The sequence below is a fragment of the Peribacillus sp. R9-11 genome, assembly GCF_031345095.1.
Lineage (GTDB): Bacteria > Bacillota > Bacilli > Bacillales > DSM-1321 > Peribacillus > Peribacillus butanolivorans.
The window spans coordinates 288,358-346,028 of the sequence record NZ_CP133764.1; the positions used below are offsets into that span (position 1 = coordinate 288,358).

Genomic DNA, 57,671 nt, shown 5'->3' on the forward strand with positions numbered 1-57,671 from the left:
GGTGCAAATGCAAAACCCATCTTAAGTTTCAAAAACTGGTTTGCAATCACTTTAACCACAACCATTGCCTCTGGTTTAACATTCTGGGGAATTGTTGCGCCGGAATCTTTGGGAATTGACCCAAATAGTCCAGCCGCGGCCATCTTTGCCATGTCAACGATGTACCTTCATTGGACAATTACACCTTATGCTATATATTGTGTACCAATTATTGTTTTTGCTTTTACTTATTATAATATGCGTAAACCATATAAGAAATTAGACGGGAAAAGCGGACAGGTGATTGATGCAGTCTGCTTATATACATTGGCATTGGGTATGGCAGCTTGGATGGGTACGAGTACGATGAGTCTAGCTGGCGGAATCAAAAGTTTGACCGGAATTGAAAGTACACCGGTTGTTTGGGGAATTATTACACTTGTCGGAACAGCAATCTTTATTGTTTCTGCATCAAGTGGATTGACAAAAGGAATCCGAATTTTATCTAATATTAACGTTAAAGCGTTCTATGCCGTTGCGTTATTCCTTTTTATTGCTGGTCCGACTTCTTATATGCTGAATTTAGGAACAGAATCGTTAGGTTACTACTTAACACACTTTTTTGAGAAGAGTTTGTTTACAGGATCTGCTGCTGGAGATCAATGGCCTCAATGGTGGACAACATTTTATTGTGCAAAATGGTTTTCATGGGCAGCAATTACGGCTTTATTTCTAGGGAGAATAGCTTATGGATATACAGTAAAAACCGTAATCCTTGTTAACTTTATTTTGCCGGCGATATTCGGTGGCATTTGGATGACGATTTTTAGTGGAACATCCATTCAAATGCAAATGGAAGGGGGAGCACTCGCAGGAGTTTTGAATAACAGTGGTCCTGAATCGGTTTTATATGCTGTATTCGAAGCGCTTCCTTTTGCTCAAATTGTTATCCCTTTTTATCTATTCATTGTTTTCCTTTCATTTGTTTCGGGAGCGGATGCAAATACCGCGGCAATGGGTGGCATCAGTTCGACTGGTATCTCCCCAAAAAGTCCTGAACCGGGAATATTAATCAAAGCTACTTGGGGAATAACCGTAAGTTTTGTTTCATGGATGATGATCAGTTTTGCGCAAATAGACGGAATTAAAATGCTCTCTAATCTTGGTGGTGTCCCGGCTCTGATATTAGAGCTCGGTGTATTGATTGCGCTCTTCAAAATTGCAAAATCCCCTGCGAAATATGATGTTAGTGATCAAAAGGAAATCGTAGAAGACCAAGACTTAATCGATGTAGAGAAAAAAAGTGAAGTTATATAATCAGCTAAAGAATAAAGGAGTAAGAGAACCGGGGCATATATTCTGCTCTGGTTTTCTTGCGTATATATAATTAGATAATTGATTTAACCATTAGATAAACTGTAGCTTGGGCAGCTGGTCCAACCTAAGGTAACATGATCATTACTTGCTCATAAGATAATATAATATTGGCTGTACCATTTTATATTAGAATTGCTGGGATAATGGAGGTTGTTCAGCTTGTAGAATAAGGTCCCATTTAGGGTCTAAATCTGCAAGTTTTTTTATGTAATCAAAAAAATAACAGATACCAGATAAAAGTAGTATAAACCATAAAGACCAATGTTATAATAGTAATAACAATTATAACTTTCTTTTGAAGGAGGAATGAATAATGGCCATTAGGAAATTAACTAAAGTCGGAAATAGCTTGGGTATTACGTTTCCAGTTGAAATGTTGAAAACTGCAAATTTAGCTTTTGGTGACGAATTAGAGGTTGAGTTCAAGGGTGAAGAAATCATTTTAAGGAAAAATAAAAATGTGAAATTACCTAAAGGTGTAGATGCGGAATTTATGGAAATGTTATCAGATGTTATAAAAGAACATGACGAAGCATTCAAGGGATTGGTGGATAGGTAATATGACATTGGATATTATCTATCTTTCCACCAATCAAATTATTGCTATCAATGCTATTCAAATAAAAGTTTATTCTCCTACTGAACAAATCGGAGTGAAAGATCCCGGTCTCCTTGATTCTGCAGTGAACAGACCTAGACAAACTGTTTTCGAGAATGATGCTTACCCATCTATTCATGAAAAGGCTGCAGCATTATTCGAATCCATTTCAAAAAATCATGCGTTCCACAACGCAAACAAGAGGACAGCACTCGCTTCCCTTATTATGTTTCTGAAGATCAATCATTATCAATGGATAATGGGAATAGAAGAAGAACAGGATTTTGTTGTAGATGTCGTCAACCATAAGTATGATTTTAAAGCTATCGCAAGAATCATCCAAGGGAACATAAAGGCTTTATAAAAGGGTTCGAGATTCATGGAGCATTTTAGCCAATTGGTCTTTACTTAAGATTGGTTTTATAACATTTGAAAAAAAGATGATGATAAGCAGCAAATTCATGCTTGGCTTTGGAATACAATAAGTGATTATTCTAAAAAAAAGGGGGAGGGGAGTTTGTAAGACTTTCATGCACACATTTTAGTTAAGTCCTTACAATGATTTTTGAGTGGATGTGTTCGTCTTGGACGTAAGAATACAGGAGAAGGAGTTGAAGTTATGAATTAGATGCCGGCAAAATATTATGGTAAGTGTGGAGTGATGATATCATTTTGTAATTACATGTTAGTTAAAGGGGGAGATTACGTGGAAGCTCGGTTTTGTTTGTCTTGTGGGCAGCGTTTGGAAGTCCGCAGCATGGGAGGGGAGAATCGAAAGGCTTGTCCTAGCTGCAGTTTTGTCTTTTGGGGAAATTATAGTATTGGTGTTGGTGCACTCATAATGAAGGACAAGAAAATCTTGCTTGTTCGTCGATGCCAGGAACCGGGAAAAGGTTTATGGACTAATCCGGGCGGTTACATTGAACAATATGAACCGATTGAGAAAAGCATTGTCCGGGAAGTATACGAGGAAACAGGGATTAAATCAAGAGTGAAGGGCATTGTCGCAATTGGGGATCTTCCGCGTAATGTACATAATGTTTACCTTGTTTTTTTGATGGACTATATAGAAGGACATCCTCAAGCTGATAAAGTGGAGGTCGATGATGCTGGATTTTTCAGTCAAAACGATATGGAATTAATGGATGTGGCCGATTTAACTCGTAGGCTTGCCTGTATAGCATTTGAGCAACCATCATATGGCTTAATCTCCGATACGAAACCAATGCTTTCTTTACCTAATTACGGGCTGTATCATGTACAGCGCTTATAATAGATAAGGGAGTACTGTTAATAGCGTTACCCTCATTTACTTTAGTTTATTTTAGCCTTTTTTATCAACCTATAGGGAATCAAGTAAAAACTTTGCATGTTTGTCCTCTGCAACAAAACAGACGAAAATTCCACTGTTATGAAAAAATGACCGTTTTTGATATATTGGTCGTTTTCTATCATTGGGTAAAGGCCTTATACATAATACACTAGTATGTAGTGTTTTTTGTAGTTGATGTTTTCTTATTATTACATCAGGAAGATAATTTAATAACTGAATACTTCACTGTCATGTTTGTGTTGGAAGGGGTTATGGACTATAAGGGGCGGGATTCTAGATGGTATGGCGCTTTGGAAAAAACTATCTTAAAAATTAGTTTATTTTTCTGTCTATAAAGTGAAAGGACCTTTTTTTATTTGTTATCATTTATAGGAGTTGCTAGATTTGCTGAATAATACAAGATTCATAACCCGGTATCAGCAGTATTGATTTGAGGACAATTGATTTTTTTCGATCATGCCAGTGCAATATACTAATGTCGCTATAATGAAAGACTGTAAAATCAAAAGTAAAGAAGAAAAATCATCTTGGTTGCTTAACAGAAGCTTTTTAAGTTGATACGCAATATGAATTAGAATTATTCCATGAGGCTAAATCCCTCAAGATTTTATTCTTAGTTATCCATTACAAGGGCTTCAGTTTATGTCTCTTCATTTATTGAACATAATTTAGACTGTAACATAAACCCCCTGACATCACTAAAGGAAACCTTTGATACTAAATAAGACTACAAATAGTATTAATATTTTATAAAAACTTCAAAATGTCCAGTTGCAAGATAAATATAGGTCTGTACTAAAAAAACAGAGGTTTGGAAATGTAAGAATCAAAACCTATAAATGTTCGATAAAGAGTAACATTATTTAAAGCCAGACAGTATCATCAGTTAACATTAACCTTAATTCTTCTATTTATATTCGAGTTTTGGTCACTTACTTCAAATAATAAGATATCTCTTTTTCATATTTTTTTAGACGATCATAAAAAGATTGACGAGAAATCCCTAACATTTTTATAGCTTTGGATCGATTGTTATTCGAGCGTTTAAGGGCTTTAACAATTAAAGCGACCTCTAATTTACTCATGTTTTCCATGAAATCCAAGGAATCAGAATCGGAGAGTGTAAATGAAGATGCTTCAATTTCTTTACTTCTCCGTTGTGGAATGTCTTCTTCTTGGGCCATATATCCTTCAATACAACTTTTCGGTAAATCAGAGATTTGAATTTCATCAGTTTCCGCTAAAACAAACCCATGCTCCAAAACATTTATTAATTCCCGGACATTACCTAGGAGTGAGTGGTTTAATAACAAATGGTGAGCTTCTTGGCTCAACCTTTTTTGTTTATTATATTTATACGAAAACTCCTTTAAATAATGCAGAATGAGAACATCTATATCCATTTTCCTTTCGCGTAGTGGAGGAATAGTGAAAGTTAATCCATTAATTCGGTAATATAAATCCTCGCGGAATGTATTATTAATAATCATCGATTCCAAATCCTGATTGGTTGCCGCAATCACCCGTACATCCAGTGGAATTGCTTCACTTCCCCCAACTCTGACTAGCTCTTTTTGTTGCAGTACCCGCAAAATCTTAGCCTGAAGGTGATAACTCATATCGCCGATTTCATCGAGAAAAATTGTGCCTTTATTGGCTAACTCAAATTTCCCCTTCTTCCCGTTTTTTTTGGCTCCTGTAAATGCTCCCTCTTCATAACCAAAAAGTTCACTTTCCAGTAATGCCTCGGGAATGGCCGCACAGTTAATAGGTATATAAGGTTTTCCCATCCGATTAGACAATTGATGGATATTTTTAGCGATAACTTCCTTTCCGACACCGCTTTCTCCACGGATTAAGATAGAGATATCTGTTGGGGCCAGCTTTTTTATTTTGGAAAGTTCATGGATAAGTGTACTGTCTTTTGAAATAACAAAATCTTTCATTTCTAAAGGTAACATTTGGATGAGATGTAGTTCATTTTCGAGATAATTAATATACTTATTAATCGTAAAGTGATCAAACGATTCCTTTAACTTCTCTATCTCGCTACCATCTTTATGTGTGGAAATAGCACCGACCAAATCCCCATTCAATGTTAACGGTGAGGCATGGACAATGAAATTTTTATTAAGTACAAAGCTATGCTTATGAAATTGAGGGATACCAGTATGCAGAGCATCAAGAATGACTGAATTCGGAAGCAATTCCTTTGCATTCTTACCAATCCATTCTTCTCGATCAATGTTCATATTCCTTTCGGCGGACAGGTTAATAAAGATGAAATTTCCATCCTTATCCACGATTTTCACACAGTCATGTATAGCATCAAAAATACTCGACAAAAAAGTTTGATCTTCTTCAAATGCAAAAAGGAAGGACAATATTTATTCACCTCTTCATAAATATTTATCTTACTTTAAATTTTATTCAGAAAATTGTCAATATTTAAGACAATTGTCAATATTATAGACTATACATGTAGTTCAAGTGTCTATTGAATGGATACATTTATGGGCAGAATTGCCCTGAATATGTTGGCACAGTACTTGCATTATATATAGGTGTATCGTGTAGTCGACAGATTACAATATTTAGAATTTTATATACGGAAGAAAAGGGGGGTAGTGGAAAAAGTGAATCAGGTTAAAAGGGTGGATCCATTATATGAACAAATATACCAAAATTTAGAAGAGTCAATTTTGGAAGGAAAGATTTGCTCAGGTGAACGATTAATTGATACAAAAATAGCATCTAAACTAGGGGTAAGTAGAAGTCCTGTAAGAGAGGCTTTTAGAAAGTTAGAACAATACGGATTACTCATTAATAACGATGGAGTTGTAACCGTTTTCACTCCGTCGCTTCAAGATGCAATAGACCTATATCAGGTACGAGTAGGTTTAGAGTCTGTTGCTGTGTATTGGGCTACCCAGTACATAACACCAGGAGGATTAGAGCAATTAAAACAATATTTATACAAAACAGAGCAAGCAATTAAACAAAATAATATGGAAGATATTATTGAATTGAATACCCAGTTTCATGAATCAATTGTTGCCTATAGTGCAAACAGTCGATTAAAAACCATAATGAATAACATTCACTCATTAAGTCGTATTTGTAGGGACACCATTATAAAACAATATAACCGCAGTGATAGCTTTCTATCTGAACACTATGAAATTTATAGAGCGATGAACAACAAGGATCCTGAATTGGCTGCGAAGAGAATGGAACAGCATATCAATAATGATTTGAACCATTTTAAAGAATCTTATCTATTTAAAGATAAGAAAAAATCTTTAATTATAGAATCTGGGAAAAAATGAAGAGTCCATCACTTGATTGTGAAATTGTTAATGGGGGATTCATTTGTTAGGACAAAGTTTCAACTTAATTTAAACAAGTATTTCCGCATTCTATGTTCTTAAAGTGGAATATCCCCCCATGTAAAGTAAGAGGAATCAAAATGCATGGTTCTAGAAAACCCATGAATCGTGTAGCTTTGCTAGGGTAATGTCGAGAGTCTATATCAAATAGAGGAGGATTTAACAAATGACTACAACAACTAAAACACTATACGAACTCCCTTTTACAGGCGTAAAGGAATATAAAATGTTCATCAATAACCAATGGGTTGAAAGCGCTTCTGGAGAAACGTTTGATTCTGTCAATCCATTTACTGGAGAGGTCTGGGCGAAAGCACCTAAGGGTGAAAAGGAAGATATCGACCTTGCAGTGAAGGCAGCAAAAGCAGCTTTTGAAACAGGGGAATGGTCAGAAGTTAATGGAGCAGGGCGTGCCGCCCTACTTCGTAAGCTTGGAGATTTAATTGGAGAAAATGCAGAAATCCTGGCCATAAGTGAAGTGGTGGACAATGGAAAATTGATCCGTGAAATGCTTGGACAAACCAAATCTTTATCAGGCTGGTGCTACTACTTTGCTGGACTGGCAGACAAGATACATGGCGAGAGCATTCCTGTTGACATACCTAATATGATTAATTACACAGTACGTGAGCCACTTGGTGTTGTTGGGGCCATTATTCCTTGGAACTCGCCTTTATTGTTAACACTCTTTAAACTTGGCCCGGCGTTGGCTGCGGGAAATACGATGGTAATAAAGCCGTCGGAAGTTACGCCTGCTTCGTTATTAGAATTGGCGAAATTAATCGAAGAGGCGGGTTTCCCACCTGGTGTCGTTAATATTGTAACAGGTTTTGGCCATACAGCAGGTGATGCACTGGCAAAACATCCGGATGTCCGTAAAATTGCGTTTACCGGGTCATCAGCAACTGGAAAGTTAATTGTCAAAAACTCTGCGGAGCACTTTGCTCGGGTTTCTCTCGAATTAGGTGGCAAATCCCCTAACATTATTTTCGAAGATGCAAACCTCCCTAATGCTGTAAATGGTGTTTTAGCAGGAATCTTTGCTGCTTCAGGTCAAACATGTATGGCTGGGTCCCGAGTTCTCGTTCAGGATTCCATTTATGATGAGTTTGTTAAACGATTGGTTGAGAGAACCAGCCAAATACGCTTAGGAAACCCTCTGGATATGGAAACAGAGATGGGAACCGTTGCATTTGAGGGACAACATCAAAAAGTACTTAAGTACATTGAAATCGGAAAACAGGAAGGTGCTACCGTTTTATACGGTGGAAAACGTCCAACAACACCAGAATTGAAGAATGGATTCTTTGTCGAACCAACCATTTTTGGAGATGTTCGCAATGACATGCGTATTGCTCAGGAAGAAATTTTTGGCCCAGTTGTCTGCATTATTCGCTTCAAAGATGAAGCCGATGCGCTTGAGATTGCAAATGATACGGAATTTGGGTTAGCCGCTGCAGTTTGGACGATAGATGTTCAGAGAGCCCATCGCCTCGCATCCAAAATCAATGCCGGCACGGTTTGGATTAACAATTATCGAAAGGTATCTTACGCTTCTCCATTTGGAGGTTTCAAGGCCAGTGGGATTGGACGGGAAAATGGAATGCAAGCTGTACATGAATATACACAGATTAAGAGTATCTGGATAGATATGGGTAATGTCATTACAGATCCTTTTAAGATTCTCTAATAATAGATAGGGAGGGAAAAACATGAGTCGATTTGACGTATTTCGAGAAGCTGGAAATCCAATGTTTAATGACAATCAATTAAAGTTAGGAATATTTGGTCCAAACGTAAATAACTCTTGTGCCATGACTTTAGCGGAAACTACGTTTAAACCAAACTTTGAAACAAACGTTAAAATTGCCCAAATGATGGACAAGGCCGGATATGAGTGCATTGTGCCTGTTGCCCGCTGGCGAGGATTTGGTGGGCCAAGCAATTTCAATGGTGAATGCATGGAAACGTATACATGGGCGTCTGCCATTGCAGCAGTAACAGAAAAAATTTACCTCTTTTGTACATCACATTTACCGACCATCCATCCGATTGTCGCATCAAAAATGATTTCGACCATTGATCAAATTTCGAAAGGGAGAATTGGTCTTAATACCGTAATGGGCTGGTTTCCGAAAGAGCTTGAAATGTTCGGCGGCAAAAAAATGCAACATGACAAAGGGTACCAATATGCAACGGAATGGATGGAAGTGGTCTTAAAAATGTGGTCTCAACAGTTTTTTGACCATAAAGGCGAATTCTTTGAGATTAAAGATGGTTGGCAAGAGCCAAAGCCGGTCCAGAGTCCCCGACCTGTACTTATTAACGCTGGCTCCTCCAAACCCGGAATGAATTTTGCTGCAAAATATACAGATTTCCATTTCTCCTTCCTTGAATCGATGGAACAGGCAGGAGAATGGACGAATCATATAAAAAAGCTGGCCTGGGATGAATACCACAGGGAAATTAATACGTTCACAACAAGCTTTGTCGTATGCCGTCCAACTGAGAAGGAAGCTTGGGATTATTATAATTACTATGTAAGGGAAAAAGGAGATGACGAGGTCACGGATATTATTTGTCAGCTATTTAATATCGATACGGCCTCCCAATCCGCCGATTTTAATAAGAAATTCAGGGATAACTTTATCGCAGGTTGGGGAGGCTGGGCACTTGTAGGAACCCCAGAACAGGTAGCCGACAAGTTAATAAAAGTAGCAAAGGCAGGGGTGTCTGGAACACTTCTTTCATTCGTAGATTATCTTGTTGAAATGCCATACTTTAATGAAAATGTTATGCCGTTACTAGAACAGGCAGGGGTACGAATTCCGGTAAAAAAGGAAAAATCATCAAAAGAATATATCTTTACCGGTGAAATGAATCATTCAGCAGGTGTACGCGACGTGGCAAAAGAAGTTGCTGTTTCACTTGCTTCCAGCAAATAGAATTGAGGTTGTATGAGATAGATCAGTATCTTCTTTATGATTATTTAAGAGAAAAGAAGATGATGGAATTACAGATATTTGTAGACTATAAACTATCAATATTGCCTCCCAATCCAAACTATTTAATAAGTATTTAATGAGAAACGGCCCAAAGAAATATAGGCTAAGCATATAAGGATAAAGGGAAAAAGGGAACAGCTATTTCGCTGTTCCTACCAATTGAATGGAGGTTATGAGAAATGGATCAGTGGGTTCTTTATGGGAAATCAGGTAATCCATCTTATGAGATTACAAAAGCATGGTTGAAAAACAATGGAATTCCGGTTGAGAATAACAGTATTTTTCAATTAACAAGAGAAGAAATAGGAAGGCTGGCCGCTCTTGTCCCAGGAGGAGCGAAGAACCTGGCGTACCCAGATGTTTTTTCCTTCTCGTTGATTAATCCTCAGAAAAAAACGGAAAAAGGCCACATTGAAAAGATTCAAAGCGGTGACTTATCAGAGGAAGAAATTATTGATATTCTTTCCGATTATCCATCACTTGTCATAACCCCGATTGTTACGGACTATAAAACATTATTAGTAGGTTATGATTTAGAGACAATGGTTTCTACTTTCCGTTTTGTGAAGGTAAAAGATGTAACAATGGCATAATGCCAGACACCAGAAATAATAGAGTAATCATATAGAATCGTGAAAAGAAATTGGAGGGTGGATAAAATGAGTAGATTCGATGTATTTAGAGAAGCAGGAAATCCCATGTTTAACGACAATCAATTAAAGTTAGGGATATTTGGTCCAAACGTAAATAACTCTTGTGCCATGACTCTAGCAGAAACATCATTTAAGCCAAACTTTGAAACAAACGTAAAAATTGCCAAGATGATGGAAGATGCCGGATATGAGTGTATCGTGCCTGTTGCCCGCTGGCGTGGGTTCGGTGGATCCAGCAACTTCAATGGTGAATGTATGGAAACATATACATGGGCAGCGGCAATGGCGGCGGTTACGGAAAAAATTTACCTTTTTTGTACGTCACATGTACCTACGATGCATCCAATTGTGGCATCAAAGATGCTGTCTACCATTGATGACATTTCAAAGGGAAGAATTGGTCTGAATACTGTAACAGGATGGTTCCCTAAAGAAATGGATATGTTCAATGGTAAGAAGATGGAACATGATAAAGGGTATCAATATGCAACAGAATGGATGGAAGTGGTCCTAAAAATGTGGTCCGAACAGTTTTTTGACCATAAGGGCGAATTCTTTGAGATTAAAGATGGTTGGCAAGAGCCAAAGCCAACACAAAGTCCTAGACCTGTTTTAATTAGCGCCGGTACTTCAAAAAAGGGGCGTGATTTTTCTGCCAGGTTCACCGATTTTAACTTCGGCTATATAGAATCAATGGAACACTCCGCAGAATGGACCCAATATATGAAAAAATTGGCCTGGGAGGAGTATAAAAGAGAACTAAATACTTTTACAACTAGTTTCGTTGTTTGTCGTCCTACTGAGAAGGAGGCAAGGGAGTTTTATAACTACTATGTTCGTGATCAAGGTGACTGGGAAGCTGCTAATATCGTTTGTGATATGTTTGGTATTGAATCTTCCTCAAACTCTAAAGAATTTCTAACGAAGGCAAGAGAGAACTTCATTGGAGGCTGGGGAGGCTGGGGATTAGTAGGAACACCGGAACAAGTAGCCGATCAGATGATCAAGTTGTCTAAAACAGGTGTATCTGGGACATTAGTTTCTTTCCTTGATTATGTTGAAGAAATGCCCTACTTTAATGAAAACGTATTACCTTTACTTGAACAAGCGGGTATTCGAAATCCAGTGAAAAAGGAAGACCTATCCAAGGAAGCTGTTTTTGCAGGGTAATCAATTCTACTCTAGGGATTTAAAAGGGGCCAAAAGAAACAGCTGTTTCTCTCGGCTCTGAACTAATTGAATGGAGGTTATGAAGAATGGATCAGTGGGTTCTTTATGGAAAGTCGGGTAATCCATCATATGAGATTACCAAAGCGTGGTTGAAAAACAATGGAATTCCGGTTGAAAATAACAGTATTTTTGAATTAACAGGAGAAGAAATAGGTAGGCTGGCCGCTCTAGTCCCCGGAGGAGCGAAAAACATGGTGTACCCGGATGTTTTTTCCTTCTCGTTGATTAATCCCCAGAAAAAAACGGAAAATGGCCACATTGAAAAAATTCAAAGCGGTGACTTATCTGAGGAAGAAATCATCGATATTCTTTCCGATTATCCATCACTAGTCGTAACTCCGATAGTTACTAACTATAAAACGGTATTAGTAGGCTATGATTTAGAGACAATGATTTCTACTTTCCGTTTTGTGAAGGTTAAAGATATAACGATGGCCTAATTCACTCATAGTTACTCTTCACGCATGTAACAATTATAGTACTAGGGAGGTACACACGATCCCCGGGGTACTCTTTCATTTGTTTTTACAGTGTAGAACAATAGAACAAATGAATCATCGAAAACAAGGTAGAGACCATGCAGGAAAGCTTGGTCAAGAGTTAGTTCAGTTAGCTAAAATGACCGCCGAAAGGTTCTGGGCCCATCGCTATATTAATTACCATATCAAAAATTGGAGGGTAGATAAAATGAGTAATGATAATGTATCTATATTTAAGGAAATCATGGGCAGTTATCCAACTGGAGTAACAATTCTGACTACCACGGATGCAGAAGAGAAACCATGTGGTCTTACAGTCAATTCTTTTGCATCCGTATCTTTAGATCCCAATTTAGTATTATGGTGTATAGATCGTAGATCCGCATCACTAGAAGCTTTCGAACAGTCCCAAGGCTTTGTAGTACATATACTTGCAGCAGATCAGGAAGAATTATGCTGGGCTTTTGCAGGGAAGGACCCTGATCGTTTTTCAAAAGCCGATTGGTCTTTATCCAAGAATAATCTGCCTGTGATTTCTGGTTCTTTAGGTGTATTAGAATGTAAGACCGTACAGCAAATTGACGCGGGTGACCATATCATTTTCCTTGGTGAAATCATCGATATTGATAAACAGGATAAAGAACCTATGTTATATTTCCGCCGTGATGTTGGAAAGATTCCAACAAGCTGGCCGGCAGTTGTTGTTCATTAATAATAAAGGTGATGGATAGTTGAAAACAACTATCCGTTCCTTTAAATATGAAAGGAACTGAAACATTATGCCTTATACAAGTATAGTTGTCCATGGAAGAAAACTAGGTCGGGAAATTGGTTTTCCAACCGCAAATTTAGAACCAACCAGCCAGTTTTTTAGTTTGGAAAAGGGTGTATATTCGGTTTTAGTTCAGCACGAATTCAAGAGATATATGGGTGTAATGAATATTGGGCACCGGCCAACTGTCTCTAATAATAATATTCTGATCGAAGGTCCTTTGAATAAACAAACGTATGAAGGCATGACAATCGAAGTCCATATCTTTGATTTTGACAAAGAAATCTATGGTCATTCTCTTGAAATTGAACCTTTGTCTTATATTCGCGACGAAAAGAAGTTTAACAGTTTAGAAGAATTAAAAATAAACATTTCCAAAGATATCCAAATTACCAGGGCAACTTTTAAAGAAAGAGGACTAATGAATGATGTTTCTTAATGTGTAATGCGTTAAGTGAAAGTAGGGAACTTTATGACCACTTATTTGGTGATTTGCTTATGAGTAATCAATGGAATGTGCTAAACGTTTCAAAGGCTATTACAAGGAGCTCATAAATGAAAATATTGATGCTATTATTTTCGAAAGTGAACCCAATAATGATTCATAAAAGTGTAATGGTCTCTAAACTCAATAGGTGAGTGTCAACGAGATATGCCTAACACCCAACTAAATAAAATATCTAGATTTAAACCACTCATTTTAAAGCAATTCAAGGTAAAGAAAATGGGAGGTAGATCAATATGAATAATAAAATAGACATGATCCATTTACCTGATCTTTCATTCATACAATTTTGCCATGATCAATTTGGAATAAATCGCGGCGTTTATAATACAATTGATGCTTGGTTTTTTCATGAGGGAATTAGAAATATTTTAGAGAGAAGGGAACAAATCTATCATTTTCTTACTGAATGGGTCCAGGATGACGCAACGCAAAGTAATGGGAAAATCAAAATCGGGCACGGAAACTTATCAAAAAAGTTAAAGGAATATTTTGAAAGCGCTTTTTCCACTGATTCCTGTAGTTCAGATGATGATTTCATTTTAACATTATCTAAAAGTTTATACCAAAGGTGTCTTATTAACTAAAACACTAAGAAGTGTGGGAGGTATCGCTATGAAGCAAAAAGCATTAACAGGATTAAGAGTGTTAGAAATGGGACAATTGATTGCCGGCCCGTCAGCGGGACGACTTTTTGCAGAATTTGGTGCAGAGGTTATTAAAGTTGAAAGTCCAAAAGGTGGCGATCCCATTCGTAAATGGAGAGTTGTTGAAAATGGCACAAGCCTATGGTGGTATGTTCAGGCAAGAAATAAAAAATCGATAACAATTGATTTGCGAAAAGCTGAGGGTCAAGAAATCATTCGGGGTCTGGCGCAAGAAGTCGATATTATTATAGAAAATTTCCGGCCTGGCACACTAGAAAAATGGGGAATTGGCTATGAACAGTTAAAAGAATTAAATCCCCGTCTTATAATGGTGAGAATAAGTGGCTACGGTCAGGATGGGCCATACAAAAATAAGCCAGGATTTGGCTCTATCGGTGAAGCGATGGGCGGCTTGCGCTATTTAACAGGGTATCCCGATCGTCCACCAACAAGGGTCGGAATTAGTATAGGTGATTCTATTTCTTCGCTGTATGCCGTGATAGGTGCGATGATGGCTGTTTATCATCGGGATAATGGATCAGGACAAGGGCAGTGTGTTGACGTTGCCTTATATGAATCTATCTTTAGTTTCATGGAAAGTATGCTTCCTGAATTCGACCGTGCTGGGGTTATACGAGAACGGACAGGAAGCACGCTTCCAGGGATCACCCCGTCTAGTACATATGTATGTAAAGACGGAAAGTATGTTGTCATCGGCGCGAATGGAGATGGTATTTTCAAACGGTTAATGGTGACGATTGGTCTTCCAGAATATGCCGATGAGCCGCGCTTTGAAAATAACGCAACTAGATCCGAGCATGCTGATCATTTGGATGAGTGCATTGAAAATTGGACGAAAACATTGAGTTTGGGAGAAGTATTGAAAATGCTGGACGAATCAGGAGTGCCTGCAGGTTCAATCTATTCGATTGAAGATATTGTAAATGACCCTCATTACCAGGCCAGAGGAATGATCCGTGAAGTAGAGGTCGACGGAATTGGAAAACTGAAGGTTCCTGGAATTGTCCCTAAGTTGAGTGAAACTCCTGGAGACATTGATTGGGTTGGGCCTCGTCTTGGTCAACATAACGAAGAAGTGTTAAAGGATACCTTAAATTTCAGTAATGAAGACATCGAAGCACTAATAAATCAGGGAATCATCGGAAACGTAACAAATAGGAGTCGCAATTGAAACATAGAATGTGGCCATGTTATCTTCTTTATCTTCTTTTAAATGGAGTCGTTTATTCATAAACAGTCGACAGAATATCATCTACAGTAATCCTATTTTATCAAACTAATAAAATAATTAAATCGAAATTGCTGACTCACAAAGACTCTAGCAACACTTCTCTTCTTTTACATTCAGAGAGAGATATTCTATTAGATAGGAAAATTCAAGAGTGAAAAATAGAGGTTTATCTAAAAGGGACTGATTTATTATGGGAATGACCATGTCAGAAAAAATCCTGGCAAAAGCTTCTGGACAGCCCGATTTGAAAGCAGGTGATATCGCTTGGGTAAAAGTTGATATTGCCATGATGCATGACTTGTTGGGACCTTGGTTAGTTGATGGAGCTTTCAATCGATTGGGCGGGCAGTTGTTTGATAAGGAAAAGGTAGTCGTGGTGTCTGATCATTGTACTCCACCTGCGACTGTCCAGCAAGCGGATATTTTAAAATTCACCCGTGATTGGGCGCGTAAACAAGACCTCTCTTACTACTATGAGTTTGAAGGACCTTGTCATCAGGTAATAGCAGAGCGAGGTCATGTTCGTCCGGGTCGATTGATTCTTGGAACGGATTCACATACTTGTATGGCAGGGGGCTTAGGAGCATTTGCGACTGGAATTGGTTCTACAGAAATGGTCGGTGTCTTATTGACAGGTGAAACATGGCTAAAGGTTCCAGAGACCATTAAAGTCGTTTGGGATGGAAAAATTCAACATGGAGTCTTTTCAAAGGATTTGGTTCTCAAAACCATCAAAGATCTAGGGCATGCAGGAGCGACCTATCAATCCCTTGAATTTTCAGGAAGCTCTATTAAAGATTTGTCTATAGATGAACGGTTTGTATTATCGAACATGGCGGTTGAAGCTGGAGCAAAAACAGGTCTGATTGAGCCTGATGAAAAAGTGGTTGAATTTTTACGGTCAAAAGGGGTAACCGATGAGGTTGATATGATTTCTAGTGATTCGGACGCTTCCTATATTCGTACCTTACATTATAATGCATCTGAATTAGAACCTCAGGTAGCTTGTCCGCATGAAGTCGATAATGTTCATCCTGTAAGCGCGGTAGAAGGAAAAGCAGTAGATCAAGTATATCTAGGCTCCTGTACAAATGGACGGTTGAGTGATCTTCGGATTGCTGCTCAAATCCTGAAGGGGAAAAAGATATCCAAAAATATTCGTTGTTTAGTGGTACCAGCCTCGCAGCACATTTGGATGCAGGCAAATAGAGAAGGAATCTTAGACATTTTGACGGAAGCAGGATGTATTATAAACATGCCTTCATGCGGGGCATGCGGCGGATTTACCAGTGGCGTTATCGGTGCAGGGGAAGTGGTCATGTCATCGTCAAACCGGAACTTCAGGGGGCGAATGGGAAGTACAAAAGGAGAAGTATATCTAGGCTCTCCAGCAACCGTGGCTGCTACAGCGATTGAGGGGAAAATTGCAGATCCACGGAAATATCTCTTACAGGGGGTCAGGTAGATGTCATTTATGATTCGAGGGCGTGTATGGAAATACGGGGACAACATTAATACCGATATTATTTCACCAGGCCAATATATGAGTCAGCCTGTAGAGAAGCAGGCAGAACATGCGATGGGGGCGATAGATCCAGATTTTGCAAAAAAGGTGAAGCCTGGGGATATTATCGTGGCGGGTCATAACTTCGGTTCCGGTTCAAGCCGGGAAACAGCCCAAATGGTCCTGAAACACCATCAAATTGGAGCAATCGTCTCCACCTCCTTTGCTCGTATCTTTTATCGGAACTCAATCAATGTTGGCCTTCCTGTTGTCGAGATGAAAGATACATCTGTTATCCAAGAGGGAGATGAAATTGAGATTGACTTAATTGAAGGTAAAGTCATGAATCATACTCAAGGTACGGAATATCAGGGAACGAAGCTGCCGGAGCATCTAATCGAAATGGTTAAGCTTGGCGGGTTAGAGCCTTTCCTTGTTAAAAAATTGCTGAACTCTTAATAGATGGGAAGAGAGGGAGAGAAAGATGAAACTGCCGAAGAAGGTAGAGATAATAGAAGTTGGCCCCAGGGACGGCCTTCAAAATGAAGCGAACTTTATTCCAACAGAACAGAAAATTGCCCTTATCCATGCATTAAATAAAACAGGAATAAAAAGAATGGAAGCGACATCATTTGTCCATCCTGTATATGTCCCTCAAATGAAGGACGCAAAAGAGGTTCTCGAAGGAATTGAACAAGTCCCTTCCATTCAATATATGGCATTGATTCCGAACACAAAAGGTTATGAGCTTGCGATAGAAAATGACGTGCAAGCTTTATCATTAGTCGTTGGTGCCAGTGACAGTTTTAATTTAAAAAATGTGAAAATGACCAGGGAAGATTCCATCAAAAATTTTGAAAGCATCATAGATAAGGCAATAGAAAACGGGGTTTTCATTCGCTACAATATCGCAACTTCTTTTTGGTGCCCGTATGAAGGAAAGGTGGATTCCAGTGTCGTACTTGAGATGGTGGAGCGTATTGATCGTTTAGGTGTGGATGAAATTGTAATTTGCGATACCATTGGCCGGGCGAATCCTGCTCAAGTGTATGACTTATTTCAACAAATTTCTTCTAGGCAACATAAAGCGGTGATAACCGCACATTTTCACGATACCTACGGGTTAGCCCAAGCGAATATTATAGCAGCTCTTCAAACAGGAGTTACGCGGTTTGATACTTCCATTGGAGGGTTGGGAGGATGTCCGTTTGCGCCGGGGGCAGCCGGAAATGTCGCTACAGAAGATGTGGTATTTATGTTACAAGAGCTGGGGATTGAGACAGGGATTGATCTTCAGTCACTCCTTGCTTGCGTTGAGTTGGTCCGACCTTTAACTATACGCGAATTAACAGGCCATTTTCATAAAGTTAACGTATATCAAAACACATAATTAAATGGGGTCTTCATCCATTAGCCTTTTTTGTTAACGTCCCATTTTACTTTTATTTTTATAAGTAACGGATGAGTGAAAATAAAAGTGCAGGAGGTAGAAAGAATGGATAGAGAAATTGGATTTATTGGTCTTGGGAGCATGGGCCTTCCCATGGTATTAAATTTGTTAAAATCAAATTTTAAGGTGAAGGTTTACAATCGAACTCCTGAAAAAGCTAGGGATGCCGTGGCTGCTGGGGCTCAGCAGATGGACCGTGCAGCAGATGTAGCAACAGTAGGTGGAATTGTGATTACTATGGTATCTAATGATAAGGCCCTGGAGGAAGTTGTTTTTGAAAAGGATGGAATAGGTAAAAAACTAGGGGTAGGGGGCATTCATCTATCAATGAGTACCGTCTCACCAAAGACCTCGCGTAAACTGGCTTCCTACCATGAACAGCAGGGTAGTTATTATGTCGCATCTCCAGTTTTTGGTCGTCCGGAGGCAGCATCAGCGCAAAAACTGTTTTTGTTGTCCTCGGGTCACCGTGATGCTAAAGAACGAGTTAAGCCTTTACAAAATGCACTTGGTCAGCAGGTCTTTGATATCAGTGAAGAACCTGGTGGTGCCAATGTAATTAAATTAGGCGGGAATTTTATGATCATGGCGGCGATGGAGGCCATGGCCGAGTCCTTTAATCTGGCAGAGAAGAATGGGATTGACCGTCAGTTAGCTGCAGAAGTGTATGCATCCACTCTATTTAACTGCACCGTTTACCAAGGGTATGGTCAGATGATTGCAAAAAAATCATTTGAACCAGCAGGCTTTCAGTTATCGCTAGGATTTAAAGATTGCAATCTTGTTTTAGACGAGGCTAACTCTACCAAAACACCGATGCCATTAGCCAGCTTATTGCATGATCGCTTATTAGCATCTATAGCAAAAGGACGAGAAACACATGATTGGTCCGCACTTGCAAGGGTAGCTTCGGAAGAGGCAGGACTAGAATAACTTGAATGGGTAGTTTTATGGCGGTGATTTTTAGTCTCCTATAATTAGGAGACTTTTTTTAGATGGAGTCACCATACAAACATTTCGGTTTAAGACACTTCGTTTCTTCTATTCGCTGCGTGTTAGGGGTTTTTAGTCATGTTGAGTAGCTTTAAGTATTTTATGTGTTTTGGCATAAGTGATAAAGGGAAGTAGTCCAAACCAATAATATATTGTATTAGCAAAAAAGGAGAAACTAGAAAAAACCAAGTGGCCATAAGCTGATGATAAAGCCTTGGCGACTGATTATTTAGCGGCTTTAAACAGGTATTAAAGAAGTAAGGATAAATCCAAGTTTTGTCAACATTATAATTAAACGTTACCAAACTTTAGTTTATCACTTATTTCTCCTGCAATCTCTTTTACTGATTTAATGAAGTGATCAATTGTAGAGTCATCAACTCTAACCAATGGGGCAGAAACTGCTATACCAGCCACTACATTATTCCGATTGTCAAATATTGGAGCACTTGCTGAAAATACGCCAAAAACTAATTCGCCAAAACTTACTGCATAACCTTTTTCTTTTATAGTCTTTAATTCTTCTTGTAGGGTCCCCTTATCAAGGATAGTTTTCTCTGTAGAAGGTATAAAATCTGTTTCCTCAAGATATGTATTAATTTTCTCTGGAGGAAGGAAGGCTAACAATAACTTTGCTGATGCACCCATATACAAGGGAGATAATTGACCGATATGCGAAATGGTCATCAAAGCATGCTTTGCTTCTTCAAAAGCAATACATTTTCGTTGATTATCTTCAATGATATTTATATAGACGTTTTCCCCCAATTTATCTCGTAGAGCTTTTAGATAGGGTTTTGCAGTTGTTAACAAATGGGAATTATCTTCAACAAGTTTTCCTAAATAATATAATTCCATCCCTAATTTATATGTTTTTTTCTTGTTATCTTTTTCAAGAAGTCCATTCATCACCAATGTATTGAGTATCCGTTGAAGACTTGATTTAGAAAGACCGAGCTCATGGTGTAATTGGGCTAAGGACAGTTCGTTTTGATTTATTGAAAAAGACTTAAGAATCTGTATGGCCCGAGTAATTGTTTGCATAGAATTTTCCATTCTTAATCCCTTCTTAACTAATCTTTGCCAAAACTATATAGCAAATTATATCACTAACATTTATATTAATCGAGCACTAAACTAGCAATATAACCAATTTTCAAATTTATCAATAAATAATAGATAACTAGGAGAGAAATAGTCTATTCAACAACAAGTTTAACCTATGCATTTTTTTTTGAAAGTAAAATTAAAATAGCATTTAAGTGGTATAGTTAAAATTCTTATTCTGTCTTTCCTTTCTTTACAAGCAACTAATTGCAGGAAACTTAAAATAATTTGTCTTTGGTTAACAATATGTTAGAAAAGCCTTTTTTATAAAACTATAAATCTATGGTATTGTAAATCTAATGCGTAATGTTTAGATAAAATCGCACAGACAAAATATCTGGAAAATGTAATGTATAATTGATATTTTTATTATTATTATTATTTCCTCTATAAAATAAAATTACTTTTAGCATTAGCTATATCCTTTTTTATCTGAGTTTTCAGGTCATCAACTGAATGGAATTTTTGTTCATTCCTTATTTTAAACAGAACTTCTACCTGTATGGATATACCATAGATAACTTCATTAAAATTAAGAATGTGTACTTCTATATTTTTAGGGCTATTTTTATGAAAAGTAGGTCTAACTCCAATATTCATAACTCCAAAATATTTTTGACCATTAAACCTTATTCGTACTCCATAAACCCCTGTCTCCAACCAAGTGGCTGTAAAATCTATGTTTGCAGTTGGAAAGCCTATTTTTCCACCTCTGCCTTCACCATGAATTACCTTTCCTTTTAGCTGGATAATCTGCTTTGGAATTGATTCCGAGTGCATATCATTACTCACCTCAATTTTCTTGGACTCAACAATGGGGGAATATCGGGAAATTCATTAATAAACAAATATCAGATTCGTAATGATAAAATGTTTATGCAACATTCGTAATTATGACTGGATCAGTAATATTAATATCATTTAAAATTTGCTCTACAAAAATTCCGAAAGATTCCTTTAACTGAAACGGGTTTCTGCTGTCTAGTCTTGATTCTTTTGAACTGTTTAATTTGTATATTAAAATACCAAATCCATCTATAGTAATTTTCTCTATATTTTTTTCTTCAAAGGCTTCCCCAATCGAAAAAACAGAATCAATATATACAGGAAGAGGTAATGTCTTATTTTTCTTTTCTTTCATAATCACTATAATTTTACTGTCATCCAATTGGTTTGTATAAATTATTGAAGTTAATTCGCCATATTTCGTCGGAACAGTATTTTCCTTTTGACGTAGAATTAAGTCCGTGTTCCTCAATTGGTGTACGACTAAATTTTTCATTGAAACCATTATTAGGTTTAATTCCATAGACAAATTTTCCAATTCCAGTTTGTTAGCTATCATTCCTTTTTTATTTAATACATCGCAAACAACACCTGATAAACTTTTAGCACTACATAATTGAGCCAAATCAATTGCGGCGTCCGAAATAGTTACTTGCTCTAGGAGTCCTCTCTCACTAGAAATAATTGGGAAAACGTGGCCAGGTCTTGTAAAATCATTTGGAGCGCTATTTTTTTCAGTTAGCGTTCACACCTCTCGAAAGCAGAAATTCCAGTACTGCAATTTGTATAATCCACAGAAACCGTGAAATACTTATGGGGGTTTTCATTATTGTTAACCATCATCGGAAGTGTTAATTCGCTTGCCCTTTGCTTTGTTAAAGCAACTGAAACTAAACCTCTTCCATGGGTGGCCATTAAATTAATAGAAGAGGGGGTTACAAAATCAGATAATAAATAGAAATAACCTATTTCTTTTCCTTTGATAAAGTCATCGATAAGTAGAATCATTTCGCCACTATTCAACGCAACTATGCAGTCATTCAATGTATTATCCATACAGAAATTCCTCCGTTTAAATGAAATCTAGCGTTACAAAAATTTAAGAAAACCATCCAACATTCAGTTCTGTTTTCCATTGATACATAGATGATCCTATTTAAATGTATTTTCAGTAATCCTTAAAGGTTCATGCAACGCTAGTTCGAAATAAAAACAATTTCTAGGGTAAAATAAAATGAAGATACGATTCTCTTTATATATTAATCAGTCCAATTTCCATTGTTCGGGAATTCATCAAAATCTTGTTGATCGTGGGTAAAATAAATAGGTGTACCTGCATTTTCAATTGTCCGTAATTTCATATAGGAAGAGATGTGCTTTTCGGTACTCCAGTCATAAGGCATTGGAGTAAAATTTCGATAAGCTTCTTTAAGGTGTCCTGTATCGGCGGCCAAACATACGGGACCCCGATTTTCCAATCGTAAAATCATTGCTTGATGTCCTGGAGAATGCCCTGGAGTAGTGAATAATTTAATTGTTCCATCTTGAAATAAATCTATATCTCCATCGATCTGTAAAAAATTATATTCCCTTGTGTCTTTATAGTCATTCAAGCAATACACCAATCCCGTCCAAGGGTCTGGCCACCATGCATACCGAAGTTCATTCTTTTGAACAACAAAGGTGGCATTAGGAAAGTGACACATTCCGCCTGCATGATCCAAATGCATATGTGATAATATGACGTACTTTACATCATTGGGTTTATAGCCAAGTTTAATTAATTGGCGATCGATAGCGTGTTCGCGTGTCATACAACAACCAAATGCTTCACGCATTCCAGGACCCCAATGTTTTATTGCACTTTCAGGGTCAGCGACATTATAGTTAATCCCTGTATCAAATAGGATTACACCCTTTTTTGGATGTTCAATTATCCAAACACTTGATGGTGCAGAAATCATTCCACTTGCACCAGTAACAAAAATACCTTTATCCAGTTTCAATGGACCACAATCAACGGCTGTCACTCGTACACCAGCTCCCAAATACAATTCCCCCCTTAATCAGTGGATTTAGTTCTTGAACGCCTAATTTCGTAAATAATATTTGAAGTTATCAACATATTTCTAAAATCACGGTGTATAGGAAAGGGCAGAAGCGCTTGTTTCTTTAGAGTCTGTCCAATTTGGCATTACCTGTGTTGCAAACATTTCAATATGACGCATCATATCTTCATGTGGAACCAAGCCAGGATATTGCCACATTAACAGATACTCAGGATTGTGTTTTTTCACCAATTGCTCAATTTTCCGATTAACGGTATCCGGAGTTCCTATAAATTCAAAGCCACGGTCACATAGATCTTTAAAATCTCCTTTAATTTTTCCTGTTTCCCCTTCTCGGCGTAATGCTTCATTAAATCCTAACTCACCAAACCAATGCGGCCATACAAATCCATTTCCATCTGCAGCCAATTCATGTGCGCGTTCATCAGAATTAGCAACTAGGACATCTCGGAATACTCCAATACCATCCCCACTAGCAATTTCACGACCGACCTTTACAGCTTCATCCTGATATGCACTAATCAATTTCTGCATTGCTGTATCATCCGTGTTCAACATAAAGGGAACAATCTTTTCTTTTGCACAGAAACGCCATGTATCTGCACTATGAGAGAATGGTTGCCAAACCTCTATATCACGATTCTGGTAAAGTTTAGGAGCGATCCCGATTTCTTTTATATAGCCAGCCGCATCCATTCCTCTTCCATAATCACCGACCGCACTATGGTCAAATTTAAGGTTTTCAGGAGGTATATTCCAGATTTCACCTTTATGTGAAAACGTTTCTGATGCCCATGCTTTTCTTATAATTTCGTAGTGTTCATTAAAAAGGGTTCTGTTACGTGCGTCTGTTTCCGTCTTATCAGAGAATGTCGCTCCAACACCATAAACCTGGCCGAGAACGTCTGCCCATCTTTTTTGATAACCGCGAGCGATTCCAGCTATCGCACGTCCATTTGTCATTTGATCAAGCATTGCTATATCTTCCGCTAACCGTATTGGGTTGTGGAATGGTAGAACATTTGCTAATTGGGCAAGTTTAATGTTTTTAGTTTGCATACCTAAGTACAAACTTAACATTATTGGGTTATTAGATACTTCTAATCCTTCAATATGAAAATGATGTTCAGTAAATGCCGCGGCATAGTAACCAAGTTGATCAGCTGCCTTAACTTGTTCAGATATTTGATAAAGCATGGATTGGTAAGCTTGCGTATTTTGTCCTGGTAACATTCCAGACTCTATTTGTTTTCGAGTACCTACAGTAGGTAAATAAAATAATACAAATTTCATTAATAAATCCCTCCTGGTTTTTAATGGTGTTTATTTCATACGAATTTACTACTCTATTTTTTCTTTGGCTTTCAAAGTGAAAAAATTAGCGAAACAAATACATAAATCCAATGAAGTCTTAAATCAGTATGTAATAACTTTGAAAAATTATTTGTTTGAATTCGCTCAGATACATTGGTTTCATCAAATGACCATTCAGCTACATAAAAATCACCCCCTTTTTTTGTAACCGTTTTCAAACTAAGGCTTAATACAATAACAAACAAGAACCTTTGAAGTTGGCACAACATTCGTTCCATAGAAATTTTAACTTTTGAATTTATTACATGATGGAGTGTGTTTGTCTTTTATTACATGGTAAATGCATCTTTTATTAAATAATTCCTTTGCTGGAGGTGCGGTTTGAATGACATTAAATTCATATGATCCATTTCTGGTTGGATTAACACAAAATATAACTTTATTCAACGCAATGGAGGAAAGTCAGTATTTTGGTTGAAATACTTAAGGGGTCAACGAGTATCTAAAATTAAGGTTTCTAAAACATGTTCCATTCGTTTATCTAGTTTAAATCGTACCGATTATCGGGTAATATATACTGATTAACGATACGATCATATTAATTTATTTTAAAAAGCCTGTCAATATTTTTTTGTAACATTCTGAATTTTTTTATTCTCAATCAGTTTTAGTGAATTTTTTAGTTTAAGGCTAGAACCTAGAAAGGGGCAAAAAAAAATGTTTTTAGTATTGGTAACGTATACTAAACCCTTAGAAGAAGTAGACAACTCGTTGGAAGACCATGTGATGTTTTTAAACAAATATTATGAACAGAAAAAATTTGTTTGTTCAGGTAGAAGAAACCCCAGAATTGGTGGTGTAATTTTAGCAAATGTAAATACATCACAAGAAATGGAGGCTATCATTCAAGAGGATCCCTTTTATTTTAGAAAAATTGCCGAATATGAGGTCATCGAATTCTTACCTACTAAATTTGATGAGAAATTTAAAGTTTTTATAGAGGATGGGGAGCAGGCATAACAGCCTGTTTTTTTTTCCTTAAAACACAATTATTTTCCATTATTATACAATCTTGAATTCTAAATAAACCAGTACGTACATCCAAGTCTATAGCTAGTTTATCTTCGCTAAAATCATCAAAGGCTGATTGACGCTTCGTCAATGACGTGAAGAAGAGGCGTAGTTTAATAATGACTATATCATTTTTAATATAGTGTTACTTGATTCATACATAAAATGATGTTGTTAAATTTAGCAAATAAATATTGTTGATTAAATTTTTAGAATATTGTATTATCTCAATTACAGGTATACGATGTTAATTATCGGTACGTTTTTATAAAATACCTGATAGAAAATTTTATAGAGGTGATCCTCGTATGAAGAGTTTGCAATTATCTGTTGTTCAACAATCAGAACAAGTAAAAGCGTTAAGACGGGAGATTCGTAATTTCATTCAGACAGAGCAAGAAATCGGAGCATTTGAACCTCAATGCGATTCATGGTTAAGTGGTTATTCTCCCAAATTTAGCCGCAAGCTGGGAGAGCGCGGTTGGATTGGTATGACCTGGCCGAAATGCTATGGCGGACAAGAGCGTTCAGCTATCGAAAGATATGTTATAACGGAAGAACTGTTAGCTGCGGGATCGCCGGTTGCTGCCCATTGGATTGCCGACAGACAAACCGGCCCTCTACTTCTCCGATTTGGAACAGAATATCAGCGTGAACTGTTTCTCCCTAAAATTGCAAGAGGAGAATGTTACTTTGCAATCGGTCTAAGCGAACCAAATGCCGGTTCTGACTTAGCAGCTATCAACTCCAAGGCAACCAGAGTAGATAATGGATGGATACTGAATGGTAGTAAAATTTGGACCAGCGGCGCACATTATGCCCACTATATGATAACCCTATGCAGAACTTCCCCAATGAACCAAGAAAATAGGCACGATGGGATGAGTCAGCTTATTGTAGACTTGACTGCACCGGGTGTAACTGTTCGACCAATTTATCTAATGACCGGCGAACATCATTTCAACGAGGTTATCTTTGAGGATGTATTTTTGCCAGACGAAATGTTGGTAGGGAAAATGGGTAATGGATGGAAGCAGGGTATGGCAGAACTGTCCTATGAACGAAGTGGTCCTGAACGTTTTCTTAGTACGTTCCCGCTTTTAGAAGAACTGGTAAACGCCCTACAATCGACCGGTGACAAATTGTTAATCAGTCAATTGAGTCCTTTGGTATCCCAGCTTTGGACCTTGCGGAATATGTCTATGGGCATTGCTCAAATGTTGGAAGATGAGATTACACCTGATGTGGCTGCTGCGTTGGTGAAGGACTTAGGTACTCAATTAGAGAAAAGGGTAGCTGAATTAGCTAGACTATTAGTTTCTTCTTCCCACAAAGCCTTCTCACCTCAAATTGAAAAACTAATGTCGGAAGCAATTCTCCATTCTCCTGGCTTTACTCTTAGAGGGGGGACTACTGAAATTCTAAGAATGATTGTTTCAAAGGGGGTAATTGCAAAATGAACGATATCACGGAAATGCTAATTGACTCCACAAATAGAATCATGAAAGATATCTGCACAAAAGAACTTGTAAATGAATCAGAAAAAGGGAGATGGGCTGCCGATTTGTGGGATATGCTGGCGGGTTCGGGGATGATTACAGTAGCCATTCCCGAAGTAAGAGGTGGTAATGGCGGAGAGTACACAGATGCCCTTAGCATCCTTCGGTTAGCAGGAAAGTACTCTGCCCCCATTCCACTGGCTGAAACATACGTAGCAAATTGGCTATTGAATCAGCTGGGTGCAGATATTTCGGAAGAGCCACTAACTATTGCACTGCCTAGTAGAAATGAATTATTTAGCTTCAAAGAAAACAAGGATGGATGGATTATCTCGGGGAAAGCCAGTTCTGTTCCATGGGCAAGATTTGCCAAACAAGTGTTGGTTATCGGAAAAACTGAATCTGAACACGCTTTAGCCCTGATCAAACCAGAATACGGAGAAATCGCCTTCCGTCAAAACCTAGCCGGTGAAGCAAGGGATACAATAACATTTGAAAGTGTATTCATGGATAATTGTGAGGTAATACCAATTGACCTTGATTGGGTAATGAAACAGCTAAGATATAGCTTAGCCGTGACCCGAATTGTCTTGATGGCTGGAGCTCTTGAAAGGGTACTTGAACTTACTGGTAAGTATTCCTCAGAACGAAATCAATTCGGCAGACCCATTCATCGATTTCAGGCTATCCAACAACAATTAGCCCTTTTAGCTGGGGAATATGTTGCAGCAGGAGTTGCTAGTGATTATGCAGTCGATGCCTTTCAGAAAGGGCAATTATCTAAAGAAATTATCATGGCTAAGATAAGAATCAATGAAGCGGCGGGAAATGCAGCAACCCTCTCCCACCAAATTCATGGTGCCATTGGTTTTACCTATGAGCATATCCTTCATCAAAATACACGTCGTTTGTGGTCATGGCGTGACGAATTTGGAACAGAGACAGAATGGGGAATGGAATTAGCTGAACAAATTATGGAAAAAGGTCAGACTGGAATTTGGTCATTTCTTACGGACAAATAGGTCAGGTCATTTTAATAAAGGAGAATGTGTAGATGAGTGATTTACTTTTTACTGTAGATAATGGGATAGCAAGGATTACATTGAATCGTCCGGACAAATTGAATGCGTTTAGTACCGAAATGATTGAACTATGGATTGATGCATTGCAGATGATACGTGATGATGAAGAAATAAGGGTAGTTGTTCTAGCAGGGAACGGTCGTGCCTTTTGTTCTGGAGGGGACGTTAAATCTATGACAAGCGGAGAAGGTATGCTCTATAACAACACAGGGGTCGGGGATATGGTTACTACTGCACTAGCTAGGAAGAACACTTTATGGAAAAAGGTACAGCGGATTCCTCTTCTCCTCCAAGAAATTGACAAGCCCGTGATTGCGGTGATTCAAGGAGTCGCATTGGGAGCTGGATTTGATATGACTCTAGCGTGCGATATAAGAATAGCCGCTAAAAGCACCAAAATTTCAGAGAGTTATGTAAAAGCGGGGATTGTTCCTGGTGATGGAGGAGCTTACTTTTTGCCACGATTTATTGGTGTTGATAAGGCGTTAGAGTTGCTTTGGACTGGTGATGTGCTTTCTGCTGAGGAAGCCAAACTGTTAGGATTGGTTACACATGTGGTTGCAGACGACCAAATCGATGAATTTGTTGAGAACTATATCCAACGACTTGTTGATGGTCCACAGGATGTCCTACGCTTTACAAAGAGGGCTGTGTACCAAGGGCTTAATATGGATCTTCGTACTTCCCTGGATATGATTTCTTCGGCCATGGGCATCGTCACTGAACTACCAGACTATCAAGAAGGGGTAAGGGCTATTTTGGAGAAGCGAAAACCAAATTTCGAATAAGCCTAACTTCTGGAGGTGTAGGTAAATCTCTTTCTATCAAAAAATAAAAACAATGAGAATGGAAGAAGGGAAGACTTAATATGGAAGCTTTAGAAGGTCTAAAAGTGTTGGATTTGTCCAGAACCCTTGCGGGTCCCTTTTGTACCATGTTACTCGGAGACATGGGAGCAGATATAATCAAAGTTGAAAAGCCTGGAACAGGGGATGAGACAAGACGATTCACCCCTCCAAAATGGGATGGTATAAGCGCTTACTATTTAGCTTCTAACCGAAATAAACGAAGTATTACAATTGATATGAAATCAGAAGAGGGCAAGCAGCTTATTTATAAAATGGCAAAAGAATCGGATGTGTTTATTGAAAACTTCCGAACTGGCGCTATGGAAAAAATGGGACTTGGTTATGAACAAATGAAGAAACTTAATCCACGGCTAATTTATTGTTCCATCTCTGGATTTGGACGAACTGGGCCGGAAAAAAATCGTGCTGGATATGACCTATTGCTTCAGGGGTATGGTGGATTAATGAGTATTACAGGAGAGACAGGTGGATCTCCAGTTAAAACTGGCATGTCCCTCGTCGATTTAACAATGGGAATTTTTGCTGCATACGGTATTTTGACTGCTGTAATTGCCCGTGGTAAGACAGGGAAGGGGCAGTTTATAGATGCTAGTCTTCTAGACGGCCAAGTTTCCTTGTTAAATTTCTTAGTTACAAGCTATTTTGCCACAGGTAAACCAGCCGGACGCATGGGATCTGCACACCCCACCATAGTTCCATACCAAGCGTTTTCGGCAAAAGATATGGATATTATTCTCGCTGTTCCTAACGATGGACTCTGGGCAAAATGTTGTCAAGCTTTGAACTGGGAGGATTTATTAACAGATCCGAGATTCAAAACGAATGAAGACCGTGTCACTCACCGTCATGAGTTGGTTTATTTTATTAGTAAACGCTTGTCCTTATTAGAAAGCAAGGAAATCTTTGCTTGTCTTGATGCTGCTGGTGTGCCGTGTGGACCTATTCACACTATTGATCAAGTTGTGAACCACCCACATGTACTTTCTAGAGAAATGATATTAGAAGTAGAACATCCAATTGTGAAGAATCTAAAAATGGCAGGTTTCCCAATCAAACTATCGGATACGCCTGCAAGTTTGAAAAGGCATCCTCCGCTCCTCGGAGAACATACTGAAGAAATTCTTAGTGAACTGGGATTGTTTGCTGATGATATTGAACAGTTAAAACAAAAGCATATAGTGGGTGAGTATAAGGAATGTAAGAGTAGTATCTGACAAGTTAAGTATGTTTTGTAAAATCGAGAGGAGTATGCCCAAGATGAAAGTAAAAACAAGAACCTATCAGAATTTAATCAATGGGGAGTGGGTCAGCCCGCAATCTGGGGAACTTAAGGAAAGTGTGAATCCATCTGACAATAGAGATATTGTTGGATATGTTCCAGTGTCTACAAAAAGTGATGTTGATGATGCGGTTCATGCTGCCAAACAGGCCTTTCAAACTTGGAGAAAACTACCTGGAACGGCTCGAGGTGAATATCTTCGTAAAGCGGCAGATATTTTAGAACAACGGGTGGATGATATTGCCAAAACACTTACACGTGAAATGGGAAAGACACTTATAGAGGCGAAAGCCGAGACACTACGAGGTGTAGATATACTTCGCTATTATGTAAGTGAAGGGATCCGTTCAATCGGAGAAGTTATCCCTTCAGGTGATAGTGAGGCTCTCCTTTTTACTTCCAGAGTACCTGTGGGGGTTGTGGGTTTGATCACCCCATGGAACTTCCCGGTTGCAATTCCTGTTCACAAAATAGCTCCGGCTCTCGTCTATGGGAATACAGTAGTTATAAAGTCAGCATTTGAAACTACAATTACTGCGATAAAAGTGATGGAGTGTTTTAAAGATGCTGGATTGCCTGACGGTGTTTTGAATTTAGTCAGCGGTAGAGGAAGCACAATCGGCAACGCATTATGTGATCATCCCGATATCAAAGCCATAAGTTTTACCGGATCTAACGATGTGGGTAAGCTTATTGCATTAAAAGCGGTACAGCGAGGAGCTAAGTTTCAATTAGAAATGGGGGGGAAGAACCCTGTAATCGTCACCGAACATGCAGATCTCGATTTAGCGGCAGAAATGACTGTTAACGGAAGTATGAAATCAGCTGGTCAAAAATGTACGGCAACTAGCAGGGCCATTATAGTCAAAGAAGTTTATGAACCTTTCCGTGAAAAAATAATTCAAAAAATAAAAAACATAACAGTAGGTAATGCTCTTCAAACTGGTTCCTATATGGGTCCTGTATCGTCACTTACACAATTTAACAGTGTTCAAGAAGCCATTAAAAAGGGGGTTAAAGAGGGGGCTCGTCTAGTATTAGGAGGTAACACGGTTAAAAATCCAAAACTAGCATATGGATACTATATTGAACCAACATTATTTGATGAAGTTGAATCAAGTATGTCTATTGCACAGGAGGAGATATTCGGACCAGTATTAGCTTTAATTAAAGTGGAAAACCTAGACGAAGCTTTACAGGTAGCTAATGATGTTAAGTATGGCTTAAGTGCATCTATTTTTACAAACCATCTTGACGAGGTATTTCAGTATATGAATGAAGTGGAAGCGGGTATGATTCGGGTTAATGGGGAAACTACTGGTCTTGAGATTCATGCACCATTTGGAGGAATAAAAGATTCTAGCACGCAAGCTCGAGAATTAGGAAGGGCTGCAATGGAATTCTTTACTTCGATTAAAACAATAACAATTAAATCATAATGAATCACGATTGCAAGTAGCAGTGCCACTAAGACTTAGTAGCTATGAAGTAAGTAAACAATTTTAATTGTTGTGTTGGGAATCAACCAAATATAACTAGAGGGTGCGTTGGACAATAATCTCGTCTTCTATTTCCACCCTCTTCTGTGAAGCTGGTTGGACTAATTACTTGCAATAGGTGTTCGGTGAATTATTATACTTTAGTATAACTCATAACATTCAGAATTATCTATTAAATTATAAGATCTATAATCATAAAAACCTTCAACCCAACTATCTTTAGTAATCTCTTGGTAAATCTATCATCTAACCACACCCTTGCTTAAAAAATTCTACTTTGAAAATTACATATTATCGATTCAATATATAAAATGAAACATTTGTATCAAAATAAAACATTCCGTTATAGAAAATCTAAATTGCTCTCCAGAGAGGGGGACTGAAATTTCCATTTTTATAGCCTTTTAAAAGATTTATTTATTAAATATGTGTTGGCATGATTCTTGCTTTTATTAGATTAAGGGCGCGAAATTACCTTAAGTCTTATACTAGAACAAAGAAAGAATGGAGTTACAAAATACGATAACATTTACTCTCTTGATTGAATTACCTGTCAACGAATTTTTAGATGAGGCTTGCGACTTAAGTTTTTTTATACCTGCCCTACCTGTGATTTGGAACCGCCTAATGGAATTGATGAAACACGTACGATCCAAGAAGAAAGGGAATAGTTCTTCAAATAAGCTAGAAAGGAGTAAAGTGAATGGATTGGAGAGTATTGGCTCTAAGGAAGAGTATTGATGAATATCGTCAGGACATGTTTGATTTGGCAGTAAAGAAAGGCTTAACTAGTCCGGAGGTAATAAAAATCAGTCAAAAATTAGATAGTGAAATTCTCCTGTGGCAAAAATTATTTATATAAGATTTACCTTTTGTCAACGGAACCTCTTCTATAGGTTGAAAAGAAAAGCTGGGCTATGAGATTACTCAATCATATAACAATGTGTGATATAACGAAATTTTCAAAAGACAAAGGAGTATTTATGGAAAAATTTCAGACCGACACACATCTTCATATGCCGGATTTGCTTTTTGTTAGATTTTGTGAAGAAGAATATAAAGTGAATAGGGGTGTATACAATACAGTAGAAAAGTGGTTTTATGATCAAGAGGTCCATAACATTCTACTACGCAGAGAGGCAATTCTGAGTTTTTTTCTATTTGTAAGAACGTGTCAAAAAAGCGATGGGAAAATAAAGTTTGGTCATGGGGGATTAACACAACTATTAAAAAAGTTTTGGTGTCAATACAAAGTTGCTCAATAAGTAAACAAAGAAACCAAGGTGAATGAGTGTATTAGTGTTGAACAAGAAATAGGAGAGTCTCGATAAAATAAATGGAAAAGAGGAAATCAATAATGTCAAATGAAAAGTATCAAACTTTATTTAAAGAAGTCATGGGGAATTACCCAACTGGAGTAACTGTCGTAACCACAACTGACAAAGATGGAAATCCTGCTGGTTTAACTGTAAATTCATTTGCTTCTGTTTCACTCGAGCCTCTTCTACTACTCTGGTCAATAGATAATAAAGCTACTAATCTTGATTCTTTTATTAATGGAGAGAAATTTGCTGTACACATTTTAGCTAGTAGTCAACAAGATTTATGTAAGAACTTTTCTAGTAAAAATGTTGATCGTTTCAGCACATGCGAATGGAAGCTTTCAGATCAGAACCTTCCTATCATCGATGGGGCTTTTGCAGTTCTTCAATGCAAAACGTTTAAGACCCTAGAAGCTGGAGATCACACTATTTTAATTGGTGAAGTCATTGATATTCAGATTGAAAAAAGGGAACCTATGCTATACCACAGAAGACATTTTGCATCAATTCCACCAGAGTTTTATGTAACTAATTAATAACTATCTTATTAAATGATTCAACTACACTATTTAAGATTATTCATAAAAGATTCAAAACTAAAGAAATAACAATGATATTAACTTCATTTTAGTTAATAGAAAACTAAAATTAATTTTGATGGGTGCGGTTAGGAACCGATTCCTTCATAAATGAGAGGAAGAATACTCTTTATGAAATTATTAGGTATAAGCGGGACTATAATAGGTTCAAAAACTGCAATTGTTACAGAGAAAATTTTAGAAGATATTGCAAAAATGGACCCTAGTATGGAGACTGAACACTTAAATCTAAAAGAGTTCGATATTCAATTTTGCGATGGCCGTGACACGGGAGACTATAACGAAGATACTAAAAAAATCATAAATCTTATATCGAATGCAGATTTATATATTATCGTTACACCAATTTTTCATGGGACTTATAGTGGGGTGTTGAAAAACCTTTTTGATTTAATCTCGCCTCAAGTTATGAAAAATAAAGTAATCGGGTTCACTGCTGTAGGGGGTAACTATAAACATTACTTAATGGTTGAAAATCAACTCAAACCAATCGCAGGTTATTTCGGAGCACATGTAGCCCCTAGTTACGTATTCGTTCACAACGAAGATTTTAAAAATAACTATATTGCTAATCAAGATATACTAGATCAAATAACTGATTTCTCCAGGGATATAATAAATATGAAAAAATTATTACAATAAGTATTCTTATAAAAATAAGGGTTCTGGTGCAATAAATTCAATAATTGCAGTTAATATCTAAATCGTACAGATACTATTAATCTAAAAAAGTTGCTGATTCAGTATGGATAATCAAAATTATTCAAGGGGAAACATTATCAGCCTGACATGATTTTGTTATTGTGAGATGGTACCTGCGGTACAAATTGAGCTTTCGTAATGTAATGGGAAAACTCAGCTTATCGATGGTTCAAAGAACAGTTATGCGTTGGGTTCATCAACATGGACCGGAATTAGATGTGTCATCTTAAGCCAAACTAATGACTTCTGGAGAGTCGATGAGACGTATATCAGAGTAAATAGGTCAAAGGATGTATCTGTATCGTGCAGTGGATTCCAAAGGAAACACGATTGATTTTTATCTTAGTACAACAAGAGACAAAAAGGCCGCAAAGCACTTCTTTAAGAAAGCTTTGCGGTTTTTTCATGTTTCTAAGCCGCGTGTCATAACGGTCGATAAGAATTTGGCTTATCCTATATTAATTGAAGAGTTGAAGAAAGAGAGAAGCATACCTGATGGTATGCGACTTAGATTACAGAAGAACTTGAATAACATAGTGGAGCAAGATCATCGCTTTTTAAAGAAGCAAGTCCGTTCTATGCTAGGATTAAAAACGTTTCGAACTGCCAAACTCATTTGTGGAGTGGAGGATATGCATATGGACATCTTCAACAAGGGATGAAGTCTGTCCAAAGCGAGATTGAAACATAAATTATTTGGAGTAGTCTCATAATTCATAGATGAAAAGGATATTGAAATTCTATGTTTCTAAAAGTTCATATTTGCACCAGAACCGGTAACACGAAGGCATACTCAAATGACCTGCATATACGAAGACACAGCGAATTCTCAAGCTCCTAATCTAGTTCCATTATTTCAAATATTAACAATTCATTCTAGAATTCTATCTATATTAATTTGATATTTTTCCATTTTTCTATATAGAGTGGCTCTGGAAATATTCAGTTCTTTTGCGGCTCTAGTTAAATGGCCGTTGTGATGTCGAAGTACTTGCAAAATTCCATTTCTTTCAAGTTCATTCATCGACACCGGTTTAACCGAACTATCTACTTCTTCCACGAATGGTTCGTCTAATATTAGACGGACATCTTCGGGCGAAATGCTTTGGTGCTCGGCTAATACAATTAGTCTGTAAACACTGTTCTCAAGCTCTCTTACATTACCTTTCCATTGATAACTTGCCATTAAATCCAGTGCTTCTTTAGTTAGGGACACTTTTTTCCCTTCATTACGATTATATAAAATGACAAAAAAGTTTATCAGACGGATAATGTCTTCTTTGCCTCTTTCTCGTAATGATGGTAAGCGCAAACTTAAAATATTAAGCCGGAAATATAAATCCTCTCTAAATGTATTATTCTTTATGGATTCCCTTAAGTCTACGTTAGTAGCTGCGATCACTCGAACATCTAACGGAATAGGTTTTTTACCGCCTAAACGATAAAGTTCTCTTTCCTGCAATACCCTTAGTAAATAAACTTGATGCTCGAGTGTTAGTTCTCCAACTTCATCAAGAAATATAGTACCTCCGTTTGCCAGCTCAAACTTTCCTTTTTGTCCCCCTTTTTTTGCTCCTGAAAAGGCCCCCTCTTCATATCCGAATAATTCACTGCCAATTAATTCTTTTGGAATTGCTCCACAGTTTATTGTGACGAATGGTTTTTCACTACTATTATGAATAGCTTTTGCAAACATTTCCTTTCCGGTCCCTGTTTCACCTAAAATAAGCACAGTTGCTTGACTGGATGTTATTTTTTTTGCTGTATTGATTGCTGCCTGGAATGAATCGCTGTTGCCAATCAAGTCATTAAATAAGGGTTTTCTTTTCTCTTTAGGCTCATGAACAGTCTTTACTATTGGAATCAATCGCATAAGCCACCCTTGAAATAACTTTTTATGAAAAATACGATTTAATACAATTCGAACATCAAGATCATGGCCCAATGTACTGTAAAATTCTATTTCATTTTCATTTAATTCCAAATGGAAATCTAAATTGGGAATACCCAAGGATGAAATAGAGTATCTATTCCAATCCTTTCCATATGAACCAAGTAAATGAGCTGCTTTTTCAGAACATCTGATAATTACCTTATCACTATTAATAATAAGAGCGGATTCTGAACCGTTCAGAAATTGATTTTGGAAATGATCTAATAAAATATTATACTGCTCTAAATAAAGATTATCTAAATTTTTTTGAATAGCAACTCTCGTTGAGTGTAATAGACCAAATGTATGAGAGTTGAAAACCTCGAGCGGTCCTGTAAAATCAATCACGCTTTGTACCTTATTAGTGTTCTTATTAAAAATTGGCATGGCCAAGCAGCTTATCTCATGAAACATACTACAAAAATGCTCAGCTCCAGCTACAAAAGCAGGTTTATTATGTTCTAAAGCAAGGGTTACAGCGTTTGTTCCAGCTTGATTATCGTGTATTCCTCCAGGCGCATTATTGATTTCAGATAAACGTTCTATTATTTTCTGATCTCCATACATCTTCACCAAAAGAGCATCTGCATTAAAGAGTTCAACCGACGTATAGTCCAAATATTCGCCAAGATCCTTTATAATATCTGTAGAGGACTCAATAATGTATTCATTATTATTCATATATTGATCATATGTATGGAGATCAATGTCTACTTTTGGTCGAAAGGGGTCAATGTTTTTATGTTTGTGTGATTTCCAAGATTCAGAAATAACCGTTGATATATGGGGGCTAATTATATCCTTCTCCATAAAAAGTTCCCAGGATTTTCGCAACTCCAATGGATTTTTAGATTGAGGATTAAATTTAAAAGAACTCATGACCATTCTCCTTTTGAAAGCGCTTTAATAATTTAGCAGGAGTTAGTTGGTCGCTGCTTGCCTTTATATTAATCTAAATATTTATAATTTTCAATAATATTTAGAGGAAATGTTCAGAAAAATGAAACAATTGTATCAAAATTAAACACTCAATCTTAAAATCTTAGTTGCTTTACAGTATAAAATCTATGTTTTTATAGCTTTAAATTGGTTTTTTTTATTTTATATTTGTTGGTACGATACTTGCATTGTATTAGTTTGAGAGTGCAGTTACCTATAAATTGAAAAAGGGGGTCTCATAACGGAAACGAGAATGCTCATACTTTCTTCTTAAACTAAATAGAAATGTAAGCGGTATCGATAATAAAACCCTTCGTGGACCTCAATGAAAAATGAATCTTAGTTAAGGGTTTAGTGTAATGAACAATTTAATTAAGGATGTATGAAACAAAACTTATAATTTTTCTACAAGTAACATCCCACCACTAAAAATTAGGAGGAATACAAAATGAAATTTTCTATGTTTTACTTACCGGCAATCGCAGAGGAAGAAGATGTTAGGCAAAGAGGAAGATTGGCTGGACAAGATCGGGAACTTTATCAATCATTGCTTCAAGATCTTCTTGAGCAAGCGCAATACATCGATAAAATGGGTTTTGACGCGCTCTGCATAACAGAACATCATTTCCACGTTGAAGGCTATGAAGTTTCCACCAACCCTATTATGCTTGACCTTTATCTCGGTCTGCAAACGGAAAGAATAAAAGTTGGCCAGTTAGGAAATGTATTGCCTACACATAATCCAATTCGTCTTGCGGAGAATATTGCTTTGCTTGATCAAATGACAAAAGGCAGGGCATTTGCCGCTTTCGCCCGTGGCTATCAACATCGCTGGGTACGCACAATAGGTCAGAAAAATAATGTTGGTATTTCAAATAACAATGTTAATGAGGATGAACGTAATAAAGAAGTATTTGAAGACTACTTCAATATTGTTCAGAAAGCATGGAAAGGCGGCACCTTCAAACATGAAGGAGAGTACCAAATCCCGGTTCCAGTTGATTATGGCTACAAGACTCACCAGGAAGGTTTAAATGAAGATGGAATTCTTGAAGAAGTTGGTATCGCGCCGCTTCCTTATCAAGAGGAAGTTGACTTATGGCATCCGTTTTCCTTCAGTGAATCAACGATCCGTTGGTGTGCAAAACGTGGTGCACAACCAGTTGTTATGACCACTAATTCAAAATTAGTTAATCACTTATTCGATGTGTACCATGAAGAAGCGAATAAAAGTGGGTATAATCGCGAGCGTGGTGACCGGATTGTGTTAATACGCGATGTATTCGTCTACGATACCGAAGAAGAAGCAAAACATTGGCAATCAAAAGGCGCTGGATTCATTTGGAAAGATTGGTTCGCTCCGGATGGATTTAATGCGTGTAACTTGCGTGAAGGAGAAACAGTGGATCAACTAACAGGGGAATATGATGAACTCTTGGAACGTGGTTTCTGTATAGCCGGAACACCGGAGCAAGTAAGACAACAAATCGAGCAGTTAATAAAAGAAACAGGCGTGAAACATTTGATGTTCTTCAATTTTACTAGAGCGATTCCACAGGAAAAAGTAATGCGTTCACTAGAGTTATTCTGTACAGAAGTAATGCCTCATTTTACCGAAGATAAAGTAAAAATTACACAAAGGTAAAGATCAACGGTTCCTGATTTTCATACTACCAGCCTCAATTAGAATACAGGCGTATCTTTATCAGATAGAATCTCCAAACATTGTTTAAGAACTTTCTTCTTTACAGTTTTTAAATCAAGAAACAGCAGGGTCCATAGCGGTTACTAAAGTAGCTCGGACCCACTTTTCTGGAAAACAGCATAGAATATGCAGGAAGATTTTCAGATAATGAGATGAGTCAAACTTCAGAAAATCCTCCAAAAGATATTCAATATTAAAAAAACAGATAAACGATTTGAAGATTAATCCAGTCTATCAGGCGGAGTTAAATAGATTTTACCCGTTTTGAAAGAACATCACTTTAAAAATTGAAAATCATGGTTACGATATTAAAAACTTAAAGTAAGTATGATAAACGTATTTAGAATTAGGGGGTAATGATATGAGAACAGGCGTACGAGTGACTGTGGTGGATAGTGGCCGTTTGGATATTAATAAAGGAATACTTATGACTGGGGCAGAAGGAAAAATCACTGTACCGACAAGCGTTTGGATTATCGAGCATCCACATAAAGGTGTAATCCTTTTTGATACAGGGGTCAACTATAATGTGGCGGATCCTGAAGCAGCGGAAAAATATTGGGGACCGGGTAAGCGTGACGCATTAGGTTGCATTATGACACGTGATGAAGCCATTGATCGTCAGTTAATGAAACTGGGATATAAGTTGGATGATGTAAAATACGTCATCTTATCTCATCTGCACTTAGATCATGCGGGTGGTATGTGTCACTTTCCGAACGCAACCTTTGTCGTGCAAAAGAGCGAACTGCGTTATGCGTGGTGGCCTGATTCATGGCCAGGAATAGTGTATTGCTACAACGATTATAAGGATACGAGAGGATATAACTTTTTACAAATCGAAGGAGATATTGACTTATTTCAAGATGGAAGCATTAAACTTATCAAGACTCCAGGACATACACCAGGACACCAAGCTGCGATTGTTCGATTGGAGAATCGAGGTCCTATATGTTTGGGTGCGGATGTGGCTCATCTTAAAGAGGCATACACAAACTTGGCCCCGATGCCTTATGATTGGAACACCGAAATTCTTACCAACTCTTATATGAAGGTTCGTGCTATTGAGAACGCAGGTATACCAATTTATCTTTCACATGAACCTAAAGACTTTCATGAATTTCCAAATAACGGTAAGTGGGCAGATTAATTATCAGAGGAAGAAGAAAATTCTCATTTTTATTACTACACTGTTTCAAATATAACTCTTTGAAACAGTGTAGTTACACCCTAGATAAAGAGGGATAGAATAGCAACTGAAAAGGATAAAAGAACTATTTGTCTAAAATAAACGATATTAAGATGAAAATTATAAAAGTAGTTAAAGGTTATTCATGATTTGTGGGGTATTTACCTAATTATCTCTCATCTATTTCCAAGATAATTCAAAAATTAGAATAATTAATCTTTTGATGACAATAAATTAAGTTATACATTTTCCAGCGTATATTTTTGAAACGATTATCAATGATGTAGAAAGTAGCTTAAAAGAGTTAACTAAGGAAATGTCTTATTAAGGATACTTAAATAGATTAATTAACGCAAATCAAAGGAAAACTTTAGTAGAGAGGGAGTATTAATTTATGTCCTTAATTTCTTATTCGTATTTTATGCCGACGCGAGTGGAGTGCGGTAATGGGATATCTGTAAAGATAGGGGAAATGATTAAAGAATTGGGAGCTACCAGAGTACTCATCGTAACAGATAAAGGAGTGCGGGCAGCCAACCTTTTAGAAGGAATTGAAAAATCACTCCTATCTTTAAACTTAGACTATGATATTTTTGATGAGGTGGAACCGAATCCTTCTGTTGAAACGATTCATAAGGGTACCCAGTACCTTAAGCTTCATAATAGCGATGCTGTACTGGCTGTAGGTGGCGGGAGCAGTATTGACGCCGCTAAAGGAATAGCTGTGATGGCGACAAATTCCGGAAATATATTGGATTATGAAGGAGTAGAGAAGATTAGTATTCCTCCACTTCCAATCATAGCAGTTCCAACAACGGCTGGGACAGGGAGCGAGGCAACAAATGCTACGGTTGTAACTAATAAAGAAAATTCGTTTAAATTTGGTGTAATTAGTTCATATTTATTTCCTAGCTTAGCTATATTGGACCCAGCACTTACTCTACAACTGCCACAGGGGTTAACAGCAGCACCTGGTATGGATGCACTAACACATGCAATTGAATCTTATACATCCAAAGCGGCTAACCCTGTTAGTCAGGCACTTGCGATTCAAGCCATTAAAATGATTGGCGAGAATTTAACAAAAGCCTACTTTGTCGGGACAGATATTGAAGCCAGGGAAAATATGCTTGTCGCATCCATGATTGCTGGGGCGGCATTTGCACAGTCACGATTAGGGAATGTACATGCCATCTCTCATACGCTTGGGGGAGTCTTTAATATCCCGCATGGAATCGCGAACGCAGCTCTACTGCCTTTTATAATGAAGTTTAATCTCCGTGCATGTCCAGATAAGTACAAGGATATAGCGCTGGCTTTGGGAAATAATGTTGCTGGTTTATCAACGATGCAGGCAGCTGAAAAGGCAATTGACACGATCATTGAAATGAATCAATCCATGAATATCCCACTTAATATCAAAGAGTTAGGTGTCTCATTGGAATATGTACCGAAATTGGTGGAGGATGCCATGAGAAGTGGAAATGTATTTGTAAATCCTAGACTTACAAACGCTGAAGATATTCAATTAATTATTGAGAGAGCATATTACGGCACTTTAAAAGAATCGGAAACTAGCTCCCCAAAAACATTCCTCGATTCGAAGGTTCCCTCCCACTTAAAACAGAGGATTGAGGTCTAAAATCACTTTTGACTATAAGATTTACGGTAAGAGTGACTGTTGTAGTAGAATTTGACGAACTTTCGAGAATTCGATATAGGGAAGGAAGGCATTTAGATAGCAGAAAGTGATTGATAAAATCTAAAGACCTATCTTGACTATGTAACAGGAAAGTGGATTGTCACACCAACGCTAGTAATTATCGGAGAATTACATCTTCACACTTGCAACAACGCATGGCCAAATAATAGGTCAAACAGATGTTGGGAATTTACCGTTACTTTGACAGAAGTAGCAAGTGTAAAACTAGTTTGAGCTATGCATTCAATTTGAGAAGAAATTTAAGATTTATATGAAGAGAGGTAATTATTATGCCATACGTAAATATCAAAATTACCAATGACAAGGTGGATCCAGTGAAAAAAGCGTTACTGATTAAAGGGGTAACACAGCTTCTAGTGGACGTACTCGATAAGAACCCCAATGCGACTTTCGTGGTAATTGATGAGGTTAATACTGACAATTGGGGTATTGGAGGAGAAACAATCACTGCTCGTAGAAAACAGTAGTAGAAAAAATAGTTCTTTTCTCAATTACTCTTGGTAAAAGGGGTAACCAGATGAAATTGCTTCCTTCGTATGTTGCTTGCCTATAATCTCGTACCGTCCATGACGGAATCGGAAAACAACCGAGCATTTAGCCATATAGATACACAATATATGCATTTAAGAAGTATCATAAAGCCAATACGAAAAAGGCCTCACATTGTGTGTGGCCTTTTCATCCCTTATTTTATGAAAATACCACACAATTGCTGCTCCAGCAACGCCGGACTTAAGCCCAAAATTCAGCAAAAACTTCTCTAAATATGACGAGTTTCTTCTATTATATATACTCCCCAAACACATCTGATTTCCACAAATGAATCGCATGGCGTTCTTTTTCAAAAACCTTCTCCAAATAAATTTCTGTAGTGGATAGCTGCTCATGTCCCAGACTCTTCATAATCTGATAGACATCCACTCCATTTAAGTGAGAAATGATGGCAAAAGCATGCCTAAATGTATGAGGACCAATGGAAGAAGAACGAAACTTCAAAAAAGGCAATCCACTCTCTTTAATGGCTTTTGTTATGTATTGAGACAAATAAGAGGGAGAGTAGGCACGGCCGGTATTGGTCGTAAAGAGCGGGTCGTCTCCTTCTGCTGCGTCTATATCGTCGATTCCTCTAGCTGAACGGAACATTCGAATACTATTCATTCCTTTTTCTTTCAATGGTATTTGCCTTTTTTTATTTCCTTTACCTAGGACCTCTAAAAAATACGTGCTGGTAATGGAATCATATTGAAGATCCTTGACTCGGAGTCTTGTAAACTCTTCATTACGCATGCCTGTCATCGTTAGGATATGAATAATCGAAAAAACGATGGGGTGGTTAATTTCCCTGAAGTAATCAAGTAGCTGAATGACTTCCTTTGGTCCCAAATCACGGTTCGGCCGATCATCTTTACGAATACTTATCTTAAAGAAACCTTCATGAATTGGGTCACTAATATAGCCTGATTCGAACAGGAATTTCAAAAAACTCTGAATGATGGTTGTTTTTCTGGATAATGTGGCAACGGAATAAGCGCCTTTTTTTAAGACATAGGGGCTTTTTTCTGATAACCATTCCTGATATCTTCGAATGTGCCGGGTAGATAGAGATTTAAAGAGGGAACCGTCCACAACTTTTTCCACGTCTACATGGATTTCCACCGAATAAGTGAGTAATTGTTCAATAAATTGAATAAGCTCTCTCTCATAGGCTTGGACGGTGCGGGTGGACTTTTCATGTTGCTGTTTTAAATGCTCTCGTCGTTGAAGAAACCACTGTAGCATTTCTACATCACTAAAATCGGAAAAAGGCTTATGTCCATTCTTTTCTGTCGTATCTAATCGTTCTTGTAACGTGTGAATAGATATTTCTGAAAGACTTTTTTTCCATGCACTACTCTGAAGCTCTTTCGTTTTTTCTATCAGTTCATGCATACCTGAATCCCTCACTTTTATAATCCAACGATTAATAAGATAAAGTATATATTTATTACAACCCCTTTAATGAATAGTACTTACATTATAACAAATTATAAGAATTAAATAATTATGTACGACCTAAATAAAACCTACATTTATTTAGGTTATATGATTTTATTAATTAATGCGATATTTAATTTAATATAGATTTTATGGATTACCATAAATAGATAAATTAAAGTATAATTTATATATTCCTATCATTATACATAGTAAGAACTTTAGTAACGGATATGATAGAATGAATAAATGAAGAACCATACACATGAACAGTTTGAAATATAAGAATAAAGGGTGGAGTACACTTGATAATTTCAGATTTTGAGAATAAACACGAGATGATCCCTTATGAAGTGGGAGATTCAGTTCGGGTTCAGCAAACGTGCACGGAAGAAGAAGACTCAGAGAGTTTTTACTATATTAAAGAATTTGATAAGAAAAAAGGGGAGATCATGGAAGTAATCGTTCATCCACGTCTACAATATCGCGTAAGATTTGGACAAGCTGAAGCCGTTTTGTATCATGAGGAAATTATGCTTTAACAAGCATGGATAATTGATGAATGAAACGAATGAGAAATCCAGGAAGACAGGAGTGGTATAAAGTGGAATGGTATACCCAACAAGAGGTAGCCGATTTACTAGGAGTTTCCAAAGCAACGGTCTATCATTATGCAAAGCAGAAGAAAATTATTAAAATTGCGGATCCACATCGAATTCATAGAGAGGCACGATATGAAAAAGCGGAAGTGGATCAACTAGTGAATGAAAAGAAATTGCATCCTACGGGTATGAGGCCTACTGAAGTAGCAAAGAAACTAGGATTGTCTGTTCAAAGTGTCTATAAGTATATTCAAGAGGGGGTAATTAAAGCAGAGGTAGTACCATTTGGAGATGAGCGAACAATCTATGTCATATCTGAAACAGACTATGAAGAAGCGGCCGGATTACTGAAACCTTCTGAATCCCAACGCCCAAAACGATTTGAGTATTATCATTCTAGTCACGATATCGTCTTATTTCAAAAATTCCATTCAAGCAAGGTGCCTGAAGCACGTGTTTTACGGAATAAGGACCATGAATGGGGTTTTTACTTAGCCAATATTCAAAAATGGTTGCCATTTGATGAAGGGATAAGGGAGTATCAGTTAAAGCCAGTCTATCCCATTCATCAATCCACTTTGGAGTATAAAGGCTATGTAGAGCTAAAAATTCCGAAGGATGCCGTTATCCTTTATCCATTCGTGGATTATTTATATGAAACATGGGGAATGGAAAACATACGATTGAGAGAACAGGATCACACGATAGGGCTCTTCATTCGGGCGGGGGAAAGGCCATTAACGACAAAGGGTTTCTTTGCGGCGGATATCCTGCCATTTCTAATAAAAGGAGACATCTACAATGAAGAGGGTCACCTGATTTTTCGAAGTTCTTACCGAAAAACTAGTTTGGAACTACCTATTGATCTATTAGAAAGTATGACAGAGTTAGCTGAACAAGAAGGAATCAGTATGAGTAAGTGGGTAGAGCAAAAATTATCATCCATACTAAAATGATTTTAAATGAAGAAATGATTTGATTAAGGTCTTTATACCATCAAAGTCATTGCCCACCATTATATAGAGCTACTCAGAGGTGTCAGGATATACATTAAAAAAAAGAGACCATTTCATATCCTGGAAAGGAGCATGAAAGGGTCTCTTTCATTATTATTGTTTAGGCTGATGTTATATTTTCTAAGTTCCAATAACTATATATTATCGGAGCTTAGATATGTTGTAAAAAAAACTAATCCTAAGAAGAAGATTTAAGAGATATACAATGGGATATCGCTTAAAATAGTGTGTCTCTAAAAGCTTCTGTATTAAATCGTATGAACCATCATCCATAAAATAAAAGTTAATTTCGCTGTAGAGCGAATATCAGCATCAAAAATAAGACTTATAAAGGTAATCTTTACTCTATGAAGGATTTTTGAAAACATGCATTATGTAAAATTACAATTATTTTTCTTGTGTTTTAACTTTTTTTCTCATATAGGTAAGTTATTTTATTTTCATTCTTAATTTTGCTCCGAATCCTTTATGTGGCAGTACTCTATATCCCAAACCATGTGTATTTAATGTAGGAACTAATTTCTGCTTAATATCTTTAACTGCTTTATTCTCTCGTCCTCTTTTGTTATTTTTTGCTTCATGAAGATCTAATATGGTAGATTCTTTGGATATTTTTAGAATAGCTGAATCAATATCTGTTTGTAATCGGTTTCCAGGTGCTTTTGACATATCTAATATTTTAGTTCTACTAATTAAAAATAATTTATATCCATCAAATTTTCTATTTACAGTGTTATTCAGTTGTTTTAATTCATTTACCCTGTCGTCGTTATTGCCCATTTCATTTTCAATTTTTATGGCACTTTGAATAACTCCGTAATTTTTTTGTTCAAAATCGGGCGCTAAAAAACCAAAATGATGATACTTGTTTTTTTCGATATGCAAGGTTAAGTTTTCGCTTTTGAGAAAGTATTTAAGTACATCTAAGAAAAATTGCTCGAAAACTCTATTTAATTTTGGATAGTAAAAATAGTTAAAATTCGAATAAGTTTGTTCCATAATTTGATTTTTTATTTCGTTTAATTGACTGGTTAAAAATGAGTGTTCTTTGGAAATTTCATCTATTTCATGAGCTATATTTAATATATCTGAGTCATTGTAATTTACTATTTCTACGAATATAGAATCTAGATATGAAACAATGATATAGTTTAGTTTATGTAAAGTAGGCATTGAAATAGATTTTGATATAAAAAAGTTAATATATATTTCATTGCTTATTGGATTGATATCTACATCATAAATAATTTCAGTGAATTCGTTTAAAAGGGAAGCTAGTCTATTTTTAATAGTATTATAGCCATCTGTGTACATATCATTTTCTAAAGTTACTTTAGAATATGATATAAATTGAGGACTTTTGATTTTAACTAGTTCAGTAGTAAAAAGCAGATTATTAAATATTTCATTGAAAGTATATTTTGATTGTTCAAAGAGCTTTTTCATGTTCAGTGAGTATTCAGCTTGTCTACAAATAACATTAGAATTTAGATATAATTCGGTATATAAAGAATCAAATAACGAGCTGATTAATCCATTTTCTTTTGAAATAAATGTTTTTAAATTTAATATTGCTGACATTAAATCAACTTTTAGAGAAAAGTGAGAGTAATGACTGTCAATAGCAATTATAGACAGCTGTCTAATCATATTAAAAATATTCTTTAGTTTTTCAAGTTTATGTGAATCTACTTTATATTCATGTGAAAAGTTAGTTAATAATAAGGCTTTAAATAAAATAATAAATAAATTCTTAGATTTTCTTGAACCACATAAAGTATAAACTCTCAAAATACTCAGTACATAGTGAAGATTAGAGTAATCATTGTTTAATATGGTTTTCAATGCAAAGTCCCTTAAATCTTTATCTTTAATTTTATTTAATATAAATCTTCGCATTTTAGTATGGTTTAATAGATAATTCGTAAGAAACTTTTCGTCTCCTAATGTATTTTTTGCATGTCCTAAATTTGAAAGTAAAAACCAACTTTTTATAATAGCTTCACCATTATAAACAATACCATCGATTTTTATGCTGCCTAAGGCAATATCAGCATCGCCAGCATGTACTTTTCCAGTAATTTCAGTAATACCACATTGTAACATTAAGTAGTCCCAGCGACTATGAGAGACGTTATCGAATACAGATGAAATCAATCCTAGATGTTTTATAGTTTTTTGTCGCTCAATTTCGTCTATATTATTATAAAATTCGAAGGTTTGATAGGCACAATCAAAAAAATTAATATTCATAACTCCGAGCAATGGTACCGCTACTTTTTGAGTTGTTGTTTCCATTTATATACCTCCATATATTTATTGTATGCATTTAATTTTTTGATAGAAACTTAAAATAAATATAAAATCGTCAAATACCTTTTATGGTTAATTATAATGCGCTAAAAATTAAATTGTGAGTTTTTTCTACTAAAAAGAGATCCAAAAGTGTATTTATAGGAAATAATTGAACTGTCAAGGTTATAGATAACTATCAATGAGTAATTCTCCAAACTCAGTTCGAAAATATTAGTTTGATAAGGATTATATAAGTTTTAAGATGATTGAACAATTCTAATTTGAACTAGTTAAATGAAGCTACGAAGATTTCCATATATATCATTAGAACTACGAATATCTGAATGGACAAAAGTCAGCAGTGTATGATATGTATCGGTAAAATGTATAATAAGTAGCTAAATTATACAGAGTAGGGATATTGATATATATGATTCTTTTTCTTAGCTCCGTTTTTCATCTTAACACTGAAGCTGTTAAATTGTTGCTGGATAGAAAGAAAAAATAATTACTGAAGCCGGAAAATCGATATTTTATTAAGAAAAATCGATTAAAAATAAAAGACAGTGAGTTAAGGAGATGAAAAATTCTGATATATGCACTCTTGAATTAAATTTAGACAGAGATAAAATAGGAATGTGGAGGGATAGTTTCCACATTATCAGTCCCTGCAATATATATTGAAAAACATCGAATGATCAGTGAGATATGGGTTGGTAAGCTACTCCGTATTTACAGAACAATCAGTGTTTAGTAAGGCGATAGCGGAATTTGAAAACTCAATCTAAGGAGAGAGTATATGCAATTTAAAATTACTGGATATTTTAGAGACTTAAACAAATTAATACAATCTACACCTATGGTTATTCTTACTACAGATAATTGGAATGATTACGGATTCAAAACGCTTTTTCATATGAAGTATTTTGATGAGAACGGAAAGCAACATGAAATAGGAGACATTAAAATATTACATCAATCAGATTATGATTCTCGAAGTCTCTTACCTACTACTACTTTTGAGAAATTATCTAAAGAATTCTGTTCTTTAGGTCAAGACTTAGATTTTTATGAGATGGTAATGAAACTTGGTAAGGATAGGGGGATTGAAATACTTAAAAGTTTAAATGATGTAGTAATTTCAAGTGAGACTTATGAAAAATTTAAGGATTTAGAAGGTTTTAATAGTTCCTTAATAAGATATAGTGAGGCTGAAAAAGCATTAAAAGAAGCACACAAACTGTTTGAAGAAAAAGTTGTTGAAGAAAACAATTATAAATTTAAGTTTTCATATAAATTAAAGGCTGCTGAAGAACCTCATATTATTTCGTTTGATTTTTCAAAAGACAATGCTTTACCTAATAGAATAAATGCGATTATTGGTAAAAATGGTACTGGGAAAACTCAAATCTTAGCTAAAATTGGTGCAGTTGCGAGTGGATATGAAAAAGGAAAAGGACGAAATTTCATACCAGAAAGACCTTCATTTAGTAAAATAATTGCTATATCTTACAGTGTGTTTGATGAATTTGATAGACCTAAAGGTGATGGACAAACATTCAGCTATAAATATTGTGGAATAAGGGATAAAGAAAATAGAGTAATTTCTAATGGAGAAATAAGAAGAAATATTGTAGATAATTTAAAGGTGATTAAGAATAATAAAAAGTTAGAAATATGGCATAGTGCTATGAAAGAAATACTTGAATCTCAACATTCAAAGGCGCTGGATGCGCTTATAAATGATGAATTAGTTACTTTGAGTTCTGGACAAAGTCTTATCATATTAACCCTAACAGAGTTGATAGCAACTATAGAGCAAGAGTCGTTATTGTTATTTGATGAGCCAGAAAACCATTTGCATCCAAACGCATTGTCAAATTTGGTTCGTGTGTTAAATAACTTGTTAGAACAATTTAATTCATATGCGATAATCTCCACTCATTCTCCAATAGTAGTTCAAGAAATTCCATCTAAATATATTAATGTAATAGAGCGGTATGGTAGTGTACCGTTTGTAAGACCGATGCATATTGAAAGTTTTGGAGAAAATTTATCTAATATTACGAATGAAGTTTTTGATGTTGGAAGTACCGAAAGTAATTATAAAATGATACTTCAAAAATTAAGCGCTGAAATGTCGTACGACGAAATACTAGAACTATTTGATTTAGAACTAAGCTACAACGCCGTAATTTATTTAAATAAGTTATTTAGGGATAAAGATAAAAAATGAAAAATTTAAAGCCAATTGATAAAAATCCAATAAAAGTATTTGAAGGTATCTCCTCAAAATGTCATGGTCAAAAGAGGGGTGATTTGCTTAGTGAAAAGAGTAATATTCTGAGCAGGTATAAATACTATGCAGAGAATAAGACAAATTTAACAAATGTAAATATGCAAGAATATTCTCAAAAGCAGGATTTGAAAAAATATCTATTAGAATGTTATGGGGATAATGTAACACTAGATAAACTAAAAGTTGATATAAAAAATGCTCAAGAGATGCATTACAAAGCGATTTGTCCTTATTGTGGAATTAATTCTAGTGGAACATTTGACCATTATTTACCGAAGGAAGATTACCCAGATTTCGCAGTGCTTTCAATGAATTTAATTCCATGTTGTGAAAAATGTAACAGTATAAAAGGTGAAAGGTGGAAAGATAATAACGCATTGCTTTTTATTAACTACTACTATCATATAATGACAAATGAGAAGTACTTATTTGCAAATTTATCTTATTTAGAATCGACTAACGTACCCACTGTTACGTATCAAATTAAAAAAAATTCTGGAATTGAAGCGTCAATGTTTAACTGTATAATTTCACACTATACTAAGTTAAAGTTATGTTCACGGTTTGAAGAACATGCTAACGACAAAGTATCTGAGTTATATGATGAAATAAACTTGGCTTATGAGGAAGGGGAGAGTCTCGAGCAGCAAAAGAAGGATTTAGAGAGGGCATATAAGGTAAAGAAAAAACGAAAAGGGAGAAATGATTGGGAAGTAGCATTATTAGAAACGATTATAAATTTTGATGAATTCTTTTTAAAGATATATAACAAATAATCAATGAACTTTATTGGAAATATTCCTCGGATGCTTTGTTTCCGGTATATCGATCAATAACATACGGATTAGATGAAGCGACCAATGCTCCTGTTTATGGAGGATTTGATTTATCTACGGCCCAAGTGCCTGAGCGGATTTATGGCACTCAATCTCCCGTTGAATTTGATGCACAAGCCATACAAATATGAGATCAGCCATGAGAACTACTTTTTCCTCTCCCTTTGGTGGGCGATGGATCTTAGCCTTTTCGATGTTTACTCCTTCCAGAGAATCAAGATTATTTGAAACCCATGTAAGGCGTTGAGCTAGTGACTTTCTTCCTTCCTCAAGATATTCATCTGCTGATGATCGAACGGCTAGTTTAGTTTCCTTGAGACGAGTTTTTGACCACTCTTCTTTAGGAACAAGATACTCTTCAAAATCTTTATGAAGTCTACTACCGACTACGGATATGTCGCCTGATCGAATATGATTTTTCAACTCTGTTAGTGCAGCCATCTCATAATAGTGTCGATTTATTTACTCCATCTTCACCATAAACATGCTTTTTCCAACGATTAGGAATAAAATCTACTGGGGCATCATTTGGAATTTTCCTTTTACCAGATTCATTCATTTCATTTAGGGTCTTTAAGGCTTGCAATAGTGGCTCTGTACTTTGTGTAGAACGAAATTCAAAAGATTTAAGAAAAGTAGGAGTATATTTTCTTAGGTAAAAAAAACGATTTTCTAACAAATCTAGATAATCGTAATCCATCGGTCGGGATAATTTTTGTGCTTCTTCGACGGAGGAAACAATTTTATCCCATGGCATAATCATTTCAATAGCATTAAATGGATCAAGCCCTTCATTTCTTGCTTGAATAAGTGCTGCACCAATATCTGCAAAATGCACGACTTTTTCATTCACTGCTTTTCCATTTTTTTTTTGCATTTCCTCTTGTGTTTTACGGCCCTTAGATTGTAAAATCATCATTTGTCGATCATGAATTTCAATTGCTTGGTCAATTAGATCTTGGCTTAGTGTTACTAGATAGGCAACCAGAATTGCATATTTCTTCTTTTCTTTAAACCTTCGAAATAAGTGTGGTTCATACCGTGCTCCAATTCGAGATAATTGAAGTAACCGATTGGGATGGATTTGTTCTGTATTTATTTCTAATTTTAAATCTCGAATATATTCTAAGCGCTTTATTACTTTTAAAAAGACTTCAGGTGAAGATTGGCCGGGAAGTTCCCTCAGCCATGCTAAAGGGGTTTTTCTATTGTCTACAAAGGGATCTATAAGTTTATCTAACTTTTTTTTTTGCCATTTGGAAAGAGTACAAGTTAATGATTTAAAAATCCTTTCCTCAGCTGGTTGACGAGTTTCCCAAACAAGCCTTTCTATAGTAGTAATACCAGGGAGAATAATTTTCTGATTACGTAGTTCTTCTTGTGCTATACGAAGAAGATACATTGAATTTCCATTTTGCAAGGCATGATTCAAAAGAAACTGAGCTGCCTTGCGATAATTCCCTAAGGGAAAATTCTGATAACCATATACTTGACGGATTTCTTCCATATGCTCATGTTTAGTTGGCTCTCGTTGGGCATATAAAGAAAATGAATTAGGAGTAACATTTATCTGTCTAGCTATGTATTCGATTATGTAATCTGGAATAAGCCCAACATCTGAAAGGGACCATCCAGGATAGCGTAGAGCACATAATTGAACAGCAAAGCCTAAGCGATTATGATCTCTTCTGTGTCGTTTAATAATTTCAAGGTCATATTGTGAAAAAGTATAGTAGGTTTCTAGTTCACTTTCGCTCATATCATCTGGAATCCGTACAAATTCCGTTCGTTGATCTTCTGTTAGTAATTCTTTCCCTCTCATGCTACACCTCCTCGCTAGATATCTTTTTCTTTTCTAGATAACGATATAACGTTGTCGCTCCAATCCCTGTTGCCGTCTTAATTTGAGATAATGAGTAATCTTTGCTTTCATTCATTTTTATAGCAATTTCTATTTTCTTTAAATCAACCTTCGGTCTTCCTCCGTTTCTTCCCCTAGCTCTAGCAGCCGTCAATCCATCTTTCGTTCGTTCACTGATAATATCACGTTCTAATTCTGCTATGCTGGCCAACATTCTGAAAAAGAAACGTCCCATGGCAGTTGTGGTATCAATCTTTTCTTGTATGGAAACAAAATGAATTTCCTTTGATTCGAAATATTCCATAAGCTCAATAAGATGTTTGGTACTTTACCTGTACAGGATTGTACATAAATAATAAGCTGAAAATAGGAACAATTGTGAAGAACCAAGATCAAAAAATTATCATTTAGGATGTGTAGCGTGCTTAAACCATTTGAAAATATATCAAACCGTAAACTAAGAACCTTTGAAGAGTTATTTTATTTTAGAAACGAAACTCCGCCTGAAACATATAAACTACCTTTTGTTGTATATAAATCAATTCTCAATGATTACAAAAAAATTGAACTATTCAAGAAGCACCTTATTACAATCTCGCACGAGAATAATTTATCGAAAGACTTTTACAACATGGCTTTAAATTTTAAGAAAGCAGCTAGAGAAGCAGCCGAGTTTCTTGTTAATAGACCCAATATTGGTAAGTTAGATACGGTGTTTTTTGCGGTCACATATATGTATCGTCAAAGTATCGAATTAATTATGAAAGCCCGCGTCTTTCAATTAATCGAAGCAGCACAAGAGCGGAAAGAGTTCATGACAGACGCAGCTCATAATTTAAAAAAGATTTTTGAAGTTATCGAAGCCCGGACAGATGAAATGTACAAAACATCAGAATCGTTATTATGGCTCAAAACATTTATATCTAACATTTCAAAGATTGACCTATCATCCGATTCTTTCCGCTACCCATACCGTATAATAAAAGATCATTTATTTGAAACATATGAGTTTGAATATGTTTTTAATGAACGAAAGGACATATGCCTAGAAAAGCTTATCAACAAGCTTGATATTGCCTTTACGCTGATGCAAGAACAATACGAGTTAAATGTTTCTGGACTTTCTCTTCAATCAGATTGGGAAACAAACGACCATGAAATTGCCATTAATGAAACTTATTCAACAGATTTCCTTGAAGAAGGAGGCGATTACTACGCTAAAAGCGTCATAGGATACGAATATAACAAGAGTGAACTTTACCTTTATATTCAAGCCTATCAAGAAGCTGCGGACCATTTATACGTAAAGGCAGTTGAACAGGTTGTCAGTGGAAAGGAAAGCAATCAGAAATTAGCTGGAACCTTTTATCTTCCAATATGCTATCTGTATCGTAATGCGATTGAACTTGCTTTAAAAGACCTATGTTTTGTTACGTATGGATATACAGATGCTTTAGAGGTTATCTATACGAGGAAACATAAATTGGAAAGTATATGGAATCACATAAAGTGTCATTATCCCAAATATCTAAATATTGATATACCAACAGACCATAAAGAAGAAATCGACAAAGCATTGAAATTAGTGCATGAAGCTGATGCTACATCATCAAAATTCCGCTATCCGATTGATAAGAATTTAAAATATTATTATACGAATAACTCTCGAATTCATTTAGCATATGATTACTATAATTTACGACATTGCTTAAATATAATTGAGGGTTTAACTTATAAAACCAGAGATTATATAGATAGTATAGAGGTTCATTATGATTGAATATACATCACTTTGTCATGTTGACTCGCATTTTAAGGCAAACAAAAAGAACACGAGCAACAAGCGGGAAACTCGGGATTGAAAGAAATCGCTATAGCAGTAAACGATTGTTATAGGAAATATGTTTGAATGACGATTGCTGAAAATCAGCGTCGTTATTTTTTTGCGTAAAAACATAGTCGGAAGGTGGCGGAAACGGTAAGTCGTGCGTCTGACATATTAATGGCAGGAAATTTTCCGCGAAATAGTGCGCGGAAACAAGTAGGCATGCGGCATACGTAATCAGGAGGCAGAGAAACCTCCGTAAAATGTGCGCAGATTACTACCCTCGAGCCTATTATCTTTTAGATAGTTAATTTTTGATTAAAGGAGGAATCGAAATGGAAAACAGAAAGGTTTTTGACAAGCGCAACCCAACAAAAGGAGAACGCAATTTTATACCGTTACCCAGAGATGCCCGTCATTACGTTCACCATGAGCGTATGAGCGCAGAAAAGCTTTTTCTTTATGCATTAATTATTGACTACTATAATCCGATTGAAGGGTATGCGTTCCCTAGTATCGAGACATTGGCGTTTAAATACGGTAAGGCCCCGGACACAACGAGCCGACATTTGGATGATTTGAAAGCAGTGGAGTTGATACGGATAAAACCGTAAAGGAAATATGTGCAATTACAGGAGTCGGTCAGGCAGCGTTTTTTAACTGATTCGAGTTGGCTTTTATATCTGAACCTACGAAAATAGACTTTTAATTGGTTCAGTCTATTATTAGGATTTGTTATGTGAAGAGTAAAAAGTAGTTTACTGAGCGAAAAGACTAAGCTTTAGGTTTAAATTTGACCTATCAAACACCCGGAACAAATTCTAAAAGTACGTATGACCTAACATTACTTTCCGTTATATTTATGGCCCACGGTATGTTTTAAGTGGCCAATCACTAATTTATAGCAATCTTGTAATTCTGGAGACATTTTTTCATTCTTAACTAACATTCTTAAGGTCTTTTCAGTTGTAGAGACTACTTGGTGTTTAATTGGCTTAGTTTGTTGTAGCGACATTTTATTCACTCCTTTTCTATATATTATGGACATCTATCAAATTACTTAAACTCGATATGCAAAAATTACATTACTTTGTACGAGGAAAACCGAATACTTGGTTTTGCTAATATAAAAATTCCGTGTTAATAAACAAGAGTTGTTTCTTATTTAAACACAATTGAAATTATGTTCAAAAATAAATAAAGCGTTTTCATTTATCAGAAAATTACTTATAATCTAAATATGAAATTAATTTTAACGAGTGAACATAATTTCTCAGAAGGGAGGATGAAATGTACTCAAATGAAGAAATGATTGTAATAGCAAAGATGTATTATGAGATGAACCTTACACAGAAGGAAATAGCAGAAAAACTAAGCTATTCAAGACCAACGATAAGCCGGATTATTGATGCGGCGTTTAAAGCAGGGATTATTGATGTCAAAATAAATTACTCACTCAATTCAGTTCAGGAGTTAGCAAATAAGATAAAGGAAAAGTATAAATTAAAAAAAGTGTTCGTTTTACCAGTTTATGTAGATGAAGTCCCACTCATTCAAAATGATATAGGCAAAGCGGTTGCAGGATATTTATATGAAATCTGTGAGAGTTACTCGATTTTAGGTGTTTCTTGGGGGACATCCATGAGTTACGTTATTCCTCATTTAAAGGAAAAAAAATTACCCTTTATGAAAATAGTTCAATTAAATGGGGGAATAGCTAAGAGTAACTTTTCCACAGGATCAGGGGCGCTGCTTGAAAAGTTTTCAGAGGCGTTTTCTGCCGACCATTATCTCTTACCCGTTCCATCCATTGTGGATACTTCAATTATAGCTGATTCAATTATGACAGATTCTAGTATTGAACAAGTATTAAATCTCGGTAAAAAAAGTAATATTGCGGTATTTGGAATCGGGAATGTGTCATATGAATCAGTTCTCTATAAAGGTGGGTATTTTAAAGGAGATTCGTACGAAACATTAATGAATCAAAAAGCAGTAGGCGATATTTGTTCAAGGTATTTCTCGTTGGCGGGGGAAATTGTCGATAAAGACTTGAACAAACGAACCATTGGGCTAGAGTTAGAAGAATTACGAAATAAAGAGTTTTCAATCGCCTTAGCTGCAGGCAAGTCAAAAGCCGGGAGTGTAAAAGGAGCTTTAAATGGAGGGTATGTAAACGTACTTTTCATAGATGAAGAATTAGCAAAAGAAATAGTTTAATTTAAATGGGGGAAAAATCATGAAAGCAGTCAAATTGTACGAGCCAGGTAATTTACAGGTAGAAGAAGTAGAAATACCGTCAATCTCGGAAACAGAAGTATTAATTAAAGTGAAGGCAATCGGAATTTGTGGATCAGATATTCCTAGAGCACTAACAAAAGGTGCTTACTATAAAGGGTTAACACTAGGTCATGAATTTTCAGGACAGATTGTAGAATGTGGATCAGATGCTTCGGAATGGTCCGTCGGAGATCGTGTAACTATTGCTCCTTTAGAACCTTGTATGGAGTGCGTTTATTGTAAACAAGGAAAATTTGGTTTATGTGACACATACAACTATTACGGTTCAAGAACAGATGGTGCAATGGCGAACTATATTAAAGTAGGAAAAGCTAATATCCTGAGGCTTGAAGATACTATATCGTACGATGCAGGAGCAATGGTTGATCCGGCGGCAAATGCAGTTCATGGACTTTGGAGAGGAAACCTAAAAAAAGGTGATACAGCTGTAGTTATGGGACTTGGAGCGATTGGAATGTTTGCCGTGCAATTTGCACGTGAAATGGGTGCAAAAGAAGTTATTGCTGTTGATATTTTCGAGGAGAAACTTGAAATTGCTAAAAAGCTAGGAGCAGATCGGGTAGTCAACTCGAAAAAGAAAAATATAGTGCAGGTATTAATGGATACTCACGTGGACTTTGTTATTGATACATCAGGTTCTCCGATTGCACAAGATCAAGCGGTCTTGATTACTGGGAAAATGGGACGTGTTGTATTTCTTGGAATCTCTAATCAGCCATTAACCCTCTCTGCTAAAACAGTTGATCGTCTATTACGATATGAAATTGGTATTCACGGCTCTTGGAATTCTTTTTCCGATCCCTTCCCTG

Annotated in this window: 50 protein-coding genes and 3 pseudogenes (2 of these 53 only partly in view); 40 read left to right on the plus strand and 13 right to left on the minus strand. The window is 36.4% G+C overall.

Annotation, left to right across the window (positions count from 1 at the left end; translation table 11 throughout):
• The 4 genes from RE409_RS29215 to RE409_RS29230 all read left to right on the plus strand — a co-directional run.
• Positions 1-1,296, plus strand: the 3' portion of a protein-coding gene (locus RE409_RS29215; protein ID WP_309559631.1) for a BCCT family transporter. It extends 1,263 nt beyond the left edge of the window; only the last 1,296 of its 2,559 coding nucleotides appear in the window; the start codon falls outside the window, past its left edge; the stop codon is at positions 1,294-1,296.
• A gap of 373 nt (positions 1,297-1,669) precedes the next feature.
• Positions 1,670-1,915, plus strand: a complete 246-nt coding sequence (locus RE409_RS29220) for an AbrB/MazE/SpoVT family DNA-binding domain-containing protein (protein WP_048689328.1) — start codon at positions 1,670-1,672, stop codon at positions 1,913-1,915.
• Between the two features lies 1 nt (position 1,916).
• Entirely contained in the window at positions 1,917-2,318 is a 402-nt protein-coding gene (locus tag RE409_RS29225; RefSeq protein ID WP_309559408.1) for a type II toxin-antitoxin system death-on-curing family toxin, read from the plus strand.
• Positions 2,319-2,660: 342 nt separating this feature from the next.
• Entirely contained in the window at positions 2,661-3,227 is a 567-nt protein-coding gene (locus RE409_RS29230; protein ID WP_048689322.1) for an NUDIX domain-containing protein, read from the plus strand.
• A 992-nt stretch (positions 3,228-4,219) separates the two neighbouring features.
• Here RE409_RS29230 and RE409_RS29235 read toward each other — a convergent pair.
• Positions 4,220-5,671, minus strand: a complete 1,452-nt coding sequence (locus RE409_RS29235) for a sigma-54 interaction domain-containing protein (RefSeq protein WP_309559409.1) — start codon at positions 5,669-5,671, stop codon at positions 4,220-4,222.
• Between the two features lie 243 nt (positions 5,672-5,914).
• Between RE409_RS29235 and RE409_RS29240 the strand changes: the two genes are divergently transcribed.
• The 14 genes from RE409_RS29240 (at position 5,915) to RE409_RS29305 (ending at position 19,106) form a co-directional block, all read left to right on the plus strand.
• Positions 5,915-6,616, plus strand: coding sequence for a GntR family transcriptional regulator (locus RE409_RS29240; protein WP_048689317.1), 702 nt, complete (start codon positions 5,915-5,917; stop codon positions 6,614-6,616).
• 226 nt (positions 6,617-6,842) lie between these two features.
• On the plus strand, positions 6,843-8,366 hold the full coding sequence (locus RE409_RS29245; RefSeq protein WP_309559410.1) for an aldehyde dehydrogenase: 1,524 nt from the start codon (positions 6,843-6,845) through the stop codon (positions 8,364-8,366).
• Positions 8,367-8,388: 22 nt separating this feature from the next.
• Positions 8,389-9,621 (plus strand): LLM class flavin-dependent oxidoreductase, encoded by a 1,233-nt coding sequence (locus RE409_RS29250; RefSeq protein ID WP_309559412.1) that lies wholly within the window; start codon positions 8,389-8,391, stop codon positions 9,619-9,621.
• A 239-nt stretch (positions 9,622-9,860) separates the two neighbouring features.
• Positions 9,861-10,274, plus strand: a complete 414-nt coding sequence (locus tag RE409_RS29255) for an ArsC/Spx/MgsR family protein (RefSeq protein WP_048689309.1) — start codon at positions 9,861-9,863, stop codon at positions 10,272-10,274.
• Positions 10,275-10,340: 66 nt separating this feature from the next.
• Positions 10,341-11,504, plus strand: coding sequence for an LLM class flavin-dependent oxidoreductase (locus RE409_RS29260; protein ID WP_309559414.1), 1,164 nt, complete (start codon positions 10,341-10,343; stop codon positions 11,502-11,504).
• An 86-nt stretch (positions 11,505-11,590) separates the two neighbouring features.
• Complete coding sequence (locus tag RE409_RS29265) at positions 11,591-12,004, plus strand: thioredoxin domain-containing protein (protein WP_309559415.1); 414 nt, start codon at positions 11,591-11,593, stop codon at positions 12,002-12,004.
• Between the two features lie 109 nt (positions 12,005-12,113).
• Positions 12,114-12,755 carry a flavin reductase family protein gene (locus RE409_RS29270; RefSeq protein ID WP_309559417.1) on the plus strand — a complete coding sequence of 214 codons (642 nt, stop codon included), beginning with the start codon at positions 12,114-12,116 and terminating at the stop codon, positions 12,753-12,755.
• A gap of 67 nt (positions 12,756-12,822) precedes the next feature.
• Complete coding sequence (locus RE409_RS29275) at positions 12,823-13,254, plus strand: riboflavin kinase (protein WP_048689295.1); 432 nt, start codon at positions 12,823-12,825, stop codon at positions 13,252-13,254.
• Between the two features lie 302 nt (positions 13,255-13,556).
• Positions 13,557-13,907: a hypothetical protein gene (locus RE409_RS29280; protein WP_309559418.1), complete on the plus strand. Its 351-nt coding sequence runs from the start codon at positions 13,557-13,559 to the stop codon at positions 13,905-13,907.
• Between the two features lie 28 nt (positions 13,908-13,935).
• On the plus strand, positions 13,936-15,159 hold the full coding sequence (locus RE409_RS29285; RefSeq protein ID WP_309559420.1) for a CaiB/BaiF CoA transferase family protein: 1,224 nt from the start codon (positions 13,936-13,938) through the stop codon (positions 15,157-15,159).
• A gap of 262 nt (positions 15,160-15,421) precedes the next feature.
• Entirely contained in the window at positions 15,422-16,684 is a 1,263-nt protein-coding gene (locus tag RE409_RS29290; RefSeq protein WP_309559422.1) for a 3-isopropylmalate dehydratase large subunit, read from the plus strand.
• On the plus strand, positions 16,685-17,182 hold the full coding sequence (locus tag RE409_RS29295; protein ID WP_176474466.1) for a LeuD/DmdB family oxidoreductase small subunit: 498 nt from the start codon (positions 16,685-16,687) through the stop codon (positions 17,180-17,182).
• A 25-nt stretch (positions 17,183-17,207) separates the two neighbouring features.
• Positions 17,208-18,113, plus strand: coding sequence for a hydroxymethylglutaryl-CoA lyase (locus RE409_RS29300; RefSeq protein ID WP_309559424.1), 906 nt, complete (start codon positions 17,208-17,210; stop codon positions 18,111-18,113).
• Between the two features lie 105 nt (positions 18,114-18,218).
• Positions 18,219-19,106, plus strand: a complete 888-nt coding sequence (locus RE409_RS29305) for an NAD(P)-dependent oxidoreductase (RefSeq protein WP_095394849.1) — start codon at positions 18,219-18,221, stop codon at positions 19,104-19,106.
• Positions 19,107-19,457: 351 nt separating this feature from the next.
• Here the strand turns inward: RE409_RS29305 and RE409_RS29310 are convergent, their stop codons facing one another.
• The 6 genes from RE409_RS29310 to RE409_RS29335 all read right to left on the minus strand — a co-directional run bounded on the left by RE409_RS29310 (position 19,458) and on the right by RE409_RS29335 (position 24,421).
• Complete coding sequence (locus tag RE409_RS29310; RefSeq protein WP_048689277.1) at positions 19,458-20,222, minus strand: IclR family transcriptional regulator; 765 nt, start codon at positions 20,220-20,222, stop codon at positions 19,458-19,460.
• Between the two features lie 438 nt (positions 20,223-20,660).
• Positions 20,661-21,053, minus strand: coding sequence for a riboflavin kinase (locus RE409_RS29315; RefSeq protein WP_095394851.1), 393 nt, complete (start codon positions 21,051-21,053; stop codon positions 20,661-20,663).
• A 94-nt stretch (positions 21,054-21,147) separates the two neighbouring features.
• Positions 21,148-21,744: a 3,4-dihydroxy-2-butanone-4-phosphate synthase gene (locus RE409_RS29320; RefSeq protein WP_309559632.1), complete on the minus strand. Its 597-nt coding sequence runs from the start codon at positions 21,742-21,744 to the stop codon at positions 21,148-21,150.
• 53 nt (positions 21,745-21,797) lie between these two features.
• The gene (locus tag RE409_RS29325) at positions 21,798-22,115 is read right to left on the minus strand and encodes a 3,4-dihydroxy-2-butanone-4-phosphate synthase (RefSeq protein ID WP_309559427.1); all 318 of its coding nucleotides are present in this window, start codon (positions 22,113-22,115) and stop codon (positions 21,798-21,800) included.
• Between the two features lie 203 nt (positions 22,116-22,318).
• The gene (locus RE409_RS29330) at positions 22,319-23,107 is read right to left on the minus strand and encodes an N-acyl homoserine lactonase family protein (protein WP_309559428.1); all 789 of its coding nucleotides are present in this window, start codon (positions 23,105-23,107) and stop codon (positions 22,319-22,321) included.
• A gap of 87 nt (positions 23,108-23,194) precedes the next feature.
• Positions 23,195-24,421 carry an LLM class flavin-dependent oxidoreductase gene (locus RE409_RS29335; protein ID WP_048689265.1) on the minus strand — a complete coding sequence of 409 codons (1,227 nt, stop codon included), beginning with the start codon at positions 24,419-24,421 and terminating at the stop codon, positions 23,195-23,197.
• A 738-nt stretch (positions 24,422-25,159) separates the two neighbouring features.
• Between RE409_RS29335 and RE409_RS29340 the strand changes: the two genes are divergently transcribed.
• The 10 genes and pseudogenes from RE409_RS29340 to RE409_RS29385 all read left to right on the plus strand — a co-directional run bounded on the left by RE409_RS29340 (position 25,160) and on the right by RE409_RS29385 (position 35,026).
• Positions 25,160-25,462, plus strand: coding sequence for a YciI family protein (locus RE409_RS29340; RefSeq protein WP_048689262.1), 303 nt, complete (start codon positions 25,160-25,162; stop codon positions 25,460-25,462).
• Positions 25,463-25,821: 359 nt separating this feature from the next.
• Positions 25,822-26,973 (plus strand): acyl-CoA dehydrogenase family protein, encoded by a 1,152-nt coding sequence (locus RE409_RS29345; RefSeq protein WP_309559431.1) that lies wholly within the window; start codon positions 25,822-25,824, stop codon positions 26,971-26,973.
• Entirely contained in the window at positions 26,970-28,034 is a 1,065-nt protein-coding gene (locus RE409_RS29350) for an acyl-CoA dehydrogenase family protein (RefSeq protein ID WP_309559433.1), read from the plus strand. Before RE409_RS29345 ends, RE409_RS29350 begins: the two co-directional genes overlap by 4 nt.
• A 32-nt stretch (positions 28,035-28,066) precedes the next feature.
• Complete coding sequence (locus RE409_RS29355) at positions 28,067-28,882, plus strand: enoyl-CoA hydratase/isomerase family protein (RefSeq protein WP_048689258.1); 816 nt, start codon at positions 28,067-28,069, stop codon at positions 28,880-28,882.
• Between the two features lie 80 nt (positions 28,883-28,962).
• Entirely contained in the window at positions 28,963-30,177 is a 1,215-nt protein-coding gene (locus RE409_RS29360) for a CaiB/BaiF CoA transferase family protein (protein ID WP_309559435.1), read from the plus strand.
• A 43-nt stretch (positions 30,178-30,220) separates the two neighbouring features.
• Entirely contained in the window at positions 30,221-31,681 is a 1,461-nt protein-coding gene (gene gucD / locus RE409_RS29365) for an alpha-ketoglutaric semialdehyde dehydrogenase GucD (RefSeq protein ID WP_309559437.1), read from the plus strand.
• A gap of 763 nt (positions 31,682-32,444) precedes the next feature.
• The gene (locus tag RE409_RS29370) at positions 32,445-32,603 is read left to right on the plus strand and encodes an aspartyl-phosphate phosphatase Spo0E family protein (protein WP_309559439.1); all 159 of its coding nucleotides are present in this window, start codon (positions 32,445-32,447) and stop codon (positions 32,601-32,603) included.
• A gap of 495 nt (positions 32,604-33,098) precedes the next feature.
• Positions 33,099-33,599, plus strand: coding sequence for a flavin reductase family protein (locus RE409_RS29375; protein WP_309559440.1), 501 nt, complete (start codon positions 33,099-33,101; stop codon positions 33,597-33,599).
• Between the two features lie 174 nt (positions 33,600-33,773).
• Entirely contained in the window at positions 33,774-34,304 is a 531-nt protein-coding gene (locus RE409_RS29380; protein WP_309559442.1) for an NADPH-dependent FMN reductase, read from the plus strand.
• Positions 34,305-34,451: 147 nt separating this feature from the next.
• Positions 34,452-35,026, plus strand: a pseudogene (locus RE409_RS29385) (IS6 family transposase).
• Positions 35,027-35,235: 209 nt separating this feature from the next.
• On the opposite strand, the gene RE409_RS29390 reads toward RE409_RS29385, so the two are convergent.
• A complete protein-coding gene (locus tag RE409_RS29390; protein WP_309559443.1) occupies positions 35,236-37,176 on the minus strand; it encodes a sigma-54-dependent Fis family transcriptional regulator in 1,941 nt (646 codons plus the stop codon).
• A gap of 508 nt (positions 37,177-37,684) precedes the next feature.
• Between RE409_RS29390 and RE409_RS29395 the strand changes: the two genes are divergently transcribed.
• The 4 genes from RE409_RS29395 to RE409_RS29410 all read left to right on the plus strand — a co-directional run bounded on the left by RE409_RS29395 (position 37,685) and on the right by RE409_RS29410 (position 42,320).
• The gene (locus tag RE409_RS29395; protein ID WP_048689235.1) at positions 37,685-38,881 is read left to right on the plus strand and encodes an LLM class flavin-dependent oxidoreductase; all 1,197 of its coding nucleotides are present in this window, start codon (positions 37,685-37,687) and stop codon (positions 38,879-38,881) included.
• Positions 38,882-39,302: 421 nt separating this feature from the next.
• Positions 39,303-40,091 (plus strand): N-acyl homoserine lactonase family protein, encoded by a 789-nt coding sequence (locus tag RE409_RS29400; RefSeq protein ID WP_309559444.1) that lies wholly within the window; start codon positions 39,303-39,305, stop codon positions 40,089-40,091.
• Positions 40,092-40,524: 433 nt separating this feature from the next.
• Positions 40,525-41,772 (plus strand): iron-containing alcohol dehydrogenase, encoded by a 1,248-nt coding sequence (locus RE409_RS29405; protein ID WP_309559446.1) that lies wholly within the window; start codon positions 40,525-40,527, stop codon positions 41,770-41,772.
• 350 nt (positions 41,773-42,122) lie between these two features.
• A complete protein-coding gene (locus tag RE409_RS29410) occupies positions 42,123-42,320 on the plus strand; it encodes a tautomerase family protein (RefSeq protein WP_048689228.1) in 198 nt (65 codons plus the stop codon).
• Between the two features lie 316 nt (positions 42,321-42,636).
• Here the strand turns inward: RE409_RS29410 and RE409_RS29415 are convergent, their stop codons facing one another.
• Positions 42,637-43,782: a tyrosine-type recombinase/integrase gene (locus RE409_RS29415; RefSeq protein WP_309559448.1), complete on the minus strand. Its 1,146-nt coding sequence runs from the start codon at positions 43,780-43,782 to the stop codon at positions 42,637-42,639.
• Positions 43,783-44,132: 350 nt separating this feature from the next.
• Here RE409_RS29415 and RE409_RS29420 point away from each other — a divergent pair, with 350 nt between their 5' ends.
• On the plus strand, positions 44,133-44,369 hold the full coding sequence (locus tag RE409_RS29420) for a hypothetical protein (RefSeq protein ID WP_309559450.1): 237 nt from the start codon (positions 44,133-44,135) through the stop codon (positions 44,367-44,369).
• Between the two features lie 20 nt (positions 44,370-44,389).
• Positions 44,390-45,385: a helix-turn-helix domain-containing protein gene (locus RE409_RS29425; RefSeq protein ID WP_309559451.1), complete on the plus strand. Its 996-nt coding sequence runs from the start codon at positions 44,390-44,392 to the stop codon at positions 45,383-45,385.
• A gap of 489 nt (positions 45,386-45,874) precedes the next feature.
• Here the strand turns inward: RE409_RS29425 and RE409_RS29430 are convergent, their stop codons facing one another.
• Positions 45,875-47,743 (minus strand): hypothetical protein, encoded by a 1,869-nt coding sequence (locus RE409_RS29430; RefSeq protein ID WP_309559452.1) that lies wholly within the window; start codon positions 47,741-47,743, stop codon positions 45,875-45,877.
• Between the two features lie 796 nt (positions 47,744-48,539).
• Here RE409_RS29430 and RE409_RS29435 point away from each other — a divergent pair.
• A complete protein-coding gene (locus tag RE409_RS29435; protein WP_309559454.1) occupies positions 48,540-49,976 on the plus strand; it encodes an ATP-dependent nuclease in 1,437 nt (478 codons plus the stop codon).
• The gene (locus RE409_RS29440; protein ID WP_309559456.1) at positions 49,973-50,815 is read left to right on the plus strand and encodes an HNH endonuclease; all 843 of its coding nucleotides are present in this window, start codon (positions 49,973-49,975) and stop codon (positions 50,813-50,815) included. The genes RE409_RS29435 and RE409_RS29440 overlap by 4 nt, the downstream gene beginning before the upstream one ends.
• 234 nt (positions 50,816-51,049) lie before the next feature.
• Here the strand turns inward: RE409_RS29440 and RE409_RS29445 are convergent.
• Positions 51,050-52,697: pseudogene (locus tag RE409_RS29445) on the minus strand (DUF4158 domain-containing protein); the annotation flags it as partial.
• A 1-nt stretch (position 52,698) separates the two neighbouring features.
• Positions 52,699-53,064 (minus strand): annotated as a pseudogene (locus RE409_RS29450) (recombinase family protein); the annotation flags it as partial.
• A 93-nt stretch (positions 53,065-53,157) separates the two neighbouring features.
• Between RE409_RS29450 and RE409_RS29455 the strand changes: the two are divergent.
• Positions 53,158-54,516, plus strand: a complete 1,359-nt coding sequence (locus RE409_RS29455) for a hypothetical protein (protein ID WP_309559458.1) — start codon at positions 53,158-53,160, stop codon at positions 54,514-54,516.
• Between the two features lie 380 nt (positions 54,517-54,896).
• On the plus strand, positions 54,897-55,175 hold the full coding sequence (locus tag RE409_RS29460; RefSeq protein WP_309559460.1) for a helix-turn-helix domain-containing protein: 279 nt from the start codon (positions 54,897-54,899) through the stop codon (positions 55,173-55,175).
• A 230-nt stretch (positions 55,176-55,405) separates the two neighbouring features.
• Here RE409_RS29460 and RE409_RS29465 read toward each other — a convergent pair whose 3' ends face one another.
• Positions 55,406-55,576, minus strand: coding sequence for a hypothetical protein (locus RE409_RS29465; RefSeq protein ID WP_309559462.1), 171 nt, complete (start codon positions 55,574-55,576; stop codon positions 55,406-55,408).
• Between the two features lie 275 nt (positions 55,577-55,851).
• On the opposite strand from RE409_RS29465, the gene RE409_RS29470 reads away from it, so the two are divergent.
• Both RE409_RS29470 and RE409_RS29475 read left to right on the plus strand, forming a co-directional pair.
• Complete coding sequence (locus tag RE409_RS29470) at positions 55,852-56,781, plus strand: sugar-binding transcriptional regulator (protein ID WP_309559465.1); 930 nt, start codon at positions 55,852-55,854, stop codon at positions 56,779-56,781.
• Positions 56,782-56,800: 19 nt separating this feature from the next.
• On the plus strand, positions 56,801-57,671 hold the 5' portion of the coding sequence (locus RE409_RS29475; protein ID WP_309559467.1) for a galactitol-1-phosphate 5-dehydrogenase. 164 nt of this gene lie beyond the right edge of the window; only the first 871 of its 1,035 coding nucleotides appear in the window; its start codon is at positions 56,801-56,803; its stop codon lies off the right edge, out of view.

What these genes read in the sequence shown, in the direction of transcription:
- RE409_RS29245 (WP_309559410.1), top strand. Translation starts at nt 6,843, where the DNA reads ATGACTACAACAACTAAAACACTATACGAACTCCCTTTTACAGGCGTA.
- gucD (WP_309559437.1), top strand. Translation starts at nt 30,221, where the DNA reads ATGAAAGTAAAAACAAGAACCTATCAGAATTTAATCAATGGGGAGTGG.
- RE409_RS29415 (WP_309559448.1), bottom strand. Translation starts at nt 43,782, where the DNA reads ATGCATGAACTGATAGAAAAAACGAAAGAGCTTCAGAGTAGTGCATGG.
- RE409_RS29275 (WP_048689295.1), top strand. Translation starts at nt 12,823, where the DNA reads ATGCCTTATACAAGTATAGTTGTCCATGGAAGAAAACTAGGTCGGGAA.
- RE409_RS29270 (WP_309559417.1), top strand. Translation starts at nt 12,114, where the DNA reads ATGAATCATCGAAAACAAGGTAGAGACCATGCAGGAAAGCTTGGTCAA.
- RE409_RS29280 (WP_309559418.1), top strand. Translation starts at nt 13,557, where the DNA reads ATGAATAATAAAATAGACATGATCCATTTACCTGATCTTTCATTCATA.
- RE409_RS29340 (WP_048689262.1), top strand. Translation starts at nt 25,160, where the DNA reads ATGTTTTTAGTATTGGTAACGTATACTAAACCCTTAGAAGAAGTAGAC.
- RE409_RS29405 (WP_309559446.1), top strand. Translation starts at nt 40,525, where the DNA reads ATGTCCTTAATTTCTTATTCGTATTTTATGCCGACGCGAGTGGAGTGC.
- RE409_RS29375 (WP_309559440.1), top strand. Translation starts at nt 33,099, where the DNA reads ATGTCAAATGAAAAGTATCAAACTTTATTTAAAGAAGTCATGGGGAAT.
- RE409_RS29220 (WP_048689328.1), top strand. Translation starts at nt 1,670, where the DNA reads ATGGCCATTAGGAAATTAACTAAAGTCGGAAATAGCTTGGGTATTACG.
- RE409_RS29310 (WP_048689277.1), bottom strand. Translation starts at nt 20,222, where the DNA reads ATGGAAAATTCTATGCAAACAATTACTCGGGCCATACAGATTCTTAAG.
- RE409_RS29285 (WP_309559420.1), top strand. Translation starts at nt 13,936, where the DNA reads ATGAAGCAAAAAGCATTAACAGGATTAAGAGTGTTAGAAATGGGACAA.
- RE409_RS29255 (WP_048689309.1), top strand. Translation starts at nt 9,861, where the DNA reads ATGGATCAGTGGGTTCTTTATGGGAAATCAGGTAATCCATCTTATGAG.
- RE409_RS29440 (WP_309559456.1), top strand. Translation starts at nt 49,973, where the DNA reads ATGAAAAATTTAAAGCCAATTGATAAAAATCCAATAAAAGTATTTGAA.
- RE409_RS29380 (WP_309559442.1), top strand. Translation starts at nt 33,774, where the DNA reads ATGAAATTATTAGGTATAAGCGGGACTATAATAGGTTCAAAAACTGCA.
- RE409_RS29345 (WP_309559431.1), top strand. Translation starts at nt 25,822, where the DNA reads ATGAAGAGTTTGCAATTATCTGTTGTTCAACAATCAGAACAAGTAAAA.
- RE409_RS29290 (WP_309559422.1), top strand. Translation starts at nt 15,422, where the DNA reads ATGTCAGAAAAAATCCTGGCAAAAGCTTCTGGACAGCCCGATTTGAAA.
- RE409_RS29430 (WP_309559452.1), bottom strand. Translation starts at nt 47,743, where the DNA reads ATGGAAACAACAACTCAAAAAGTAGCGGTACCATTGCTCGGAGTTATG.
- RE409_RS29410 (WP_048689228.1), top strand. Translation starts at nt 42,123, where the DNA reads ATGCCATACGTAAATATCAAAATTACCAATGACAAGGTGGATCCAGTG.
- RE409_RS29465 (WP_309559462.1), bottom strand. Translation starts at nt 55,576, where the DNA reads ATGTCGCTACAACAAACTAAGCCAATTAAACACCAAGTAGTCTCTACA.
- RE409_RS29425 (WP_309559451.1), top strand. Translation starts at nt 44,390, where the DNA reads ATGAAACGAATGAGAAATCCAGGAAGACAGGAGTGGTATAAAGTGGAA.
- RE409_RS29400 (WP_309559444.1), top strand. Translation starts at nt 39,303, where the DNA reads ATGAGAACAGGCGTACGAGTGACTGTGGTGGATAGTGGCCGTTTGGAT.
- RE409_RS29350 (WP_309559433.1), top strand. Translation starts at nt 26,970, where the DNA reads ATGAACGATATCACGGAAATGCTAATTGACTCCACAAATAGAATCATG.
- RE409_RS29300 (WP_309559424.1), top strand. Translation starts at nt 17,208, where the DNA reads ATGAAACTGCCGAAGAAGGTAGAGATAATAGAAGTTGGCCCCAGGGAC.
- RE409_RS29250 (WP_309559412.1), top strand. Translation starts at nt 8,389, where the DNA reads ATGAGTCGATTTGACGTATTTCGAGAAGCTGGAAATCCAATGTTTAAT.
- RE409_RS29460 (WP_309559460.1), top strand. Translation starts at nt 54,897, where the DNA reads ATGGAAAACAGAAAGGTTTTTGACAAGCGCAACCCAACAAAAGGAGAA.
- RE409_RS29325 (WP_309559427.1), bottom strand. Translation starts at nt 22,115, where the DNA reads ATGGATAATACATTGAATGACTGCATAGTTGCGTTGAATAGTGGCGAA.
- RE409_RS29260 (WP_309559414.1), top strand. Translation starts at nt 10,341, where the DNA reads ATGAGTAGATTCGATGTATTTAGAGAAGCAGGAAATCCCATGTTTAAC.
- RE409_RS29305 (WP_095394849.1), top strand. Translation starts at nt 18,219, where the DNA reads ATGGATAGAGAAATTGGATTTATTGGTCTTGGGAGCATGGGCCTTCCC.
- RE409_RS29355 (WP_048689258.1), top strand. Translation starts at nt 28,067, where the DNA reads ATGAGTGATTTACTTTTTACTGTAGATAATGGGATAGCAAGGATTACA.
- RE409_RS29225 (WP_309559408.1), top strand. Translation starts at nt 1,917, where the DNA reads ATGACATTGGATATTATCTATCTTTCCACCAATCAAATTATTGCTATC.
- RE409_RS29315 (WP_095394851.1), bottom strand. Translation starts at nt 21,053, where the DNA reads ATGCACTCGGAATCAATTCCAAAGCAGATTATCCAGCTAAAAGGAAAG.
- RE409_RS29390 (WP_309559443.1), bottom strand. Translation starts at nt 37,176, where the DNA reads ATGAGTTCTTTTAAATTTAATCCTCAATCTAAAAATCCATTGGAGTTG.
- RE409_RS29370 (WP_309559439.1), top strand. Translation starts at nt 32,445, where the DNA reads ATGGATTGGAGAGTATTGGCTCTAAGGAAGAGTATTGATGAATATCGT.
- RE409_RS29470 (WP_309559465.1), top strand. Translation starts at nt 55,852, where the DNA reads ATGTACTCAAATGAAGAAATGATTGTAATAGCAAAGATGTATTATGAG.
- RE409_RS29265 (WP_309559415.1), top strand. Translation starts at nt 11,591, where the DNA reads ATGGATCAGTGGGTTCTTTATGGAAAGTCGGGTAATCCATCATATGAG.
- RE409_RS29335 (WP_048689265.1), bottom strand. Translation starts at nt 24,421, where the DNA reads ATGAAATTTGTATTATTTTATTTACCTACTGTAGGTACTCGAAAACAA.
- RE409_RS29360 (WP_309559435.1), top strand. Translation starts at nt 28,963, where the DNA reads ATGGAAGCTTTAGAAGGTCTAAAAGTGTTGGATTTGTCCAGAACCCTT.
- RE409_RS29435 (WP_309559454.1), top strand. Translation starts at nt 48,540, where the DNA reads ATGCAATTTAAAATTACTGGATATTTTAGAGACTTAAACAAATTAATA.
- RE409_RS29395 (WP_048689235.1), top strand. Translation starts at nt 37,685, where the DNA reads ATGAAATTTTCTATGTTTTACTTACCGGCAATCGCAGAGGAAGAAGAT.
- RE409_RS29295 (WP_176474466.1), top strand. Translation starts at nt 16,685, where the DNA reads ATGTCATTTATGATTCGAGGGCGTGTATGGAAATACGGGGACAACATT.